General features: G+C 69.6%; 46 protein-coding genes and 2 pseudogenes. 35 read left to right on the top strand and 13 right to left on the bottom strand.

Annotated elements, in window-relative coordinates; translation table 11 throughout:
* Both QM517_RS14640 and QM517_RS14635 read right to left on the bottom strand, forming a co-directional pair.
* A partial coding sequence (locus QM517_RS14640; protein WP_283288403.1) for a chaplin family protein occupies positions 1 to 544 on the bottom strand: 544 nt, incomplete at its 3' end.
* 81 nt (positions 545 to 625) lie between these two features.
* Positions 626 to 1,660 (bottom strand): hypothetical protein, encoded by a 1,035-nt coding sequence (locus QM517_RS14635; protein ID WP_283288401.1) that lies wholly within the window; start codon positions 1,658 to 1,660, stop codon positions 626 to 628.
* 603 nt (positions 1,661 to 2,263) lie between these two features.
* On the opposite strand from QM517_RS14635, the gene dnaB reads away from it, so the two are divergent.
* The 7 genes from dnaB to QM517_RS14600 all read left to right on the top strand — a co-directional run bounded on the left by dnaB (position 2,264) and on the right by QM517_RS14600 (position 9,616).
* On the top strand, positions 2,264 to 3,634 hold the full coding sequence (gene dnaB, locus QM517_RS14630; RefSeq protein ID WP_083735083.1) for a replicative DNA helicase: 1,371 nt from the start codon (positions 2,264 to 2,266) through the stop codon (positions 3,632 to 3,634).
* A 28-nt stretch (positions 3,635 to 3,662) separates the two neighbouring features.
* Positions 3,663 to 4,358, top strand: a complete 696-nt coding sequence (locus tag QM517_RS14625) for a Type 1 glutamine amidotransferase-like domain-containing protein (RefSeq protein WP_283288398.1) — start codon at positions 3,663 to 3,665, stop codon at positions 4,356 to 4,358.
* 144 nt (positions 4,359 to 4,502) lie between these two features.
* Positions 4,503 to 5,060, top strand: coding sequence for a cyclophilin-like fold protein (locus QM517_RS14620; RefSeq protein ID WP_283288396.1), 558 nt, complete (start codon positions 4,503 to 4,505; stop codon positions 5,058 to 5,060).
* Between the two features lie 189 nt (positions 5,061 to 5,249).
* Positions 5,250 to 6,212 (top strand): alpha/beta hydrolase, encoded by a 963-nt coding sequence (locus tag QM517_RS14615; protein WP_283288394.1) that lies wholly within the window; start codon positions 5,250 to 5,252, stop codon positions 6,210 to 6,212.
* Positions 6,213 to 6,273: 61 nt separating this feature from the next.
* Complete coding sequence (locus QM517_RS14610; protein WP_283288392.1) at positions 6,274 to 7,317, top strand: PucR family transcriptional regulator; 1,044 nt, start codon at positions 6,274 to 6,276, stop codon at positions 7,315 to 7,317.
* Positions 7,318 to 7,449: 132 nt separating this feature from the next.
* Positions 7,450 to 8,541: an alpha/beta fold hydrolase gene (locus tag QM517_RS14605; protein ID WP_283288390.1), complete on the top strand. Its 1,092-nt coding sequence runs from the start codon at positions 7,450 to 7,452 to the stop codon at positions 8,539 to 8,541.
* An 88-nt stretch (positions 8,542 to 8,629) separates the two neighbouring features.
* The gene (locus tag QM517_RS14600) at positions 8,630 to 9,616 is read left to right on the top strand and encodes an aldo/keto reductase (RefSeq protein ID WP_303655675.1); all 987 of its coding nucleotides are present in this window, start codon (positions 8,630 to 8,632) and stop codon (positions 9,614 to 9,616) included.
* A gap of 102 nt (positions 9,617 to 9,718) precedes the next feature.
* Here the strand turns inward: QM517_RS14600 and QM517_RS14595 are convergent, their stop codons facing one another.
* A complete protein-coding gene (locus QM517_RS14595; RefSeq protein ID WP_283288388.1) occupies positions 9,719 to 10,297 on the bottom strand; it encodes a hypothetical protein in 579 nt (192 codons plus the stop codon).
* 187 nt (positions 10,298 to 10,484) lie between these two features.
* On the opposite strand from QM517_RS14595, the gene QM517_RS14590 reads away from it, so the two are divergent.
* The 3 genes and pseudogenes from QM517_RS14590 (at position 10,485) to QM517_RS14580 (ending at position 12,725) form a co-directional block, all read left to right on the top strand.
* Positions 10,485 to 11,243 (top strand): alpha/beta hydrolase, encoded by a 759-nt coding sequence (locus QM517_RS14590; protein WP_283288386.1) that lies wholly within the window; start codon positions 10,485 to 10,487, stop codon positions 11,241 to 11,243.
* Positions 11,244 to 11,267: 24 nt separating this feature from the next.
* Positions 11,268 to 11,719: pseudogene (locus QM517_RS14585) on the top strand (DnaB-like helicase C-terminal domain-containing protein); the annotation flags it as partial.
* A 172-nt stretch (positions 11,720 to 11,891) separates the two neighbouring features.
* Positions 11,892 to 12,725 (top strand): hypothetical protein, encoded by an 834-nt coding sequence (locus QM517_RS14580; RefSeq protein ID WP_283288384.1) that lies wholly within the window; start codon positions 11,892 to 11,894, stop codon positions 12,723 to 12,725.
* 318 nt (positions 12,726 to 13,043) lie between these two features.
* Here the strand turns inward: QM517_RS14580 and QM517_RS14575 are convergent, their stop codons facing one another.
* A complete protein-coding gene (locus QM517_RS14575; RefSeq protein WP_283288382.1) occupies positions 13,044 to 14,060 on the bottom strand; it encodes a DUF6615 family protein in 1,017 nt (338 codons plus the stop codon).
* Between the two features lie 40 nt (positions 14,061 to 14,100).
* Here QM517_RS14575 and QM517_RS14570 point away from each other — a divergent pair, with 40 nt between their 5' ends.
* The 3 genes and pseudogenes from QM517_RS14570 to QM517_RS14560 all read left to right on the top strand — a co-directional run bounded on the left by QM517_RS14570 (position 14,101) and on the right by QM517_RS14560 (position 17,483).
* Positions 14,101 to 14,403 carry an MmyB family transcriptional regulator gene (locus QM517_RS14570; RefSeq protein ID WP_308208918.1) on the top strand — a complete coding sequence of 101 codons (303 nt, stop codon included), beginning with the start codon at positions 14,101 to 14,103 and terminating at the stop codon, positions 14,401 to 14,403.
* 286 nt (positions 14,404 to 14,689) lie between these two features.
* Positions 14,690 to 15,406: pseudogene (locus QM517_RS14565) on the top strand (DUF262 domain-containing protein); the annotation flags it as partial.
* A gap of 694 nt (positions 15,407 to 16,100) precedes the next feature.
* Positions 16,101 to 17,483 carry an FAD-binding oxidoreductase gene (locus QM517_RS14560; protein WP_308208914.1) on the top strand — a complete coding sequence of 461 codons (1,383 nt, stop codon included), beginning with the start codon at positions 16,101 to 16,103 and terminating at the stop codon, positions 17,481 to 17,483.
* A gap of 24 nt (positions 17,484 to 17,507) precedes the next feature.
* Here the strand turns inward: QM517_RS14560 and QM517_RS14555 are convergent, their stop codons facing one another.
* Positions 17,508 to 18,293, bottom strand: a complete 786-nt coding sequence (locus QM517_RS14555; RefSeq protein WP_283288378.1) for an SDR family oxidoreductase — start codon at positions 18,291 to 18,293, stop codon at positions 17,508 to 17,510.
* A 108-nt stretch (positions 18,294 to 18,401) separates the two neighbouring features.
* On the bottom strand, positions 18,402 to 18,932 hold the full coding sequence (locus tag QM517_RS14550) for a MarR family winged helix-turn-helix transcriptional regulator (RefSeq protein ID WP_283288376.1): 531 nt from the start codon (positions 18,930 to 18,932) through the stop codon (positions 18,402 to 18,404).
* A 113-nt stretch (positions 18,933 to 19,045) separates the two neighbouring features.
* On the opposite strand from QM517_RS14550, the gene QM517_RS14545 reads away from it, so the two are divergent.
* On the top strand, positions 19,046 to 19,210 hold the full coding sequence (locus tag QM517_RS14545) for a nuclear transport factor 2 family protein (RefSeq protein ID WP_283288373.1): 165 nt from the start codon (positions 19,046 to 19,048) through the stop codon (positions 19,208 to 19,210).
* Between the two features lie 66 nt (positions 19,211 to 19,276).
* Complete coding sequence (locus QM517_RS14540; protein ID WP_283288371.1) at positions 19,277 to 19,402, top strand: hypothetical protein; 126 nt, start codon at positions 19,277 to 19,279, stop codon at positions 19,400 to 19,402.
* A 77-nt stretch (positions 19,403 to 19,479) separates the two neighbouring features.
* On the opposite strand, the gene QM517_RS14535 is transcribed toward QM517_RS14540, so the two are convergent.
* Together QM517_RS14535 and QM517_RS14530 are read right to left on the bottom strand one after the other, a co-directional pair.
* On the bottom strand, positions 19,480 to 19,827 hold the full coding sequence (locus QM517_RS14535; protein WP_283288369.1) for a HepT-like ribonuclease domain-containing protein: 348 nt from the start codon (positions 19,825 to 19,827) through the stop codon (positions 19,480 to 19,482).
* The gene (locus QM517_RS14530; protein WP_283288367.1) at positions 19,824 to 20,267 is read right to left on the bottom strand and encodes a helix-turn-helix domain-containing protein; all 444 of its coding nucleotides are present in this window, start codon (positions 20,265 to 20,267) and stop codon (positions 19,824 to 19,826) included. Before QM517_RS14530 ends, QM517_RS14535 begins: the two co-directional genes overlap by 4 nt.
* Before the next feature lie 84 nt (positions 20,268 to 20,351).
* Between QM517_RS14530 and QM517_RS14525 the strand changes: the two genes are divergently transcribed.
* Positions 20,352 to 20,660: a hypothetical protein gene (locus tag QM517_RS14525; protein ID WP_283288365.1), complete on the top strand. Its 309-nt coding sequence runs from the start codon at positions 20,352 to 20,354 to the stop codon at positions 20,658 to 20,660.
* 227 nt (positions 20,661 to 20,887) lie between these two features.
* Here the strand turns inward: QM517_RS14525 and QM517_RS14520 are convergent, their stop codons facing one another.
* Entirely contained in the window at positions 20,888 to 21,964 is a 1,077-nt protein-coding gene (locus tag QM517_RS14520) for an alkene reductase (RefSeq protein ID WP_283288364.1), read from the bottom strand.
* A gap of 226 nt (positions 21,965 to 22,190) precedes the next feature.
* On the opposite strand from QM517_RS14520, the gene pdxH reads away from it, so the two are divergent.
* A complete protein-coding gene (gene pdxH, locus QM517_RS14515) occupies positions 22,191 to 22,832 on the top strand; it encodes a pyridoxamine 5'-phosphate oxidase (RefSeq protein WP_283288362.1) in 642 nt (213 codons plus the stop codon).
* Positions 22,833 to 22,848: 16 nt separating this feature from the next.
* On the opposite strand, the gene QM517_RS14510 is transcribed toward pdxH, so the two are convergent.
* A complete protein-coding gene (locus tag QM517_RS14510) occupies positions 22,849 to 23,508 on the bottom strand; it encodes a response regulator (RefSeq protein WP_283288359.1) in 660 nt (219 codons plus the stop codon).
* Positions 23,509 to 23,719: 211 nt separating this feature from the next.
* Between QM517_RS14510 and QM517_RS14505 the strand changes: the two genes are divergently transcribed.
* The 11 genes from QM517_RS14505 to QM517_RS14455 all read left to right on the top strand — a co-directional run bounded on the left by QM517_RS14505 (position 23,720) and on the right by QM517_RS14455 (position 33,950).
* On the top strand, positions 23,720 to 24,907 hold the full coding sequence (locus QM517_RS14505; protein ID WP_283288357.1) for a sensor histidine kinase: 1,188 nt from the start codon (positions 23,720 to 23,722) through the stop codon (positions 24,905 to 24,907).
* A 142-nt stretch (positions 24,908 to 25,049) separates the two neighbouring features.
* Positions 25,050 to 25,286 (top strand): hypothetical protein, encoded by a 237-nt coding sequence (locus tag QM517_RS14500; RefSeq protein WP_283288355.1) that lies wholly within the window; start codon positions 25,050 to 25,052, stop codon positions 25,284 to 25,286.
* Entirely contained in the window at positions 25,283 to 25,498 is a 216-nt protein-coding gene (locus QM517_RS14495) for a hypothetical protein (RefSeq protein ID WP_283288353.1), read from the top strand. The genes QM517_RS14500 and QM517_RS14495 overlap by 4 nt, the downstream gene beginning before the upstream one ends.
* Before the next feature lie 37 nt (positions 25,499 to 25,535).
* Positions 25,536 to 27,377: an alpha/beta fold hydrolase gene (locus tag QM517_RS14490; protein ID WP_283288352.1), complete on the top strand. Its 1,842-nt coding sequence runs from the start codon at positions 25,536 to 25,538 to the stop codon at positions 27,375 to 27,377.
* Positions 27,377 to 27,946 carry a hypothetical protein gene (locus QM517_RS14485; RefSeq protein ID WP_283288351.1) on the top strand — a complete coding sequence of 190 codons (570 nt, stop codon included), beginning with the start codon at positions 27,377 to 27,379 and terminating at the stop codon, positions 27,944 to 27,946. Before QM517_RS14490 ends, QM517_RS14485 begins: the two co-directional genes overlap by 1 nt.
* A gap of 11 nt (positions 27,947 to 27,957) precedes the next feature.
* A complete protein-coding gene (locus tag QM517_RS14480) occupies positions 27,958 to 28,086 on the top strand; it encodes a hypothetical protein (protein ID WP_283288350.1) in 129 nt (42 codons plus the stop codon).
* The gene (locus tag QM517_RS14475) at positions 28,083 to 28,901 is read left to right on the top strand and encodes a class I SAM-dependent methyltransferase (protein ID WP_283288347.1); all 819 of its coding nucleotides are present in this window, start codon (positions 28,083 to 28,085) and stop codon (positions 28,899 to 28,901) included. Before QM517_RS14480 ends, QM517_RS14475 begins: the two co-directional genes overlap by 4 nt.
* Complete coding sequence (locus tag QM517_RS14470; protein ID WP_283288345.1) at positions 28,898 to 29,602, top strand: ABC transporter ATP-binding protein; 705 nt, start codon at positions 28,898 to 28,900, stop codon at positions 29,600 to 29,602. The genes QM517_RS14475 and QM517_RS14470 overlap by 4 nt, the downstream gene beginning before the upstream one ends.
* Positions 29,599 to 30,738 (top strand): hypothetical protein, encoded by a 1,140-nt coding sequence (locus QM517_RS14465; RefSeq protein ID WP_283288343.1) that lies wholly within the window; start codon positions 29,599 to 29,601, stop codon positions 30,736 to 30,738. Before QM517_RS14470 ends, QM517_RS14465 begins: the two co-directional genes overlap by 4 nt.
* Complete coding sequence (locus QM517_RS14460; protein ID WP_283288340.1) at positions 30,735 to 32,519, top strand: ABC transporter ATP-binding protein; 1,785 nt, start codon at positions 30,735 to 30,737, stop codon at positions 32,517 to 32,519. The genes QM517_RS14465 and QM517_RS14460 overlap by 4 nt, the downstream gene beginning before the upstream one ends.
* 273 nt (positions 32,520 to 32,792) lie before the next feature.
* Positions 32,793 to 33,950: a GTPase family protein gene (locus QM517_RS14455; protein WP_283288338.1), complete on the top strand. Its 1,158-nt coding sequence runs from the start codon at positions 32,793 to 32,795 to the stop codon at positions 33,948 to 33,950.
* Positions 33,951 to 33,972: 22 nt separating this feature from the next.
* Here QM517_RS14455 and QM517_RS14450 read toward each other — a convergent pair whose 3' ends face one another.
* The 3 genes from QM517_RS14450 to QM517_RS14440 are packed head-to-tail and all read right to left on the bottom strand — an operon-like array spanning position 33,973 to position 37,380.
* The gene (locus tag QM517_RS14450; RefSeq protein WP_283288335.1) at positions 33,973 to 34,587 is read right to left on the bottom strand and encodes a hypothetical protein; all 615 of its coding nucleotides are present in this window, start codon (positions 34,585 to 34,587) and stop codon (positions 33,973 to 33,975) included.
* 19 nt (positions 34,588 to 34,606) lie between these two features.
* Positions 34,607 to 35,542, bottom strand: coding sequence for a DUF1295 domain-containing protein (locus QM517_RS14445; protein ID WP_283288333.1), 936 nt, complete (start codon positions 35,540 to 35,542; stop codon positions 34,607 to 34,609).
* The gene (locus QM517_RS14440; RefSeq protein ID WP_283288331.1) at positions 35,539 to 37,380 is read right to left on the bottom strand and encodes an AMP-dependent synthetase/ligase; all 1,842 of its coding nucleotides are present in this window, start codon (positions 37,378 to 37,380) and stop codon (positions 35,539 to 35,541) included. Before QM517_RS14440 ends, QM517_RS14445 begins: the two co-directional genes overlap by 4 nt.
* A gap of 208 nt (positions 37,381 to 37,588) precedes the next feature.
* Here QM517_RS14440 and QM517_RS14435 point away from each other — a divergent pair, with 208 nt between their 5' ends.
* From QM517_RS14435 to QM517_RS14405, 7 genes are all read left to right on the top strand, one after another.
* A complete protein-coding gene (locus QM517_RS14435; RefSeq protein WP_283288329.1) occupies positions 37,589 to 38,605 on the top strand; it encodes a LacI family DNA-binding transcriptional regulator in 1,017 nt (338 codons plus the stop codon).
* Positions 38,606 to 38,720: 115 nt separating this feature from the next.
* The gene (locus tag QM517_RS14430) at positions 38,721 to 40,043 is read left to right on the top strand and encodes an ABC transporter substrate-binding protein (protein WP_283288327.1); all 1,323 of its coding nucleotides are present in this window, start codon (positions 38,721 to 38,723) and stop codon (positions 40,041 to 40,043) included.
* Positions 40,043 to 41,008: a carbohydrate ABC transporter permease gene (locus tag QM517_RS14425; RefSeq protein WP_283288324.1), complete on the top strand. Its 966-nt coding sequence runs from the start codon at positions 40,043 to 40,045 to the stop codon at positions 41,006 to 41,008. The genes QM517_RS14430 and QM517_RS14425 overlap by 1 nt, the downstream gene beginning before the upstream one ends.
* Entirely contained in the window at positions 41,005 to 41,892 is an 888-nt protein-coding gene (locus QM517_RS14420; RefSeq protein ID WP_283288321.1) for a carbohydrate ABC transporter permease, read from the top strand. Before QM517_RS14425 ends, QM517_RS14420 begins: the two co-directional genes overlap by 4 nt.
* Before the next feature lie 58 nt (positions 41,893 to 41,950).
* Positions 41,951 to 44,176 carry an alpha-xylosidase gene (gene yicI / locus QM517_RS14415; RefSeq protein ID WP_283288319.1) on the top strand — a complete coding sequence of 742 codons (2,226 nt, stop codon included), beginning with the start codon at positions 41,951 to 41,953 and terminating at the stop codon, positions 44,174 to 44,176.
* 21 nt (positions 44,177 to 44,197) lie between these two features.
* The gene (locus tag QM517_RS14410) at positions 44,198 to 44,554 is read left to right on the top strand and encodes a VOC family protein (RefSeq protein WP_283288317.1); all 357 of its coding nucleotides are present in this window, start codon (positions 44,198 to 44,200) and stop codon (positions 44,552 to 44,554) included.
* The gene (locus QM517_RS14405; RefSeq protein WP_283288315.1) at positions 44,554 to 45,294 is read left to right on the top strand and encodes an MBL fold metallo-hydrolase; all 741 of its coding nucleotides are present in this window, start codon (positions 44,554 to 44,556) and stop codon (positions 45,292 to 45,294) included. The genes QM517_RS14410 and QM517_RS14405 overlap by 1 nt, the downstream gene beginning before the upstream one ends.
* Positions 45,295 to 45,631: the final 337 nt, after the last annotated feature.

The following is a 45,631-nucleotide window of genomic DNA, read 5'->3' as shown; positions in this document are numbered from 1 at the left end:
CATCCTCGGTGTGGCTGTCTCCGATGACCGAGACGGCGTTGCCGCCGATGGTGACGGGCGCCGAGACCGGAGCCTCGACCTGGTTGCCGCCGCCGAGGCTGTCGGTGCCGTCGGTGGTGACGTCGCCCGAGCCGCTCGAGGCCGAGCCGCCCGAGGCCGAGCCGCCGCCGGTGGTGTCCGCGTCCGACGAGTGGCTGTCGCCGATGACCGAGACGGCGTTGCCGCCGACGGTCACGGGCACATCCACCGAGACGATGCCTTGGTTGCCGCCGAGGATGCTGTCGCTTCCGTCGGTGCTGGCTTCCGGCGCCGGCTGTGACGCGGGCGCCGAGGTCTCGGCATCCGAGGAATGGCTGTCGCCGATGATGGACACGGCGTTGCCGCCGATGGTGACGGGCAGGTCGACCGAGATGATCGCCTGATCGCCCGAGAGGAGGCCGTCGGTGCCCGACGTCTCCGCGGCATTTGCCATGCCGGCTCCGACGACGGCCAAGCCGCCGCCGATCAGCGCGCCGAGGATGGCACGCGAGTAGATCTTGCGCATGAGAGTTCTCTCCTGAGTTGTGAATGAGGTGCGCGGAACGCGCGGGACCGTCTGTCGTGCCGGGGCACGACGCGGCCCGCCTCAGTCAGGGGAGACGTCGGTGGCGAAGGTGGGAGCGCCGGGGAGATCGTCGTCGACGAGTGCGCTGCGGAAGAGAAGAACGAAGGTCGGCGAGCCGGAACGGTCGTCGAGGCGCGCGGCGGTGGGCCCGCCGGCTGCCGACGAGAAGGATGCCGAAGCCGAACCCGGGATGCCATCGCCCAGGCCGTAGCCGACGGGCGTCTCGGTGGGCGGCGTCGTGCCGTGGGCGGAGGTGTGGCCCGGGACGCTGTCCGTCGCGGTCGCGGCGAAGGCTTCGGCGGGCGCCTCGACGGGCGCGGCCGTGGCATCGATGGCGCTCGGCACCGCCGCGGGAGGGGCTGCGGATGCTGTAGCGGGAGTCGGGACGAAGCCCTCGGCGGGCTGGTCGGTCTGCGTCGGCGTCGAGGGGTCGGTGCCCCCGCCGGGGAGCGAGCCACCGCCCGGGAGGGTGGGGAGGATCGGGTCGGTGGAGGGCGCCGTTCCGACGACCACCGGAAGTGTCCCGTCGACGGTTTCGACCACGCCGGTGACGACGTCGTCGAGGCCGATGCCCGAGACGATTCCGCCCACGACCGGGACCGCGACGACGGTGTCGACCACGGGGGTGACGATCGTTCCGACGACCTCCGACGAGGCGACGTCCGACACGGTGTCGGTGACCGTGTCGACGGCGCTCGCCGCGGTGTCGTCGACCGTGTCGACCACGGTGTTCACGGTGTCGACCGTGGTCTCGGTGACCGCGCGGACCGGCTCGCTCACGGGCGCGGGGACGACCTCTGCGACGGGAGCCGTCACGGGCTCGACCGTCTGGACCACGGATGCCACGGTGTCGTCGACCACGCCGCCGACCGCCCCGGTGGTGCTGTTCACGGTGTCGGAGACGAGGCCGAGGAGACCGGAGCCGGAGTCGTCGTTTGCCGACGCGGAGGACGATGAGAAAGTGAGGGAGAGGAAGACCCACGCCAGTGCCGCGACGAACGCCCACCCGAGCACGCGGAGCGCCGGGATCGCGCTTCGCCGGGTCACGGCATCCATGTCTGACTCCCCAAAGTCCATAGACACTCGCCTATGACGTGTCTATGGCGGGCGACTTTACGCCGGTCCCCCGGAGAAGGCCAGAGGCTCAGGGAATGCCCAGTTACCACGCGGTGTCGACCGGGGAACCGACCGACACGCCGCACGTGAACATAACTTGACAGCCGCCGCGGTTCTCACTAGTTGTTCCGCGAAGTTATCCCCCGTGTTGTCCACACACTTTTGTCAAGTCGAGCAACCTTCAACCCATGCTTCAACCAGGATTCCCACAGCTTTCCTGTGGAGAGATAAACACCAGATCACGGTGCACTTCGCGAGACAGTTTCCACATCATCCACGGAGTTGTCCACAGGAGTTGTGCACAGCAATCGCGGCGTTTCTCTCAAGCTGTCCACAGAGTTATCCACAGGGCTGTTTGCGTGGAGGAGGGGCGGTCCTTAGCGTGGGTGCATCCCATCGGGCACACCCGCTCCACTCACGCGCGTCGATGTCGGAGGTCGGTGATTCGATGCTGCCCGAGGTCGTCATCCGATGCGTCGATTGCGCTTCCTGTGCGCGATTCGGCCGGTGAGGGAGTGCGTCCGAAACTGAGAAGGAGTGCCTGTGTCGATCACCGACATCGCCAACGAGCGTCTCGGAGGGTCGTCGCCGCGGCCGGAGCGCACCCCGCCGCACGACATCCTGGCGGAGCAGAGCGCCCTGGGCGGAATGCTGCTGTCGAAGGACGCCGTGGCCGACGTCATCGAGACGCTGCGCGGGCCCGACTTCTATGTGCCGAAGCACGAGCTGATCTTCGAGGCGATCCTCACGCTCTACTCGCACGGCGAGCCGACCGACGTCGTCGCCGTCACCGACGAGCTGATCAAGACCGGCGAGCTGCAGCGCGCCGGTGGTGCCGACTACCTGCACACGCTCACCTCGATCGTCCCGACGGCCGCCAACGCCGGCTACTACGCGTCCATCGTCGCCGAGCGCGCGCTGCTGCGTCGCCTGGTCGAGGCGGGCACGCGCATCGTGCAGATGGGCTACGCGGGCGAGGGCGACCCGACCGAGCTCGTCAACAGCGCGCAGGCCGAGATCTACAACGTGTCGGGCGACGACAGCGCGGAAGACTACATCCCCCTGACGATGGCGGTGGATGCCGCGGTCGAAGAGATCGAGGCCGCTCGCGGTCGCGACGGGTCGATGACCGGCATCCCGACCGGCTTCGCCGGGCTCGATCAGCTGACCAACGGTCTGCACCCGGGTCAGATGATCGTGCTCGCCGCGCGTCCCGCCATGGGTAAGTCGACGCTCGCGCTGGACTTCGCCCGCGCCGCCGCGATCAAGTCGAACGCGCCCTGCATCTTCTTCTCGCTCGAGATGGGGCGCAGTGAGATCGCGATGCGCCTGCTGAGCGCCGAGGGGTCGATTCCGCTGCAGAGCATGCGCAAGGGAACGCTCGACTCGCGCGACTGGACGACGGTGGCCTCGACTCGCGGTCGCATCAACGACGCCCCCCTGTACATCGATGACAGCCCGAACATGACGCTGGTCGAGATCCGGGCGAAGTGCCGTCGCCTGAAGCAGCGCGAGGGTCTGAAGATGGTCGTCATCGACTACCTGCAACTGCTCACGAGCGGTAAGCGCGTGGAGTCGCGTCAGCAGGAGGTCAGCGAGTTCTCGCGTGCGCTGAAGCTGATGGCGAAGGAACTGCAGGTTCCCGTCATCGCGCTGTCGCAGCTGAACCGTGGTGCCGAGCAGCGCGCCGACAAGAAGCCGGCCCTGTCCGACCTGCGTGAGTCGGGATCGATCGAGCAGGATGCCGACATGGTCGTGCTCCTCCACCGCGAGGCCGCGTACGAGAAGGACTCGCCGCGTGCCGGTGAGGCCGACCTGATCGTGGCGAAGCACCGTAACGGTCCGACCGACACGATCACCGTGGCGTTCCAGGGCCACTACTCACGGTTCGCCGACATGGCGCCGGGGATGTAGTCGGTTCACCGACCGAATCGGGTGACTCGTGGAGCTCCTCCTTACCTCCGGCGGAATCACGAACGACAGCATTCGTTCGGCGCTCGTCGAGCTGCTCGGTCGACCGATCGAAGAGTCTCGCGCGCTGGTCGTTCCGACCGCGCAGTGGGGACACCCGATGTGCACGCCGGAGAGCGTGTGGCGCACGGTCGCGGGCCGGTGGGGCGCGCAGGCCGGTCTCGTCGATCTGGGTTGGAAGTCGGTCGGCGTGCTCGAGCTGACGGCGTTGCCCACCATCGGTGAGGAGCGCTGGATGCCATGGGTCCGTGAAGCCGACGTGCTGCTGGTGGACGGCGGCGAGGCGGTCTACCTGGCCCACTGGATGCGCGAGTCCGGGCTCGTGGCGCTTCTCCCGTCGCTGCGTGACACGGTCTGGGTCGGGGTGAGCGGCGGCAGCATGGTGTTGACGCCGCGCATCGGACCGGAGTTCGTCGAGTGGCGACCAGACGGCACCGACGAGACCCTCGGCCTCGTCGATTTCTCGATCTTTCCGCACCTGGACTATCCGGGCTGGTCGTTCAACACGAGCGAGAACGCACGGCGCTGGGCGGCGAAGATCGCCGGACCGGCGTACGCGATCGACGACCGGACGGCCCTCGCGGTGGTCGGAACCGACGTGCGGGTGGTCTCCGAGGGGCGCTGGGAGTCCTTCGACGGCGATCCGGGCGACCGCGGCCGGGCGTAGCATCCGGGGCCCCGCCACACTAGGAAGTATCCGTGCCGTGAGGGAGACCCTGTCAGTACACCCACCGACGGGGTCTCGCACCCCGCGCGTCGACCCGTTTCACTCGAACGCAGACGTATTTCCCGCGCTCGGACGGAGGACGCTGTGACACGAAGGCCAGGCCCGTGGATGGTGGTGCCCGTGGCGGCATCCCTGATGCTCGCACTCGGTATGACCGCCTGCAGCGGCGCGACAGGTCGACCCGAGGACGACACGTCGGCCTCCCCGCCCGAAGAGGCGCCGGCGGCTGAGACGAGCGCTCTCGGCGCGACTCCGGCGCCGGAAGAGACGGGCGACGAGGTCGTGGGAACGACGGTGCGATTCACCACCGGCGACGTCGATAGCGAGGTGATCATCGATGAGGACACCCCCACGACCCGGTCATTCCTGGCGATGCTGCCGATGACGCTGGAATTCTCCGACTTCGGCGGCAAGGAGAAGGTCGCAACTCCCACCGGCGAGTGGGACTTCACCGACGCGGCAGGTGTGAACCCTCAGGTGGGGGATCTGTTCTCCTACATGCCCTGGGGAAACCTCGGGTTCTTCTACAACACGGAGGGCAATACGTTCGACGCCTCCCTGACCCGGATCGGGTCGACCACGGACGTCGACCAGATCGAGCTGCTCGACGGCCAGCGGGTCACCGTCGCCATCGCACGCTGAGACGGGCGCCGCGGCTGTCGTCTCCCTGACGGCTAGGACGGGCGTTATCTTCGCGGGACGCTTCCTGGCCCACGTCTGAGAACGGGTGGGAGTTCTTCGACGGCGGCCCGGCCGAAGAGGGGGGCTTAGCGTCGAGGCACATCCGGGCGTCGCTGGCGCCGCGGCACCGTCGTGGGGCACGATGCGGGGGTGAACCCCTCCCCACCCGGTCGCAGCGTCTTCGACCCCGAACTGCGGGCCGCGCTGGCTGTCGTCGGAGGGGTGTTCCCGCCGACGATCACCCCCGACCTGATCCCGTTCATGCGACGGGCGTACGCGTCGCCGCCTCGCGACGATCTCCTCGCCGGTCGGGATGTGACCGTGGAGGATGTCGAGGTGCCCGGGTGGGGTGCCCCGATCGGGGCCTCGATCGTCCGGCCCTCCGCGGGCGCGGCCGGTCCTGGCATCCTGCTTCTCCATTCGGGCGGCATGATGTTCGGCGACAGGTTCAGCGGTGCGGATCACGCGCTGCGGTGGGTCGAGCAGCTCGGCGCGGTGCTCGTGACGGTGGACTACCGGCTGGCACCCGAGCACCCCGATCCCGTTCCCTTCGAGGACTGTTACGCCGCTCTGGAGTGGTTCGCGTCGCACGCGGGGCGGCTCGGCGTGCGGAGCGACCGCCTTCTCGTGGCCGGTGCGAGTGCGGGAGGCGGCCTCGCGGCGGGGGTCGCGCTCGCCGCGCGCGACCGCGGCGGCCCACGACTGCGCGGGCAGTTGCTGGACTATCCGATGCTCGACGACCGCGGTCTGACGCCGTCGATGCACGCCTTCGACGGGGTCGGAGTGTGGGATCGGGTCAGCAACGAGACCGGGTGGCGTGCGCTACTGGGCGACCGGGTCGGGGGTCCGGACGTCAGCGCCTACGCCGCACCTGCCCGGGCTGAGGATCTGCGGGATCTTCCGCCGGCGTTCATCGACGTGGGCTCGGCGGAGATCTTCCGCGATGAGGCCGTCGACTATGCGCGGCGGCTGTGGGCGGCGGGTGTGGATGCCGAGCTGCACGTCTGGCCGGGGGCATTTCACGCGTGCGATGTGTTCGCGGCGCACACCTCGATCGCTCGCGCGATGATCCGGGCCCGGGAGGACTGGCTGCGGCGGCTGCTGGCGCAGTGACGACCCTCGGGGGAGACTGGGGGTGGCGGGGTGCTGGGTCCGAGCTGCGAGGAGGCAGGTCATGCAGGAACTCCTCGGTCGGCTGCGGGCGCTCGACCCGACGGCGAGTCAGGGGTTGCGTGTCATCGCCTGCTTCGACGAGCTCATGGCGGGGCACGTCGGTACCGACGGCCTGCTGAGCGCCGCCGCCGCATTGGCGGGTCGGCCCGTCGGTGTGCGACGAGGCTCCGAGGTGATGGGCGTCCGCGTCGGTCCGGACGGGCGTCGACTCTCGCCGGGGCCCGCGCCGGCGGGCGGGCTGATCGCCGACGACGTGCAGGTCTGGATCGAGCGCGACGACGACCGACCCGGTCTCAACGACGCGATCATCCTCGAGCGCCTCGTGCTCGCCCTGCACATGCGGTACGACGAGACGGTTCCGATGGCGCCCCGCGACCTCGCTCTCGTCTTCGACGACACGATCGACCCAGCGGTGAGGCGGGATGCCGCCACCCGGAGGGGTCTGCCGTCCGGAACGCTTCTGCGCGCGGTGGCGGCGCCGCTGTTCGCCGTCTGGCGAACGCACCCCGCCGGACCCGAGGATGTCGTGGCCACCGACTTCGGTCCCGTCCACGCGGCGGTGGTCCCGGCCACGGCCGAGGTGGCGGCATCCCCGTTGGGAATCGGGATCGCCGTCGAACGGGACGATCTCGCCCTGTCGTTCCGCACGGCGCTCGTGGCGTTGCGGTTGGCGGACACCGCCGACGAGCGGGTCTCGCGCGCCGACGATCTCGGTGTCCTCGCCGAGACCCTGGCCGACCAGCCGGTACGTCCCCGAATGGATGCCGACGAGGAAGCGGTGGCGCGGTTGGCCGGGCACCCGTGGGGCATCGCGACGCTCGATGCGCTGGTGCGGTCGACGTCGGTGCGTGACGCGGCCCGGATGGTCGGCATCCACCACAGCACGATGACCACGCGGATCACCGCGATCACGGCCGAGTTCGGCTTCTCGCCCCTCGACGGGTGGGCGCGGACGCGCGCTGCGGTGGCGCTGCTCCGCTGGCGGGTGCGGACGTCGCGCGTGCTGGAGCTTCCGGCTCCGGCATCCACTCCGGCGGCCGGCTGACCTCGGCGGATCCGGACGGCCCGCCGAATGGTGGGTCGAGGGCGAGGATTCGCGCCGTCGTGGCGGCTGCGCCGACGGCGCGGCGTCGAGATGCTGGATCGACGCTATCCCCGACCACGATGGAGTGGACCGATGATCGACAACCCGTATTACACCGACGCCGTGCACCAGGATTTCGAGCTCATCTCGATCGGCCGGCTCGACCTGGAAGAGGGCGGGGTCATTGCCGACGTGAAGCTGGCCGTCCGCACCTGGGGCACGCTCAACGAGGCGAAGGACAACGCGATCCTCATTCCGACGTGGTACTCGGGCACGCACCAGATCTGGGCGGATGCCTACGTCGGCGAGGGGCACGCGCTCGATCCGGCGCGCTATTTCATCGTGTCGGTGAACCAGATCGGGGGCGGCCTGTCGACGTCACCGCACAACACCGACGACGACTCGATCTCGATGTCGCGATTCCCGAAGGTGCGCATCGGCGACGACGTCGTCGCCCAGGAGCGCCTGCTGCGCGAGCACTTCGGCATCGAGACGCTGGCGCTCGTGGTCGGCGGGTCGATGGGGGCGCAGCAGACCTACGAGTGGGCCGTGCGCTTCCCCGCGAAGGTCTTGCGAGCCGCGCCCATCGCGGGCACCGCGAAGAACACGCCCCACGACTTCCTCTTCACCGAGACGCTCAACGAGCAGATCTGGTCGGACCCGGGCTGGAACGGCGGCGAGTACGCGTCGCACGAGGATGTCGCCGACGGCCTCGTGCGTCAGGCTCACCTCTGGGCGACCATGGGGCTGTCCACCGAGTTCTGGAAGCAGGAAAAGTGGGCGGCTCTGGGGTTCGATTCGAGGGAGGCGTTCCTCACCCAGTTCCTCGAGCCGTACTTCGCCGCGATGGACCCGAACACCCTGCTCGCGACGGCGTGGAAGTGGCAGCGGGGCGACGTCTCGCGCCACACCGGCGGTGACCTGGCCGCCGCTCTCGGACGCATCACCGCGAAGACGTTCGTGATGCCGATCAGCGAAGACATGTTCTTCCCCGTCCGCGACTGCGCCGCCGAACAGGCGCTCGTGCCCGGCAGCGAACTCCGCGTCATCGACGATGTGCACGGCCACCTCGGCCTGTTCGGGGTCGACCCGGGATTCATTCCGCAGGTCGACGCGGCGCTCACCGATCTGTTGGCGACTCCGGTGGCGGCCGGCGACCGGTCGGAGCAGGTCGCGGTCGTGTGAGCGGGGCGCCCGCCCGCTGCGGTGGGCGGGCGTTCCGGACTCCCCGGGGTGGGCGTAGCGTCGAGGTCACGCCACGAAGGGATCGATCATGCACACCCGCACATTGGGACAAGGGCTGAAGGTGTCGGCCGTGGGCCTCGGCTGCATGGGTATGTCGCAGAGCTATGGCCCCAACCCCGGCACCCGTGACGACATGATCGAGGTTCTCCGTTCGGCGGTCGACCTCGGTGTCACCTTCTTCGACACGGCCGAGGTCTATGGTCCGTACGTCAACGAGGAGCTCGTGGGTGAGGCCCTCGAACCCGTGCGAGACGAGGTCGTCATCGCGACGAAGTTCGGGTGGGACATCCGAGACGGCAAGAGCGTGGGTCTCGACAGCCGGCCTGAGCAGATCCGCGCCGTCGCGGAGGCCTCGCTGCGGCGGCTGCGCACCGATGTGATCGACCTGTTCTACCAACACCGCGTAGACCCCGACGTGCCGATCGACGACGTTGCGGGCACCGTCGGCGAGCTGGTCGCCGAGGGGAAGGTGCGTCATTTCGGCCTGTCCGAGGCGTCCGCTCCGACGATCCGCCGCGCCCATGCGGTCTTCCCCGTGACGGCGCTGCAGAGCGAGTACTCGCTGTGGACTCGCGACCCCGAGTCGGAGGTTCTGCCGACGCTCGCGGAGTTGGGGATCGGTTTCGTTCCGTTCAGCCCGCTCGGCAAGGGATTTCTCACCGGAACGGTGGATCAGAGCACGTCGTTCTCGGACGGCGACGTCCGTTCCACAATTCCGCGGTTCACCGAGGAGAACCGCGAGGCCAACCGCGCCCTCGTCGACCACATCGGCGCGGTGGCAGCGTCGAGGGGTGCGACGTCGGGGCAGGTCGCGCTCGCGTGGCTTCTGGCTCAGCATCCGTGGATCGTCCCCATCCCGGGCACGCGCCGCACGTCTCGCATCGAAGAGAACGCCGGGTCTACCGCGGTGGCGTTGTCGGCAGACGACCTCGCTGATCTCGACAGCCTGGCGCAACGCGTCCACGTGCAGGGCGACCGCTACAACGCGCAGCACATGGGGTACGTCGGGCGGTGAGCGGTCGCGGCCGCGCCCGCCTGGTCGGGGGAGGGATGCCGCGGACCAGCCCACGTGACCGGCTCGCGCAAGTCCGCGTCGGGTGACGAGCGGCGCAGCGGCCTAAGCCACCCAGAACCCTACCGCGCACAGCAGCCGCGTCTCGTCGTCCGCGTCCGCGGGCGGCTCGATCGCCGACGGGAACACGCCCCACTGACGCCACTCGTCGGCGTGCGGAACGACGTGTTCGTTGAGTCCGTCGATCAGTTCGGGGGAGAGGTGGAACGGGATGCCGAAGTGCTTGGCGATCGCGTACGCCTGGAACGCGCGGTAGGTCGCCATGTGCGCGAAACCCTCGCCCGCCGGGTAGTCGCCGTAGGTGAACCGGAACGTCTCCGCGAACTCGCCCATGCGAACGGCGGCGGTCGCCACGTCGTTGAGAGCGTCGTACGAGGCGATCGGATCGTCGCCCAGCAGGTCGGCGTCGGCGTACGGGTCGCCGTCGGCGGCGGCGCGTCCGGCGATCACGTCGGGGATCCAGGCTTCGTCGTAGGCGTGCCGGCCGATGATGCCGAGCAGCGTCGGCGATTCGAGCTGGCTCCACTCCTTCGGAACGGGGGCCGAGAAGTCGGCGGGATCGATGCGGTCGATGACCTCGCGGATGGCGGCGTCGGCATGGAGGAAGAGCTCGTCCGGTTTCATGGCGCCGACGGTACTCCCGGGCACCGACATCGACCAGGCCCCGGGAGTATTGTTCACTCATCCGTGCTGAAGCCTGAGGAGGTGGTCCCCGTGAACGAATCGACGTGGGTGCTCCTCCGCGGAGTCACGGTCGGGCGCTAGGTCGCCCGGGAGCACCCCCACCCCGGTGCTCCCGAAAGGTATGACCATGCGCTTCACCTCACACACCCTGCTCGACGACGGCGTCCTCGAGCGCGAGTTCACGCTCGCCGGTTTCACCGGCATCCTGTGGATGCCACCCACCGCCAGCCCGTCCTCCCCGGCGCCGTTGCTGCTGCTGAACCAGCCCGGCGGCTTCGGCACGCGCCGGATGTACCCGCGGCTCGTCGCCCGCGCGAGGGCCGCCGCGGCGGAGGGCTTCGCGTCGGTGACGATCGAGCTCCCCGGCACCGGCGACCGCCCACCGCTTCCCGGTGCCGATGGGGCCCGTGCCGACCTGCGCGCCGCGCTCGCCGCGGGCGAGAAGCCGAGCGCCGACGTGATCGACCGGCTCATCCTCCCGCTCGTGGATGCCGCCGTCCCCGACTGGCAAACCACCCTGGATGCCATGCTCGCCCTGCCCGAGATCGACACGAGGGTCGGCTTCTCCGGCGGAGTCATCGCCGTCGGCGTCCGCCTCGCCGCCACCGACTCGCGCATCGCGGCCGCAGGGCTCTTCGCCGGAAGCTACGTGCCCCGCTCGACGATGGAGGAGGCGCGGGGGATCAGCATCCCGATCCATATGCTTCTGCAGTGGGACGACGAGGGCAATGACCGTCAGGCAGCCCTCGACCTGTTCGACGCGTTCGGCTCGCGCGAGAAGACGCTCGTCGCCAACATGGGCGGGCACACGGGCGTTCCGACGTTCGCGGGAGAGGATGCCGGGAGGTTCTTTGCGCGGCAGCTTCGGGACGGGTCGCGCGGTTGATGGAGTGCAAGTGTCGGTGGCCTTGCCGCCCGCGGTGGCATCAACGACGCGGCCCTCTACATCGACGACAGCCCGAACATGACGCTGGTCGAGATCCGCGCTACCTGCAGCTGCTCACGAGCGGCAAGCGCGTGGAGTCGCGTCAGCAGGAGGTCAGTGAGTTCTCGCGTGCGCTGAAGCTGATGGCGAAGGAGCTGCAGGTTCCCGTCATCGCGCTGTCGCAGCTGAACCGTGGTGCCGAGCAGCGCGCCGACAAGAAGCCCGCGCTGTCCGACCTGCGTGAGTCGGGCTCGATCGAGCAGGATGCCGACATGGTCGTGCTCCTGCACCGCGAGGCCGCGTACGAGAAGGACAGCCCCCGTGCCGGTGAGGCCGACCTGATCGTGGCGAAGCACCGTAACGGTCTGACCGACACGATCACCGTGGCGTTCCAGGGCCACTACTCCCGGTTCGCCGCCATGGCGCCGGGGATGTAGGGAACGGGACGCGCGAGCGATTGGCTATAGTCCTCGCCTGATAGGTCGTCTGGTCTGAATGTCGGATGTGACAGTCCGCGGTAAAGTTTATCGCGCTCGAACTCCCTCGACGTCACATGAGACGGACTCTTCAGACTAAGACCCTCAATTCGATGTTCGGAAGGCTGGGCGCATGACGCTCGTTGTTGGTGCCATAGACCAGCACTCTGGCGCCGTTCACATGGCCGGCGACACGAAGATTTGGTGGAGTGAGGACGAGACCAAGTCGCGTGGGATATACACGAATCCCGCACTCAAGGTGATTTTGCTTGCGCACGATTTAGCGGTCGGGTATGCGGGTGAGGGTCCGGAGAAGATCGCGCGGGAGGCGTCAAAGCTTCGAGGCCGCGAGCTCGAGTCTTTGCTTGAGGGTCTTGCGACCATCCGCGGTGCCTCATTCCTCGTCGCGCGGCGAAACCCCGGGCAGCTCTGGGAGGTGGCCGGCGGGGAATGGGGTGAAGTAAGCAACAGGGGTCTCGCCCTGATTGGCGATGACCAAAGGCTTGATCCCACGACGACGGTTTTTGATCTCGTGAGACGCCGATATGACGACTTTGGTGCTGAACCGGCGGAGTTTCGCCTGCAGTCGACGATGCAGAACCTGGTGCATCTCGTGCGCCCCGAAACGATTGGGGGGTTCGTTGTGATGGCTTCTGCCTCGAACGAGACCGCGTTCCGATACGCAGCTCTGCCGTCTACACTGTTCGATTCAATCCGCGTGCCCGGGCCGGTGGAGTGGCCAGTCACTCTGTCCGTCCTTCCTGGGGTGGACGACACCCCCGGCGCGCTCGGACTTTGGATGGAGAATGCCGGGCTCGGGCACCTTTTCTGCGACGGCGAACCTGCCGACCCGCGCCGAATCGTCAGCGATTCAGTTGCGAAATTCGTGGCGATTGCTCGTGACGACTTCAACCAGAGCCTCGCGGTGCCGTATGACCCCGTGCTCGGTGTGTTTGATCGGCATTAGCTGAAGGCCCACCGCGCCTCCAAAGTGGCGCGCTCATCACGCCGCCGAGTGGCCGGTGTGTAGGTGGGGAGAACGTGATGTTCGGGACATTCGTAGTCGGGCTTGAAGTGTTCTCCAAACGCACCGTGGCAGAGCTGCAGCCTGCGCCCGCTGATGACGTGGCGCGCGACTCATAGGGGTAGGAGGGAGCGTGCATTCGAGGGCGATCCCCTGAACCAGCTCGCGGGGGCGCGTTAACGCTCGGGTACGGGGTGCAACGGGCAAGGTTAGGGGGATTCGCCCAGAGCGGCGCTCTCTGATGGTGTCGTCTGCCCGAAGCTAGCTGGTCGCGGTCGGGAGTTCATCGATGTCGATCACCGATACCACTCTGGGCAGGGAGCTACCCCCAACGGGTGAGTCGGAGGGCTCGAGTGTTAGGGAACGGGACGGCACAGCAACTGTGGATTCGCCGTTGTATCGCGCATAGCTCAGCGCCCTATACGGCTCCAGTTCTGTCCGCGAATGACGACTGTGATCGTCGCCGCGAGGTCCCCTTCTGGATGTATCAACCTCGAGTCGCGCTACACGCGCGGCATCGAAGTCGTCGCCCGACCTCTGCACGATCTTCTCAACATACGAAGGTAGTGCGCCGCCACAGGTTCCATTGCCCACGTTCGGATCCCAGAAGTCGTCAATCCGGTGCAGCTGCGTTGGGAGCGGTCGATTCGCGAGACTGTCGACAATGTCGCCTAAAGATGACCCGGATCTGAGCCGGGAGACCAGCCCATCGAAGATGCGGGCCCATGCAATGCTTCCCGGGAGATGAGCATCTGCTCGAAGCGTGGCGCGATCCGCGGGCGGCTTGCCGTAGACGTCGTGCACGCGGCTGGCGAGCTGCGCACTACACCCTGCTTCCCTGGCCACCGGAACCCCCGCCGCAGGTTCTGCAGCGTAGAACACATACAACGGCAGCCATCGACATGTCACATCGGCTGGGTTCGGATTGATCAGTCTCTCCATCTGCTGCCCGCTGCTGTGGGGATGACCGAGTTCGCCAAATCGACCATTTCGGTTGAGGATCTTCGCCTGCACGCGGATCTGAACCCATGACTGGCCGTGACCAATAAGCCATTCCCAGTCCGCTCCGGTGTCAACCTCGTCGGGCTCGTTGGTCACTATGTACACACTTTTAGTCCAGAAGTCGCGCAGGCGAAAGAAATTCTGTTCTGTTGCGGTCACCTCACCCAGGCGCAGCTGGTACCCCTCGGTGCGGGAGTAGTGGACCATGTCCCAGACGTCTTCCGCCTGAGCCGACATTGCCCTTTGCATCTGTTCAAAGAACGTCACTTCCGTCATAAGGACAGACTGCCAGGAGAGGCCCGATTTTGGACGCTAGATCCAAAATGCCACCGCGCACAGCATCCACGTCTCCTCGTCCGCGCCGACGGGCGACGATCGCACGCTCGCCGGGCTCGTGGGTGAGTTGTCGATGAACAGTCGGGAGTTCGCGCGCCTGTGGGCCAAGCACGACGTGCGGTTGTGTTCGAGCGGAACGAAGCGTGTGCACCACCCGCAGGTGGGCGGCCTCGACCTGCATTACGAGGCGCTGCACCTGCCCGACAGCAACGGCCAGCGGCTGCTCACGCACACGGTGGCGGTGGGGAGCGCCGCGGCAGATGCGCTGAGGCTGGTCGACTAAGGGCGCGAGTTTAGGCGAATGTATGCCAATCCCTGCAGCTGAGCTGCCCTGCCGTGAGCTTATCGACCAGCGCCAATTTGTTGGCCAAGAGTTCACGACGCGCGATCCCCGCCCAACGACAACTCGGCCACAACACTCGCCCTCCGCGAAGTTGGGTGACCGCTGCCAGAACCCGGGAATCCTCAATCCGGGCGCTGTCCAATGCAGGGGGGCGCCCAGATATCGTGTGGAGAAGACTTAGGGGGTTGCCGTGTCAGGTGGGGCGGATTCGGTTCGGGCGTTCAGTATGCCGCTCGCGGAGGTCTTCGCGGAGCACGCACCTCTAACGGTCCCGCGGTACCAGCGCGGATACGCGTGGACCTCGACACAGGTGGGGAGCTTCGTCGGAGATATCGAGGCGATGCTGCAGTCCAAAGACGCCTCGCACTTCTTTGGCAGCGTCGTATGCATCGGAAGCATCGATGCGGGAGCGACCGGTCAGGGCAGGCAGGTTATTGACGGACAGCAGCGCCTCGCCACCTTCATGCTGGCCCTCTCCGCCCTCGTTGAGGCTGTCGGCGCGGCAGTTGACGAATGCGAAGCGGAGTCCGAGCCCGCCGTACGCGCGACCGGGCTACGAGAGGAAATAGTAGGCACTCTCCTCACGCGCAACGAGAAGCGAACAAGGAGTTCTCGCAAAGTGCCGCGGCCACGGATGGTGCTCTCCGACGTCGACCGTGCGCTGTTCGAGTCAGCCATCATGCAGGACGGCGCGAACGCGGTTCCGGACCGCGAGAGCCATGAGCTGCTCCTCGCCGCACGCGACGCGCTGGTAGCCCTCATTGCGCGCCATGTCGACGGCGTGGAGGATCTGGACGCTCGACTGGATCGACTCGAGCAGTTGTTGGACGTCCTAATGAATCGCTCCCACCTGATCCTCATCGTGTCGTCCGACCGTGCGCAGGCGTATCGCTTGTTTGCCGTGCTCAACAACCGCGGCCGACCGCTGTCGACGGCTGACCTGCTGCGTAGCCGCACGATGGAGCTCGTCGAAGAGTTCGAAAGCGAGCATGAAGATGTAGCGCGGCTGTGGGATCAGATGTTCGCGAGTCCTGCAAGAGTCATCGACAATTTCCTTTTCGCCTATTACCCGTCACAGGTGGGTTCACGCGCTGGCGCGAAGACTCTGTTCACCGACTTTGAAACCAAGTTCCTACCCACCTACAAGGCACGCACCGCCGCCGACGCACGTGCAATCGTTTCTCTGGTGAAGACGCTGTCCACGGAGCTCGCCATCTACCTCAAGCTCGTCGAGGGCGAGTGGCCATACCCGACCAGCGGTGGACGCCCCTCGGTCAATGCATGGGAGCGGACCAGACTCAGCCGCCTCATTCGCACCCTCGGCCACGAGCTGTCACTTCCGCTGTTGCTGGCGGCGGCTGCGAGACTCAACCAGAAAACGTTCGCGGAGCTGGTCTATGTGCTCGAGAAGTTTGCATTCCGCTACAAGAACATCTGTAATGCTCACGCGAGCAAGCCGCAGAGCATGTACAACGCCGAAGCGCTCTCGATTCGCACCTCCGGTCCGACCTATAACCTCGTCCAGTTCCGAGCCACGCTCAAGGAACTCATGAACGACCGGGCAGGTGACGAGCTGTTCAGGACCCTGCTCGCCAGCCAGCTGCAGTACTCCAACCGTGGTCAGCTCATGAACATCCGTGAGTTCCTCAGCCTGGTCGAGGATCACCAGACGTGGTGGGCGAAGTCCGGCCGTTCGCAGGCAAATTCTCGGCCGAAGCCTCGCCGGCGACCCCGACTACGACGTCGTCCGCACGCCGTGGAACGTCGCTATCGACCAGCGCCCGTTCGCGGTCGTCACCCCCGAGTCCGCCGAGGAGGTCGTGGCCGCGGTCCGCGCGGCCACCGCCGTCGGCCTGCGCGTCGCGCCCCAGTCGACCGGACACGGCGCCGCCGCGCTCGCCGACACCGACCTCTCGGATGCCGTGCTCGTGCGCCTCACCCGCTTGCGCGGTGTCACCGTCCACCCCGAGGCGGAGGCGGCCATCGTGCTCGGCGGTTCGCACTGGAACGACGTCCTGGCCGCCGCCGCCCCGCACGGCCTCACCGCCCTGCACGGCAGCGCCGGTGACGTCTCGGTCGCGGGCTACTCGCTCAACGGCGGAGTCTCGTTCTACTCCCGCGCGCACGGCCTCGCCGTCAACGCGGTGCGATCCGTGCAGATCGTGACCGCCGACGGCTCACTGGTCCGCGCGAGCGCGCACCAGAACCCCGACCTGTTCTGGGCGGTCCGCGGCGGCTCCGGTGCCTTCGGCATCGTCGTCTCGCTCGAGATCGAGCTGCTGCCCTACGCCGACGTGTTCGCCGGAATGCTGCTGTGGGATGCCACGCACACCGCGGCCGTGAGCCAGGCGTGGGCGGAGTGGACGGCATCCATGCCCGAGTCCGTCACCTCGTCGCTGCGGGTGCTGCACCTGCCACCGCTGCCGGAGCTGCCGCCGTTCCTCTCGGGGCGCTCGATCGTCGTGATCGACGGAGCCGTGCTGGAGTCGGACGCGCGGGCCGAAGAACTGCTGCGGCCGCTGCGCGACCTCGGCCCCGAGATCGACACGTTCGCTCGCATCCCCGCGGCCGGACTCGTGCACATGCACATGGATCCGCCGCAGCCGACGCCCGCGGCGACCCGCCACCGGGTCCTCGACGCGCTGCCCGCCGAAGCCGTCGCGGCCTTCGTCGCGGCATCCACCGATCCGGGGTTGTTCGTCGCCGAGCTGCGGCACGTCGGCGGCGCGATCGCGCGCCCCGTTCCGGGTGGTGGCGCGGTGTCGGCCTTCGCGGGGGAGTACATCGTGCACGGGATCGCGGTGGTTCCCGTCCCCGAGGCGGCGGTGCCCGCGTACGGAGCCGTGGCCGCGTTCGTCGACGCGTTCGAACCGTGGACCGGTCACGCTCTCGCGCTCACCTTCCTCGACGGCGGGATGGATCGCGCCGCCGGCTTCGACGCAGCTCTCGCGCGGTTGCGCGCCCTCAAGGAGCACTGGGACCCGCGGGACGTGTTCGCCGCGGGGAACCCCGTGGCGTGACGCCGAGCGGGGGTGCGGGTCGGATCAGACCGTGCGGATCGTGCCCCCGTCGATCACCATCTCGGTCCCGACGATCCCCGACGCGCGGTCGGAGACGAGGAAGCCGACGAGATCCGCCACCTCTTCCGTCTCGGCGAAACGCCCGAGGGGCACGCCGCCGAGCGAGTCCATGACGTGGTGGACCGCGGCATCCACACTTATGCCGTTGGCTTCGGCGATGCGCTCGTAGAAGTCCTGAGTCCCCTCGGTGCGGATGCCGCCGGGGCTGACCGCGTTCACGCGGACGCCCTTCGGCGCGAGTTCGGTCGCCAAGCCCTTGCTGTAGGTGCGGAGCGCGGCCTTGGCCGCCGCGTACGGGAGGGTCGACTCCCACTGCGGCATCTGACGCTGGATCGACGTGACGTGCACGACCACTCCCGATCCCTTCGCGATCATGCCGGGGATGAGCGCGCGATCCAGCCGCACCGCGCCCAGGAAGTTCAGCTGGAGCTCGGCGATCCACTGGTCTTCGGGGACGGCCGCGAAACCTCCCGCCGGGGTGGAGGAGCCGCCCACGACGTGCACGAGGATGTCGACCCCGCCGACCTTCTGCATCTCGGCGGCGACGTGGTCGGTGCCCGCCGTGGTGGAGGTGTCGGCCGCGATGAAGCGGTCCGGGTGGGTGTAACCCTCGGGCATCGAGCGGGCCGACACCCACACGTCGGCCCCGAGTTCACGCAGCCGCTCGACGACGGCCTTGCCCGCCCCCTTCGTTCCCCCGGTCACCAGCGTGCGGCGGCCGTCCAGGCGGTCGCGATCCGTGTTCGGCATGCGTGTCTCTTCCCTCGTTCGATGGCGTCCGCGCGGCAGGGACGCCAAATGCTGTCCTGTGGGACGGTAGCACGGATGCTGTCCTGCCGGACACGAATAGAGAGAGGGTCAGGTGTCGAGAGGGCGGAGGCCGCGCTCCAGCATGCGCTCGCCGGAGGCGATGGCATCCTTCACGAATCTCGTCGTCAGGTCGGTGTAGGTCTGGACGTCTTCTTCCGGCCACCCGTCGAGGACCTCGGCGATCATCCGGTCGCCGAGCGCGTACACGCCGTGGGCTGCGACTTCGCCGTCCGCGGTGAGGGCGATGAGCGTCGCCCGCCCGTCCGACGGGTCGGTCGTCCGCTCCACCCACCCGTTCGCTTCGAGTCGGCGGACGATCTTGCTGACGTAGGACGCACCCGTGCCCAGTGCGTCGGCGAGGGCGGAGGGGCGCATCGGACCCCAGGCGAGAAGGTGCCGAAGCGTGGCGTGCGCCGGCTGATCGATGGCCTCGCCGCTCTTGGCGAGGATCTCGCCCTGGAAGCGGGGGGACTCCCACAACAGGATCAGCGCGCTGAGGTTGGCCAGCAGTTCGGAGCGGTACGGGAAGTCGCTCGCGCGCCGCGGGCGCGACGCGTCGAGGTCTGCATCAGTGCCCATGCGTCGATCGTATCGAGCACCTGCTGTCGCGCAGGACACCATCGGGAATATGTCCTGAAGGACAGGAGTTGGCTTTACTGTCCTACAAGACGGTTTCATCGAAAGGAAACCCGATGAGCACCACGCTGCAAGAGACCGAACTCCCCGCCGCCGCCCAGGGCTTCGTCGACGGATGGCAGGGAGGGGATGCCGACAAGGTCGCCGCCCTGTTCGCCGCCGACGCCGTGGTCTCCGACCAGGGCGAGACCTTCCGCGGTCTCGACGAGATCCGCGGCTGAATCGACGGGTCCATCCATCTCTTCACGACCACGCTGACCTTCCTCGGAGCGCGTGAGGTCGACGGGATGGTCGGGGCGTCCTACCGTCTCGAAGGCGACTTCCCCGGCGGTGTCGCAGACCTGGAGTACCAGTTCCACCTCGCCGAGGACGGGAAGATCCAGCGGCTCGACTTCGCGCCGCCGGCGTCCTGACGTATCGGTCGGGGGAGGGGCTGCGTCGGAGGGGCGCGGCCCCTTCCGCCTGTGTCGACGCGGCGGTACCGGCCCGGTCACACTCCCGGGATCAGTACCTCGGCGAGGTAGGCGCGCAGCCGGGGAACATCGACGGTCAACGTCCGCCAGACGCGGTGCGGGTCGAGGTCGTCGTACTGGTGGGCAGCGAAGTTCCGCATGTCGATGATCTGTCGCCACGGCTGCTCGGCGAAGCACTCGCGGACGGGAGCCGGAATCTTCGCGACACCCTCGCCGATGCGGATCAGCCCCATCTCTGCCGCCCACTGGGCCTGGACGTCGGTGAGGAAAGGGTCCTTGCCTCTGGCCACGATCTGCGCGATCACCTCGCACACCGCGATGACCCGGGTCGCGGCATGCCGAGCCTTCTGCGCCTCCGCGTTCACACCGGCATCGCTTCCCGCAGGATGCGGTCGCGCAGATCACCGCGAAGGGTGTCGGATGCCACGACGTCGACCTCCGCGTGGAGGAGGTCCGCGAGAGCGAGGCGCAGGCCGATCTCGTCGAGCAAGCCTGCCTCGGGCGTGAAGTCGACGAGCAGGTCGACGTCGGAGGACTCGGTAGCCTCGTCGCGGGCCACGGATCCGAAGACCCGCGGGTCGGCGCCGTGATACTCCACAACGAGTCGGTGGATCTGGTCTCGGTGGCGGAAGAGTCGGTCGCGAAGATTGCCCGCGAGCGCTCGCCGGATACGTTCGAGAACCTCGGGGCTCGGCTGACGCCGGCCGTTCTCGTAAGCGGAGATGTTCGGCTGCGGCACCTGCGCGGCGCGGGCGAGTTCGGCCTGGCTCAGGCCGGCCGCTCGTCGTTCCGCGCGAATGTCCATGTGGACAGGATATCGCGGGGGTTATCGACGGCGATATAGCGGTGGCGTCCGTGACAGAGTGTGAGTCCGCGAGGAGGGGGCACCGTGGGGAAGCTCGTCAAGATTGGCGTCTGGTTCCTGCCGCCGATCCTCGCCGCGGCCTGGGTCGCCGTGCTCTCCGGGGCGATCTCGGTGATGGGGACGCTGCGGGGCACGGGTCATCTCGTCGACGCGGCGAGCATCACGACCCTGACGACCGTCTTCGTCGTGCTCGGTCTCGCGATCCTGGCCGTCGTGTGGGACGCGCAGCGGATGCCGCGGCTCGCGACGGCGACGAGGGTTACCGCATTCGTCCTCTCGACGGTGGTCCTCACCGCTGCCTGGGTGCTGATGTCCATCGTGCTGAGCGGCTGAGGCCGTGGCGCCGTGGGACTCGTCGGCGCCAGCTTCCTGGTCGGGGTGGGGACGACGATGGGTGGCGCTCCTCCGGGACCACCCCGGTCGTCGTGTTCCTGATCCTCACCACGGTGCTGACCAGCGCCCGTGCGACGACAGAAGCAGGTCGGTCACTGACCCGCGACCGATGAGCGGGGCCCCGCGCGGGTGGCATCCACCATTCGCGCGGGGCCCCGCTCCACGTTTCAGGCCTGAAGGAACGGGTAGTCCGTGTACCCGCGCTCGTCGGGGCCGTAGACCGACGCCTGGTCGAACTCGTTCTCGTCGGCGCCGCGCTCCCAGCGCGTGACGAGGTCGGGGTTTGCGATCGCGGGGCGACCCACGGCGACGAGGTCGGCGATGCCGTCGTCGATCACCTGGACGGCCTCGTCACGGGTGGTGACGCGCGAGAAGCCGGAGTTCACGATGAACGTACCGCCGAAGGTGCGGCGGAGGTCTTGGATCAGGTCGCTCGCGGGGTCGGCGTGCAGCACGCTGAGGTACGCCAGGCCCAGGGGCGCGAGGCCGGCGATGAGCGCCTCGTAGGTGGCGCGGGTCTCGGCGTCGTCCTTCTCCCACACGTCCTGGATGTTGTGGGCGGGAGAGATCCGGATGCCGACTCGGCCGGCGCCGATCTCGGCGACCACGGCCTCGGCGACCTCGATGACGAAGCGGGCGCGGGCCGCGGGCGATCCGCCGTAGCCGTCGGTGCGCTGGTTCGACGCGGGGGAGAGGAACTCGTGCAGCAGATAGCCGTTCGCCGAGTGCAGCTCGACGCCGTCGAAGCCGGCATCCACGGCGCGACGGGCGGCGGCCACGAACTCGTCGCGGACAGTCGCGAGCTCGGCGGTCTCGAGCGCGTGCGGCACGGGGAAGGCGACCTTCGAGCCGTCGGCGAGGCGGGTCTCGCCCTCGATCGCGATCGCCGAGGGGGCGACGATGCGGTCGGTGCCGGTGATGCCGGTGTGTGAGACACGTCCGCCGTTCATGAGCTGCATGAACACCGCTCCGCCCTCGGCGTGCACGGCATCCGCCACCTTCGCCCACCCGGCCGCCTGCGCGTCGGTGACGATGCCCGGCTGACCCGGGTACGCCCGCGACTCGGCGCTCGGGAAGACGCCCTCGGTCACGAGCAGACCGATGCCCGCGCGCTGCGCGTAGTACGTCGCGATGAGGTGTCCGGGAACGCCGTCGGCGCTCGCGCGCAGGCGGGTCATCGGGGCGAGCGAAACGCGGTTGCGGACGTCGACGTCGCCGACGGTGGTGGGGCTGAACAGACTCACGGGTGTCCTTTCGAGGGGGAACAGGGCCGGGTGGGGTCAACCCGCTGCGTGCGGCGGGTATTCCTCATCGGTGCCGGGACGAGCGGAGGAGAAACGGCGAGCGGAGGACGGATGCCGCGGGGGTCGTCCTCCGCACGGCGAATCTCCTCCGCTCGTCCGCTGCCGTCGCTCGCATCCCCGGCGGCCGTACGATGGTGCCTCCCGAGCCCCACCGGAGGACCGCGCGATGACCGAGAACCCCCTCGCCCACCGGCTCGACTACACGCTCGCCGAGCTCGGCGACGGCGCGCTCGCCGCCTCGCCGATCGCGCTGTTCCAGCGGTGGCTGGCCGATGCCGCCGACCTGCCCGAACCCAACGCGATGGTCGTTTCGACGGTGGATGCCACCGGCGCACCGACCTCGCGCACCGTGCTGCTGCGCGGGATCGACGACGACGGGGCGCTCTGGTTCTTCACGAACCGCGAGTCGCGGAAGGGACGCGCGCTCGCCGGGAATCCGGCGGTGTCGGTGCTGTTCCCCTGGTACGCGCTGCAGCGGCAGGTCATCGTCCTCGGCACGGCGACGCCGCTGCCGGCGGAGCGTGACGACGCGTACTTCGCCTCGCGTCCGCGCGGGTCGCAGCTGTCGGCCTGGGCGAGTCACCAGTCGGAGACCGTGGCATCCCGAGCCGCCCTCGAGGAGCAGATGGCCTCTGTGGAGGAGCGGTTCCCCGAGGGGTCGCCCGTGCCGCGGCCGCCGCACTGGGGCGGCTACCGGATCGAGCCGCGCGAGATCGAGTTCTGGCAGGGGCGCCCGTCGCGGTTGCACGACCGGATCACGTTCACGCGAGACGGCGACCGGTGGGCGGCGGTGCGGCGGCAGCCGTGAGCGGCCGCCCGCGGACTCAGTCGAGGCTCACGAGCCCCGCCTGCACCGCACGGATCAAGACCTGGATCCGGTCGCGCACATTCCACTTCGCCATCACGTTGCTCAGATGCGACTTCACCGTGGCCTCGGTGACGCTCTGCTGCCGCGCGATCTCGGCGTTCGAGAGCCCGCGCGCGAGCAACTCGACCACCGCGGCCTCGCGGGGAGTCAGGCGCTCGGCGGCGGTGAGACGCACGGTCCGCCCCTCTGTCGCCGGGGTCAACGAAGACACCAGCGCCCCCGCGACCGCCGGAGACAGCACGCGCAGGCCGCGGTGGACGTCGCGGATCCCCGCGATGATGTCATCCGGTTCCGAATCCTTCAGGAGATACCCGCCGGCACCCGCCTGGAGCATCGGCACGATCGTGTCGAGCGACCCGAAGGTCGTCAACGCCAACACCTGGATGCCGGGATGGTCGCGCGTGATCACCCCCGTGGCCGTGACGCCGTCCATCCGGGGCATCTGCGCGTCCATCATCACCACGTCCGGCGCGAGGGCCGCGATCTGAGCGAGCGCCTCCTCGCCGTCCGCGGCGGTGCCCACGACCTCGATGTCGTCGGCCTCACTGACGAAGACGCTGAGCGCGCGGCGGAGCAGGGACTCGTCATCGACGACCAACACCCGTATCCGCCCCATGCGGCCACCTTACGGACTCCGCCCGCACCCGTCGAAAGTGGCAGAACGGTTCCGACCTCCGCGGGAGGCGCGGGCCCTCGCCTCCGGCCAGAGTGGAACGTGACCGAAAGGGGAAGCCGTGTACGAAGCGAATGGAATCTGGACCGCCCTCTGCAAGTTCTTCGGCGTCTGCAGCTGAAAGCTGTGAGCCGGCGGTCTGCATAATGGTGCGATGACGTCGCGCCGAGGGACCTCGCGCCCGCGGATCGATTGGCTCGGCTCCCTCGGGGACTCGCTGCGAGAGCCGTCCGACCTGACGCGGACCGAATCCGTGGCCCTCCTGATCATGGTGGCGGTCGGCTTCGTCGGTCACCTCATCCTCAGCGCCGCGCAGGGAGCCGGGGTCGACGACGTCGTCTTCCAAGGCATCCTCACGCTCTGCTTCGCCCTGCCCGTCTGGCGATCGAGCATCTTCGTCGGCGCGATGCTGCTGCTCACGGCGGCCTCCGTCGCGCTCGACGCGGAACAGGAGGCGATTCTCGCCCTCGCCCTGGGGTGCGTCATCGTCGTGCGCTGCTGTTCCGCGGTGTTCCAGGTCGTCTACTTCGTCGCCTTCGTCGGCTCCGCGGTCGGCATCCGTCTCGTCCTGCCGGCTCAGGAACCCGCTTCGGGCTTCGTCGCGGCCCTCGTCGTGGCCGTCGGCGCGAGCATCATCGGGCTCGTCCTGCGCGCCCTGGCGGCCCGAGACGTGCAGAGCCGACGTCGACTGCTCGTGGCCGAACAAGCACGCGGGGAGATCGCGATGGAGGAGCGCCGCCGCATCGCAGACGACCTCCACGATGTCGTCGCCCACGACCTCACCGTCATCGCCATGCACGCGCGGCTCCTCGGCTACACCATCGACGGCGACGAGCGTCGCATCTCCGAACAGGCCATCGTGGACTCCGCACGACAGGCCCTCGCGGACATCCGTCGCGTCGTGCTCCTCGTGGGAGACACCGACGAAGGCACCGGTCGGACGGTGTACCAGCACGGGATCGTCGCGGCGGTCGCGGATCTGCGCGACGAACTGACCGCTGCGGGCTACCGGGTGACCGTGGAGAGCACGATCGCCGACGAAGCGGACGTCGACCGCCTCGTCAGCGGCACGCTCGCGCGGGTCGTGCGGGAAGCGGGGACGAACGTCCTCAAGCACGCCTCCGGTTCGCAGACCGTGAACATCCGCGTGAGCGCCTCGACGACCGAGGCCCGCGTGAGCGTGTGGAACTCGCTGCCGGAACGGCCCGATCCGATCGATGCGACGCGCGGCGGGTACGGGCTGGTGCGCATGGGCGAGCGGGTGCTCCTCCTCGGCGGAACCTTCGACGCCGCCCCGCGCGACGACGGATGGCACGTCGAGGCCGCGCTCCCCGTCCGCTGACCGCTGCGCTCGTCATCTCCCCCGAAAGTCGCAGACCACCTGCACTTTGGGATGGATTCTCCCCGCATCGCTTGAGGACCGCGGCGCCGCGCGTCAGCCTGGGGGCCGTTCGTCCATTCGAGGAAAGGTCCAGATGATGACAATGACGATGATGTCCCGGGATGCCGCTCTGTCCGCTCGCGTGGGGGCCGCCGTCGCGGCGATCCCCGACGACGGTCCGTTCGGGAACGCCGTGTCGGCTCCCGTCCTGGGAACCCCCGCCACCGTGGCGGCGGCGCCGGCCGCCGTCGCGACATGGAAGCTCGCCGCCGCCGCCGTCGGCGGGGGAGTGAGCGTCGTGGGTGCCTACGTCGCCGGCCGCGCCGTGGGGTCGTGGTGACCGTGGCGACGCTCGAAGCCCGGGTCGGCGACGCCGTCACGGTGTTCAGTTCGCGGCCCGCGATCGGTGAGGCCGTCCGCGTCCGATCGGATGCCGATGGCCCGGTGCTCGCGACCCCTCTCGCCCTCGCGGGCGCTTTCGCCGGCGGAGCAGCCATCGGTGGCGGCCTCGTGGCGGCGTTCGAGGCCGGTCGCGCCGTCGCCGGCGGGTGAGCGCAGCCACGGAACGTCCGGTCGGGAGGAGAGGGACATGAAGGTCTGGAAGCGGGTCGGTACGGCGACTCGGCGAGCCGCGGGATCGCGCGAGCGGGCTCTGCGCGCGAGTGAGTCGCTCGCCGCCGTCACCGCCGCGCTCGCGAGCCTCGAGGCCCTCTCCACCCGGCGGGACACCGGGGCGGGCGAACTCAACGACTGGCGGGTGCTGCGCGGAGGTCTCGCCGAGGACGCACCCGTCGTCGCCCGGGTTCTCGACGCGCTCGACAGCGACCGCGCGGACAAGGTCTTCCACGCGGTGCGCTGCGCGCTCGGGATCGCCGTGCTGCTCCCCGGTCGCGGCCGGACGTGGGACGGCATACGTCTGGGTGCCGACGCCGGGCTGAGCGTCCTGGGGATGATCAACCAGGCGCGCTCCCGGTACGGAGGCGACGGTTCCGACCAGGCCGCGCTGCAGGTCCACACGGCCGCCGCGCTCGCCCGCGCGGGCGGCGGCGCCAAATCCGTCGACGCGGGCCTGTGGTACCTGTCGCTGCAGGGGGTCCTGTCGTACGGCGTGTCCGGCTGGGTCAAGCTCGCCGGCCGCCCGTGGCGCGAAGGCGTCGCCGTCTCGGGCGTCATGCGGACCCACACCTACGGGCACGAGGGGGTCTGGAAGGTCCTGCGCCGGCATCCGCGCCTCGAGAAGGCCGCGACCGCGAGCATGCTCGTCTTCGAGTCGTCGTATCCCCTGGTCTACGTCGCCGGCCCCGTCGTCAGCGCCGGATATTCCGCCGTCGCGATGGCCTTCCACGCCGCCAACGGCGTCATCATGGGTCTCGGCCGATTCGTCTGGGGGTTCGCCGCGTTCCACCCCGCGATCGCGTACACCACGTCGGGCTGGTCCCGCGGGCGCGACCGCTCCGACACCCTGCCCCTCGTCGCGGGAGCCGTCCTCGCGACCGCCGTCACCTTGACCGCGGTCGACGCCGTGCGCCGCCGCATGCGCGTCCTCGACGGCCCCGCCTACCTCTCGCGGCTCACCACCCGACGGGGGAGCGTGCTCTCCTACGGGGGCAAGCAGCGGGGACATCGGACGATCGTCTTCCTGGTCAACGCCCTCTTCGCGACCCAGGACCACTTCGGGTGGATCACCGGCAACCTCGACCGATCCGAATCCGTCGACTTCATCACGTACGACCGCGCCGGTTACGGGGCCTCCCGCGAGGCGGAGGGCGACGCCTTCCGGATCGGGGATGCCGTGGCCGATCTGGTCGACCTCGTCACCGCCCTGGCGGACCCCGGACAGCGTGTGGTCCTCGCCGGACACTCGTACGGCGGAGAGGTGATCCGTCGCGCGGCCGAGGCGCTCCCCGACGGCGCCGTCGCCGGACTCGTCTTCCTGGATGCCACCCACCCCGCGCAGTTCGCCCAGTCCGCGTCGCAGCGGGAGGGGTTGAAGCTCGTGCGCGATGCGCAGCGCCAGATGGGCACGCTCGTGCGGGCCGGCCTCGGAGTCTTCCTGGATCACCCCGCCTGGGCGCGACGGCTGCCGACCCCGTTCCGCGTCAACGCCGAACGGAACTACCGCGACGGCCGGATGTGGCGCGCCGGTGCGCGCGAGCTGCGCGCGGTCGAAACCGAACTGGACGTCGCCGCTCCCCCCGAGATACGACCGCTCCCCGGTGTCGAGGGCCTCGTGATCTCGGCATCCCGAACGATGGCGGACCCCGACTCGGCCCGATTCCAGGCCTCGCTCGCGAGCACCTTCGGCACACAGAGCGACGGCGCTCCCGTGGTCTTCGACGCTACCCACGACACGCTGCTCACCGACGCCCTCATCGCCGGCGACGTCACCGACCGCATCCTCGAGTTCGTGCATCGGACGGAGGCCGCGTGATGGAGATCCGCAGTCTCGTCCGGGGCGGCAGCATGCTGCTGTTCTCCGGGGCCCTGACGCTCACGGTGCTGTCGCAGCTCCCCAGCCACTCGTTCGACCGCATGCGGCGACGCGACCTGTTCGGGCTGATCCCGAACTGGAAGTTCTTCGCGCCGGTGCCCGCCACCAGCGACCACGAAGTGTTCCACCGCCTGCGCAACCCCGACGGCACCTGGCAGGACTGGCAGCGGACCTCCCCGCCGGCGGCCCGCCGCTTCCTGCACCTCGTCTGGTTCCCCGGTCGCCGCGCCGATAAGGGGGTCTTCGACCACGCCTCGGAACTTGCCCAGCTGGCGGTGACGGTCGACCCTGTCGAGCTCGTGCTGTCGTCGTCGTACCGCACCATCGCCGCCACCGTCGGACGTTCCGTGCGCGTCGAGGGGGAGACCCCCGTCCATCAGTTCGCGATCATCACCCACGCGGGATCCGACGACGCCGTGCTGCCCGAGGTCGTGCTGCTCTCGCCCGCCCTCGGAGCGCCGTCCGACGGTGCACCCGCCCCCACCCCGCTGTCCCCGGTCGTTCCCTGAAGGAGTCCCCCATGACCTCGCTCATCATCCTCATCCTCGTCGGCGGTGCCGCCCTGGTCGTCGTCGCCGCCGGTCTGTGGCTCGCCCCCACGACGCGCGCCTCCATCAAGCGCCTCTTCGGCGCGGGCGGCGGCCGATGACGGCCGCGCCCTCCGCGGCGAAGGTCATCTCCGAGGAGTACGGTTCCGCCATCGTCGGCGTGTACGACGACATCTACGGCGAGCTCGACGAGGCCTCCGCCGAGATCACCGCACTGCGCGAGTGGGTCCTGCGGGCCGGAGGGCGCGGAGCCGTGGTCGAGTTGGGCGTGGGAACGGCCCGCGTGCTGGGCCCGCTCGCGCGGTCGCTCGCCGGTGAGCCCGGGCTGCGTTTCGTCGGCATAGACGGCTCCGCCGCCCTCCTGGCGCAAGCGGCCGAGCGGTATCCGGACGTTCCGTTCGACCTGCACGAGAGCGACTTCAGCGGCGCAGGGCTCGACGCCATCGTCCCCCCGGGTTCGGCGGCCCTCGTCTTCTGCGTGTGCGCGTCGTTCTCCATGCTGCCCGACCCCACGGCCCAGGTCGCCGCCCTCCGCAACATCGCAGCGATGCTCGCGCCCGACGGCGTGGCCGTCATCGAGACCCATTCCCCGGCGTTCGTGCTCGAGGTCATCGGATCGGCGCCGACCTCGATGTTCATCCCCTACGCGCGGCACGAGACCGGGCTGGCGTGCTTCTCGTCCGTCGAGGACGGGATCTGGCGGATGCGTCAGACCTGGATGGACGGGGATCGGACGACCTCGGTCCTGGAGCGGAGCGTCCTGACGGCGCCGTCCGACCTGCAGGCCCTCGCCGCCGCCGCCGGTCTGTCGGTGACGGGCCTGACGGGCGGTCTCGCCGGTGGGGAATTCGTCTCGCCGTCGTCGCCGCTCTACGCCGTGACTCTGCGCCGCGACGCGGCGGCCGGCGCGTCGTGACCGCGCTCGAGCTCCGCGCGGTCGAGAAGCGGTACCGGAACACCGTCGCCCTCGCCGACTACTCCCTCACCGTGCCCTCGGGGAGGGTCACGGCGTTCGTCGGGCCGAACGGCGCGGGCAAATCGACGGCGATGCGGCTGCTGGGAGGGCTGCGCGAGCCGGACGGCGGGGAGGTCCTCGTCGACGGGCGCCGGATGTCCCCCGATGACCGCGTCCGCATCGGGCACATGCCGGAGGAGCGCGGACTCTACCTCGACGAGACGGTGCGCGCTCAGCTGCGCTACTTCGCCCGACTCGTCGGCATCCCGCCGCGTTCCGTCGGCGAGCACGTCGATCTGATCCTCGAACGCGTCGGCGTGGCCGAGTTGAGCGATCGCCGCTTCGCCGCGCTGAGCCTGGGCAATCGCCAGCGGGCGCAGTTGGCCCTCGCGCTCCTCGGTCACCCCCGGTACCTGCTGCTGGACGAGCCGTTCTCGGGACTCGACATCGACGGCCTCGCGCAGGTCTCGGACGTCGTGCGCAGCTTGGCATCCGACGGTGTGGGCGTGCTCGTCTCGAGTCACCAGCTGGAGGTCGTGGCCTCCATCTCCGATCGCGTCGCAGTCATCGCCCGGGGCAGGGCGGTCGCCGAAGGGCCGCTGTCGGACGTCCTGGGCACATCCGGGTCGTCCCTCCGAGAGCTGCTGGGGGAAGCGGCATGAACGCCGCCGCCGCGTGGCGCTCGTTCACGACTGTTCTGCGCCGGGATCTGTTCCGGCAGCTCTTCACCGCCGCGCAGCTGACCCTGTTCGCGCTGATGGCGGTCATCGTCGCGCTGCTCGTCGTGGCGCCGCAGCTGGTCGGCTCGTCCAGTGCACCGCCGCGCATCCACGCGGTCGCCTCCCCGGAGGTCATCGCGGCGGTCGAGGACGCGGAACCCGGTTGGGACGTCGAGCCCGCCACTGCGATCCCCGCGGAGTTGGGCGCGGACGTGGCGGTGGTCGTCACCGGGGGCGTCGTCGAGGTCCGAGTGGAGAAGGCGTCGCAGGCGGCCGGCGCGAGCGCTGTCGGCGACCGGTTCGCGACCGCCGCGCTCGCCGTCGCCGCCGCGCAACCCGCCCCCGCGATCGTCTACGGGTTCGACTTCGACGACGGCGACGCCGTCCTCACCCGCGTGCTCACCCTCGTCGCGACCCTGCTGACGTTCTCGGTCATCGCGGGCCGGGCGGCCTGGACCTTCGGCGCGCTGTCCCGTGACCTGACGCTCGGTCTCTTCGACGGCGTGCTGTCCCGCACGTCGCCGCTCGGGGTCGTCGGCGGGCGTCTCGTCGCGGCCGTCATCGGCGGCGTGGTGCAGATCGGCGCCCTCGGCGCGCTCGCGGCATCGCTTCTCGTCGTCGTCGGGGAACGTGCGACGGCTCTCCGTGTGGCGCAGCTCGCGGTGCCGCTCGCGCTGTGGGCCGCGGCGGGCATCGCGATGCTGGTCGCGTTCGCCACGGTGCTGGTCCTGCTCTTCCGGGGCGGGGGAACCGCGTCGATCGGGATCGTCGTGCAGCTCATCGGGTTCCTGGCGTTCGGTGTGCTGATCGTCGCGGTGCTCGACCCGGACGCGGCGTGGATCGGCGTGGCCAGCCTCATTCCGCCCGTCTCGATCGTCCTTCTGCCGGTCGGGGTGGCCGAGGGGCGCGTCGATGTCGCGGATGCCACGGTGGCCGGCCTGGCGATGGCGACCACGATCGGCATCCTGCTGTGGCTCTCGCTGCGCGTCTGGCGTGCGGCGACCCGGACCGATGATGCGGCGGCGATGTGGCGCGAGGTCTTCCGACGTCGTCGGCCCGAGGCGGGAGTGTCCTCGTGAGCCCGCGTCGCTCGGGCCCGCGCGCCGGCGGTCTGGCGTTGATCGCCGCGTACGCGCGTCCCCATCGCCTCGGCATCGGCATCGGTGTGCTCCTCGGCCTTTTCGCCACCGGGGTCACCCTGGCCACACCGCTCGCGGCGAAGTGGGTTCTCGACGGTCTCGGGGCCGGGCTCGACCTGGCCGGACCGGTCGGCGCGCTCGTGATCCTTCTTCTCGTGGGCACCTGCGCCGGGTTCGCGCAGACGGTCGTGCTCGGTCGTCTGGCCGAGCGCATCGTGTTGGACGCCCGGCGTTCCCTCATCCAGCGATTCTTCCGGGCACGGCTCGAGCAGATCCAGCGCTTCCGAACAGGCGAGCTGGTCACCCGGGTCACCAGCGACACGGTCCTGCTGCGCGCCGCCGCCACCAGCAGCGTGGTCCAGCTCATCAACGGCGCGGTCGCGTTGGTGGGAACGGTGATCCTGATGGCGTTCCTCGACGAAGTCCTTCTGTTGACGACCCTTGCCGCGCTCGCCCTGGTGGGCGGCCTGTTCGCGGTGTTCCTGCCGCGCATCGGTCGGGCGACCAAACGCGCACAGGATGCCATGGGCGAGTTGGGCTCTTCGCTCGAAGGCGGGATGCGGGCGCTGCGGACGATCAAATCGAGCCGCGCCGAGGATCGCGAGATCGCCCGCGTGACGGCCAGCGCGGAAGACTCTGCGCGCCACTCGATCCGTTCAGTGTGGTTCTCCGCACTCGTCTGGGCCGTCGCCGGCGGGGGGATGCAGCTGTCGCTGGTCGCGGTGCTCGGGCTCGGCGCGTGGCGGGTCTCATCGGGCGAGCTGGCCGTCTCGAGTCTCGTGGCGTTCCTGCTGTACGCGGTCAACATCATCGACCCCATCACCACCCTCGCCGGGGCGTTCGCCTCGATCCAGGCGGGGCTGGCGGCCGCCGCGCGCATCACCGAGACCTCGCACCTCGAGCTCGAAGACACCCGCCGCCGCCCCGCCTCCGATCCGGAGCGCCGCATCGACTGCGCGGCCCCGGTGCTCGCGGTGCGGGACGTCAGGGCAGCGTATGGCGACGGCGCGCGCGACGTTCTCCGCGACGTCACCATCGAGATCCCGCGAATCGGTCATGTCGCGCTGGTCGGACCGTCCGGTGCAGGCAAGACGACGGTCTTCTCGCTCCTGCTCCGCTTTATGGACCCGCGGGAGGGCCACGTGGAACTGGACGGCACGCCCTATGCCCACCTCAGCATCGACGACGTACGTTCTCGCATCGCCTACGTCGAGCAAGAGACGCCGGTGATCCCGGGGACGGTGCGCGACAACGTGCTGTTCCGGGTCGACGACGGCACGGACGAGGAGGCGTGGGTGGCGCTGACGGCAGTGGGCCTGGACGAGCGGATCCGGGCCTTGCCCGAGGGTCTCGACACGGCTGTGGTCGAGACGAGCCTGTCGGGCGGTGAGCGACAGCGACTGGCCGTGTCTCGTGCGTTGGTGCGCCGGCCGTCCGTCCTCCTCCTGGACGAGGCGACCGCCCAGTTGGACGCCGGAGCAGAGGCGGCGATCCAGGAGATCATCGCGGAGACGGCGGCCACGGGGGCCGTCGTCACGATCGCGCACCGGCTCTCGACGATCTTGGAGGCGGATCAGATCATCGTGTTGGACGCGGGGTCGGTGCGGGACTCCGGGACGCATGACGAACTCCTGCGTCGGGACGATCTCTACCGTGGCCTGATCCAGGCGCTCCGGATCGAGGCTCGCGGGGAACAGCTCGCCGGCAATCTGCGGCGTTGATCGGACGCTGTCGCCGCGGGCTGGACCTGAGGCACCGGCGCGCCCGCGACCCGCGCCCGCAGCGCGTCCCGGGGCGCGGAGACCGCACCGCCGTTCGAGCATCCGGAGGACCTGATCGCACGAATACCGCCGAGCGTCGTCCCACGGCGTCCGCCTCCGCACAAGGGCAACCTCCGAATGCTCCCCGCCCCGCCCCGCCCCGTAGATTCGGCATGACCTCATCCGTCGCACGAGTCGCGGCATCCTGAGGTCGACGTTCGGGGAGGCGGGACCATGGCGAAGAAGAACACCGACGCGCGGCAGCTCGACGAGAAGGCTTTCGTCGAGGCGACGTCCGAGGCGAAGTCGCGCTACGGCCGGTTCAACCTCGCGATCGTCGGCGCGTCAGGCGTGGGGAAGTCGTCGCTCGTCAACGCGGTGTTCGGGCGCGACTGGGCGAAGGTCGGGCGCGGGTTGCCGGTCACGCGGGGCGTGCACTTCTACAGCGACGACTCGCTCGGCATCTGGGACGTGGAGGGGTTCGAGATCGGCTCGCCCGTCGCGCCGGATCAGCAACTGCGCAACCACCTGGATGCCATCGCGGCCCACCCCGGCGATCACCAGATCTCCGTCGTCTGGTACTGCGTGCGGGCCGCCGACGACCGGCTCACCCCGGCCGACATCGCCATGATCCGCGAGCTCGATGCGCGGGGGCTGCCGGTGATCCTCGTGCTGACCAAGGTCGACTGGATCAAGAACCCGATCACCGGGCACCAGGGCGTCGCGAAAGACCTGCAGGCGTTCGTCGACTGGCTCAACGACCCCGTCGACCCGGCGACGGGCGAGCGGCTTCGCATCCCGTACCGACGGGTCATCCTCACCTCCACCCGCGACCGCCACGGGAAGGGGAAGGGGCACGGCCTCGGTGACCTTGTCACGGAGACCCTCGCACTCGCCCCCGACCGCGACAAGGACGCCTTTCGCATCGCACAGCGACTCAACCTCCCGTGGAAGAGGGAGATGGCGCGGCCGATCATCGCCGCGGCGTCCGCAGCGGCCGCGGGCGCGGCGTCCGTTCCGCTTCCTGTCTCGGATGCTGTCACGCTGGCGCCGATCCAGCTGACGATGATGGGGCGCATCGCCGCCATCTACGACCTCGAGGTCAAGACGATGCTCTCGGCCGGAGCGCTCGCGCAGTTCGGCGTGCAGGTGGCCGGGCGTGCGCTCGCGACGAGCTTCCTGAAGCTCATCCCCGGCGCGGGGATCGTCGTGAACGCGGCGGTGGCGGCGGCGCTGACGGCGGCGACGGGCGAGAGCTGGCTCAAGATCTGCGAGCTGCTGCACACCGGCAAGATCGACGTGCGCAAGCTCGACCAGGAGTGGGCGAAGTACGCACCGAGCTTCATGGACGTCGCGCGGAAGCTCGTCGAGCGGCGGGTGGGGCGGAAGTAGCGCCCGGCCGAGTGACCGCGCGCTAGACCCGCGGCACCGGCCCGCCCGCGACCCACGCGCGCAGCGCGGCCAGGCGGGGTTCGTCGAGGCCCACGACGTCGACCGTCTTCACGCCGCCGATGCCGTCGGCATCCTTCCGCCCCGATCGGCGGGCGAGTCCGTCGGGCATCCGGTGGGCGGTGAAGTCGAGCGTCGAGTCGACGACCACGACCTCGTCGCCCGGGGGCAGATCGCGGGCGCGCTGGATCAGCGCCTGCACCTTCCAGTGCTCCCACAGCACGTTCGGACCCGTGTCGATGCGGTCGTCGGTGGGGGTGGCCGGGAGTTCGGCGGCATCCGGGAATCGAACGGCATCCGCGAGACCGAGGTGCTCCGCCAGGGCGCGGAGGGCGTCGGGATTCGTGAGGCGGCGGGTGTACCAGACGATGTCGGCGCCCGCGGCGGCCAGCTCGCGGATGCCGTCGATGATGGGCAGGCGGAAGAAGAACCGGCCGTCGGGGGTCACGGCGCCGTCGCCGGGAACCGGGAGCGGCGCGTACTCGCGACCCTCCCTCATCGCCGCGTAGTCGCGGGCGGGAGAGTCGATCTCGACGAGCAGCACTCCCTCGACGCCGAGCAGGATCGTGTGGCGGCTCATCCCGGCAGTCTGCCAGGCGCTACCGCGGCACCTCGACGCCCGCGCGCGCCGTCAACGCCGGCACCAGCACGGGCGTCCGGTCGCGGTACGCGCGGTAGTCGGCGCGGTCGCCCCACTTCTCGTCGGCGCGCTTCTCCAGGAGCGGGATGCCGCTGACCCGGGTGAGCAGCAGGATCACGAACAGCGGCGACAGCACCGCCACCCACTGCCAGCCCTGCAGCACCGGCACGGCCACGAGGAACACGCCGACCCACACGAGGATCTCGCCGAAGTAGTTGGGGTGCCGCGAGCGCGACCACAGGCCCGTGCGGATGAACTCGCCCTTGTTCGCCGGGTCGGCGCGGAACGCCTGCTTCTGCATGTCGGCGACGATCTCGAACACCATGCCGACGATCCACACGACGATCCCCGCGATCGCGAAACCGTCGAGGGGCGCGCGGTCTCCGGCATCCGCGCTCATGGCGATCCACGCGGCCGACGCGGTGAGCGACACCCACAGACCCTGGATCGCCCACACCTGCAGGAAGCGCAGTGGCTTTGTCTTGATCTCGTCGAACCGGCCGTCCGACCCCGAACGGTGCACGCGGGCGAACAGGAACGAGCCCAGGCGTGCCGCCCACACGATCACCATCGCCGCGAGGATCCACCCGCGGGCGTCCTGACCGGGGGCGAGGAAGGCGACCGCGACCGACACCGCGATGAACGTGAGGCTGCCGGTGAGGTCGAAGAAGCGCTCGGTGCGGCGGAGCGCCGAGGGGATGAAGACGAGGAACTGGATGACGAACGCCGCCGCCACCGTGAGGGCGAACACCGGGATGCCGGCCACCCGCGCTCCCGAGAAGCTTCCGGCGACGGCCAGCCCCGCGCCGATGAGCACCGCCATGATCACGGCGATCAGCGCCGAACGGTTCTGCGTCGCGCGCGAGCCGGTGGAGGGGGGAACGGGGGCGGTCATGACGGGACTCCTCGGTACAGCGACGCGATCGTCTCGGTGGCGCGATGCACCACCACGCGACGCTTGATCTTCATGGTGGGGGTGACGAGTTCGCGGTCGTCGAGGTCGGCGACGACGAGCTCGAAGCGGCGCACCTGCTCGCTGCGGGCGACGAGCGCGTTCGCGGCGTCGACGGTGCGCTGCAGGTGCGCGTGCAACCGTGGCTCGTCCACGGCGCGCAGGTCTGTCGGGGTGCGGACATCGAGAGGCAGACCGGTGGATGCCGCCCACGCGGCCGCCTGCTCGGCATCCAGGATCAGGAGGGCGCTGAGATACGGCTTGCCCTCGCCGACCATGACCGCGTGCTGCACGAGCGGGTCGGATTCGACCGCGGACTCCCAGCGCGCGGGCACGACGGTCTTGCCGTTCGAGGTGACGATGACGTCTTTCAGGCGCCCCTCGAGCACGAGCCTTCCGGCGTCGTCGAGGCGGCCGAGGTCGCCGGTGCGGAAGAAGCCGTCGACGAACGCGTCCCCGTCGTGCCGCGGGTCGCGGTACCCCGCGAACACGCCCGCGCCCTTCGCGAGCACCTCGCCCTCGTCGCTGATGCGCACCGTCGACCCCGGCAACGGCAGCCCGACCGTGCCGGAGGCGATGCGCCCGGGCAGGTTGCCGGTCAACGGCGCCGTGGTCTCGGTGAGGCCGTAGCCCTCGATGACCGGAACCCCCAGTCCGCGGAAGAACAGCGACAGCTCGCCGTCGAGGGTCGCGCCGCCCGAGAGCATGTAGTCGACGCGGCCGCCCATGACGGCGCGGAGGCGACGGTAGAACAGGGCGTCGAAGACTCCGTGGCGCACCCGATGACCGAGCGGGGCGCGGCGGGGAGTGCCGGCATCCCGCAGCTCGGCGAGGCGCCCCTCGGCGATGGCCGTCGCACGCGCCCGGGCCCACACGCCCGACAGGCCCTTCGCGGCGGCCTTGTCGCCCGCGGCCGCCTGGATCTTCTGCAGGACCCGCGGGACGACGACCAGGAACGTGGGACGCAGGGTCGCGAGCGTGGGAACCACGGCGGCGGCGTCGGACAGGTGCGCGATGCGCATGCCGCTGGCGATGCAGATGAGCTGGAGGCCCCGCGCGAGGACGTGCGCGAGCGGGAGGAAGATGATCGTGTTGCCCCCGGAGTGCACCACCTCGCGGTAGGCCGCGGCGATGTTCAGGACCTGGCCGAGGAAGTTCGCGTGGGTCAGCACCGCGCCCTTCGGCTCGCCTGTGGTGCCCGACGTGTAGACGATCGTGGCGGGATCGTCGTGTCCCGCGCGCGTGCGCCGGTGCTCGAGCTCGTCGTCGGCGACCGCGATGCCGTGCGTGCGGAGCGCGTCGAGATCGTCCATCCCCCAGACCCCGATGGCGCCGTCCGCGGATGCCAGCGCCGAGGTCAGCAGGTCGACGTGCGTCGCGGTGCCCCCGATGCCCACGCGGATCCGCGCGTCGGCGACGATGGCCGCCACCTGGCTCGGTGACGAAGAGTCGTAGACCGGAACGACGACCCCGCCGGCGAACCACGTCGCCAGGTCGGCCACCGCCCACTCGTACCGCGTGGGCGCCATGATCGCGACGGCGTCGCCGGGCCCGAGGCCGATGGCGATGAGGCCCTTCGCGAGGGTGCGCACCTCGTCGAGGAAGGTCGCGGTCGACACGGGAACCCACGCTCCGGTGCCGTCCGGGTCGTTCGGGCTCGCGGCCGGAGGGACCTCGAAGGCGGCGTGATCGGGCGCCTCGGCGGCACGACGGACCAGCAGATCAGTGACGTTCGCGTAGGCGTCGAGCGACGCCAATGCCCGCGTGTGCGACTCGCGCATCTCTCGCTCCCGCGTCGGGTGGTGCGGGCCGCCTCGCGGACGGGCCCGCGGTGGGCAGGGTGCGCCACCATCTGATGTCTTCGGAGCCCCGGGCCGTCCGGATTTTGTTGCGTTCCCCAACTTACCTCTTGCGCTTCGGCCGGACGTGGTTTAGCTTTGCCGTCGAAGCGCTTCCCGGAAGCGCTTAGACAGCTACGAGGGAGTCGCTATGGCAGGCATCGACGAAGTCGCCCGCGCGGCGGGCGTGTCGATCAGCACCGTCTCCTACGCGCTGAGCGGCAAGCGTCCGGTCTCGGCGGAGACGCGACGCCGCATCCAGGCCGCGGTGCACGAGCTCGGGTACAGCCCCAACGCCGGTGCCCGCATGCTCGCCGGCAGCCAGACGCACATCTTCGCGCTGTCCGAGCCGCTGCGGGCCGACAGCCACGCGCCCAGCCACATGGCGTTCATGCACGCCATGACCGTCGCCGCCCGCCGCAAGGAGTACGACATGCTCCTGCTCACCGACGAAGACGCGTCGGCCGGCATGAAGCGGGTCGCGGCGAGCGGACTCGTGGATGCCATCCTCGTGCTGGACGTCGCCCCCGACGACCCGCGCGTCGCGATCGCCCGCGCCAGCGTGACGCCGACGCTGTTCGTCGGCATCCCGAACGACCACGACGACCTCGTGTGCGTCGACCTCGACTTCGAGCGCGCGGCCGTCGAGGCCGTCGACCGGCTCGCCGACGCGGGGCACCGCGAGATCGGCCTCATCGGCGGATCGCGCCGCGCGTACGAGAAGTCGAACTTCCCGCCCCGCGTGCGCGCTGCCGTCGTGGCGCGCGCGGCCGAACGCGGCGGGCACGCCCGGGCCGTGGCATCCGGCGAGGTCGTCACCGATCGCGCCCACGTGCGCGAGTCGGTGCGCGAGTTCATCGCGGCCGGCGTGACCGGGATCGTGCTGCACGCCCCGGAAGAGGTGCTGCAGGTCGTGCTCGTCGAACTCGCCGCGCTCGGCAAGAGCATGCCGGGCGACGTCTCGATCGTGTCGGTCGGCAGCAGCTTCGACACCGACACGCAGCCCACCCCGGTCGACTCGATCCCGCTGGTGCCGCAGAGCTCGTGCGAGCTCGCGGTCGACCTCGCCATCGAGCTGATCGCCGGACGCCCCGTGGCATCCGGTCTCCATCTCATCCCACCGACCTATCTCGAGCGCGGCTCCGTCGCCGCGGCTCCCTCCGACTGACCCTCCCATCTCCACAGCCTGCGTCGTTCGCCCATTATCGAAGCGCTTCGACGCATCCGCCCCCGCTAGCGGACACCCACCAACCCAGCGGATCACAGTGAAAGGAGTGCCAACGATGGCACGCACGAACGCACAACGACGCGCGACCCGAGCCCTCGCGGCCGTCGGCTCGATCGCCGTCGCCGCCCTCACCCTCTCCGCCTGCAGCGGAGGAGGCGGTGACGCCGGATCGACCGACGGCGCCGGCAAGACCCTCACGCTCTGGCACTACGAAGGCGCCGACAGCGCGATGGCCAAGGCCTGGAACGCCGCCATCCCGATCTTCGAGGAGCAGACCGGCGCCACGGTGAAGGTCGAGGAGAAGTCCTTCGAGCAGATCCAGAAGACCGCCAGCCAGGTGCTCGACACCGACGCGGCCCCCGACCTGCTCGAGTTCAATAAGGGCAACGCCACCGCGGGTTTCCTCGCGAGCACCGGGCTCATCGCCGACATCAGCGACGCCGTCACGCAGTACGGGTGGGATGCCAAGCTCGCCCCGTCGCTGCAGACCACCGCGAAGTACACCGCCGACGGCGTCATGGGCGGCGACACCTGGTACGGCGTGCCGAACTACGGCGAGTTCGTCGGCGTCTACTACAACCTCGACGCCTTCAAGGCCGCCGGCCTGGAGGTGCCGAAGACCTACGACGAGTTCGTGAAGGTGCTCGACGCGTTCGTCGCGAAGGGCATCACGCCCCTCGCCGAGGCCGGCGCCGAATACCCGCTCGGACAGCTCTGGTACCAGCTCGCGCTGACTAAGGCCGACCGCTCGTGGGTCGACGACTACCAGCTGTACAAGAACCCCGTCGACTGGACGGGGTCGGAGGTCACCTACGCCTCCGACACCCTGAAGGACTACGTCGACAAGGGCTACATCGCGAAGGACGTCTCGTCGGTCAAGGCCGAGGATGCCGGAGTCTCCTTCATCAACGGCACCTCGCCGATCTTCGTCTCGGGCTCGTGGTGGTACGGCCGCTTCGCCTCCGACGCGACGTTCGACTGGTCGCTCGCGGCCTTCCCGGGCTCGAAGCTGTCGCTCGGCTCCTCGGGCAACCTCTGGGTGGTGCCGGAGCGCTCGAAGCAGAAGGACCTCGCCTACCAGTTCATCGACATCACGATGAGCCCCGAGATCCAGGCGATCATCGGCAACAACGGCGGCGTGCCCGTCGCGGCGGACACCGCCGACATCACGGATGCCAAGAGCAAGGAGCTCATCGACACGTTCAACGGCATCCTCGACGAGGACGGTCTGTCGTTCTACCCCGACTGGCCCGCGCCCGGCTTCTACGACGTGCTCGTGCAGGAGCTGCAGGGCCTGGTGACCGGCTCGCAGGACGCGGCGACGACGAACGCCAACCTCGGGAAGAAGTACGACGAAGGCACGGCGGACTTCCGCTGATGGCTCTCCTCTCCCGTCCGGCTGCTCGGGTGGCACTCCCGCCCGAGCAGCCGGCCATCCCCCAACGCAGCGGCGGCACCGCCGGCTACTGGATGTACCTGCTGCCCGGCTTCGTGCTGCTGCTGGTGATCGTCATCGTGCCGCTCCTGTGGAACGTGCTGCTCACGTTCACCAAGTGGCGCGGCGTCGGCGACCCCGAGTTCATCGGCCTCGACAACTGGGTGAAGCTGGTCGGCGACGAGGACTTCTGGACCTCCTTCACCAACTCGGTGTGGATGGTCCTCGCGATGGTCGTCGTCCCCACCGTGATCGGTCTCGCCGTGGCGGCGCTGCTGTTCGACGTCGTCGGCCGGAAGTTCGGCGGCAAGGTCGGCAGCTTCCTCCGCGCGACGTACTACCTGCCGCAGATCCTCCCCATCGCCGTGGCCGGCATCGTCATCGGCTGGATCGTCCGGCCCGGCGACACCGGTGCCCTCAACCAGATCCTGGGCAGCCTCGGCATCCCGTCGTACGACTGGCTCGGGCAGATGCCGTCCGCGCTCATCGTGCTCATGGTCGTGCTGGTCTGGGTGCAGATCGGCTACCCGGTCGTGGTGTTCATGGCCGCGCTGCAGCGGGTCGACCCCGAACTGTACGAGGCCGCCGAGCTCGACGGGGCGAACTGGTTCCAGCGGTTCACCGCGATCACGATCAGCATCATCCGCCCCGAGATCTTCGTCGTCACCCTGACGTGCACGATCGCGGCGCTGAAGGTGTTCGGCCCGGTCTACGTCATCACCCAGGGCGGGCCCGCCGGTTCCACCATCGTCCCGGCGTACTACGCCTACCTCGAGTTCTTCACGAAGCGGAACGTCGGCTACGGCGCGACCATCGCGACGGTGCTGACGATCCTCGTCGTCATCGTGTCGATCGTGTTCATCCGCGTGCAGACCTCGCTCGAACGCAAGGAAAGGGCCGGACTGTGACCGCCACCGCCGTCATCACCACCGGGCGCGCCCCACGTCGCGGACCCCGCGGCGGCATGAGCCGTCGGCGACCCGTCGACTGGCTGCTGCTCGCGCTCGTCGTCGTCGGGGCGCTGCTCGTGCTCGCGCCGTTCTACCTCGTGCTCGTGAACTCGTTCAAGTCGCCGGTCGACTACGCCACGTCGGGGCCGCTCGCCCTGCCGCAGCAGCTCGACTTCGGCGGGATCATCGACTTCTGGAACCGGGTCGACTTCCCCAGGAAGGTCGGCAACTCGGTCCTCATCTCGGGCATCGTCGCGGTGCTCGCCGTGCTCATCTCGATGCTGAACGCCTTCGCGATCGGCATCGGGCGGGTGCGCGGTCGCACGGGGATCGTGCTGCTGTTCCTGCTGGCGAACCTCCTCCCGCAGGAAGCGCTGCTCTACCCGCTGTACTACATGTTCAAATCCGTCGGTCTGTACGACAATCTGCTGTCGGTGATCATCGTGTTCACGGTGGTCCAGGCGGCCTTCGGCACGTACCTGCTGTCGTCGGTCTATGGCACGTTCCCCCGCGAGATCCTCGAGGCCGCCGCGATCGACGGCGCGAGCCGGTGGCAGATCCTCTGGCGCGTCGTCTTCCCGATCAGCCGGCCCACGCTGTCGGTGCTCGTCATCTTCTTCTTCATCTGGACGTGGAACGAGTTCCTGATCCCCCTGACGTTCCTGGCATCCAATGACAACCAGACCGTGCCCGTGGCCATCAGCGTCCTGCAGGGCGACCGACTGATGGATGTCACCACGATCAGCGCTTCGGCTCTGCTCGGCATCATCCCGACGCTCATCTTCTTCTTGATCTTCCAGCGCACGCTTACGCGTGGCATCACGGCGGGGGCCGTGAAGTGAGGGTCTTCCCCATTTCGTCTACGCCGACTCGCGGCATCACGGCAGGAGCAGTCACGCAATGAAGTTCACCGATGGTTTCTGGCTCATGCGGCCGGGCGTCACCGTCGACTACGCCGCCGAGGCGTACGACATCGAGTCCGCCGACACCCCCGACGGGCCGGGGCTGGTCGTGCACGCGCCGACGAAGGTCATCGCCAAGCGCGGCGACGTGCTCAACCGCAGCGTCCTCACCGTGACGCTGTCGTCGCCGCTCGACGGTGTCGTGCGAGTGCGGATCGTCCACCACGACGGGGCGCGGCGGCCCGTCGGGTTCGCGCTGCCAGGGGCGGTCGTGGGCGGCGGCGCCGTCGACGTCGCGGCTGGCACGCTCACCGCGGGTCGACTGACCGCGCGCGTGACACCGGGGGCGCCGTGGGACCTGTCGTTCGAGGTCGACGGGACGCGGGTCACGGGCAGTGGCCACCGCTCCCTGGGGCGCGTGAGTCTCGCCGAGGGGGCGGACGTCGAGACCGGCGTGATCTCGAACACGGGGGCCGACACGGGCGTGCCCTCGGCGCGGCACTACCTGCACGAGCAGCTCGACCTCGGCGTCGGCGAGGCGGTCTACGGCCTCGGCGAACGCTTCGGACCCGTCGTGAAGAACGGCCAGACGGTCGACATCTGGAACGCCGACGGCGGCACCTCGAGCGAGCAGGCGTACAAGAGCGTGCCGTTCTACGTCTCGTCGGGCGGCTACGGCGTGCTCGTGAACGACCCCGGACACGTGTCGTTCGAGATCGGGTCCGAGAACGTCGAGCGCGTGCAGTTCTCCGTCTCGGGTGAGGCGCTGGAGTACTTCGTCATCGCCGGACCCACCCCGAAGGACGTGCTCGAGCGGTACACGGCCCTCACCGGGAGGCCGCCGGTCGTGCCGGCGTGGTCGTTCGGCACGTGGCTCACGACGTCGTTCACGACCGACTACGACGAAGCGACCGTGAACTCGTTCATCGACGGCATGGCCGAGCGCGACCTGCCTCTGTCGGTGTTCCACTTCGACTGCTTCTGGATGCGCGAATTCAACTGGACCGACTTCACGTGGGACGAGCGGGTGTTCCCGGATCCGGATGCCATGCTCCGACGCCTCCACGACCGGGGCCTCCGCGTATCGGTGTGGATCAACCCGTACATCGCGCAGCGTTCGCCGCTGTTCGCCGAGGGGGTCGCGAACGGCTACTTCGTGCGGCGCCCGGACGGCACGCCGTGGCAGTGGGACCTGTGGGTGCCGGGCATGGCGCTCGTCGATTTCACCAACCCGGATGCCGTGCGCTGGTACCAGTCGTACCTGCGGCGCCTCATCGCGCAGGGGGTGGACTGCTTCAAGACCGACTTCGGCGAGCGGATCCCCACCGACGTCGTGTACTTCGACGGCACGGATCCCGAGCGCATGCACAACCTGTACGCGCAGCTGTACAACCAGGCCGTGCACGAGGTGCTCGTCGAGGAGCGCGGCGTCGGCGAGGCGGTGCTCTTCGCGCGGTCGGCGACGGCGGGCGGGCAGACGATGCCCGTGCACTGGGGCGGCGACAACTCCTCGACGTTCGCGTCGATGGCGGAGACGCTGCGCGGAGGTTTGTCGCTCGCGTGGAGCGGGTTCTCGTTCTGGAGCCACGACATCGGCGGCTTCGAGGGGACTCCCGACCCGGCCGTGTTCAAGCGTTGGATCGCGTACGGGATGCTGTCGTCGCACAGCCGCTTCCACGGGTCGGACTCGTATCGGGTGCCGTGGGCGTTCGACGAAGAAGCGGTCGACGTGACGCGCCAGTTCTCCCGCCTCAAGCTGCGCCTGATGCCCTACCTGTACGCGGCGGCGCGTTCGGCTGCTTCCACGGGCGTTCCGGTGATGCGGCCGATGGCGCTGGAGTTCCCCGACGATCCCACGACGCTGCACCTCGACCGCCAGTACATGCTCGGGTCGGATGTTCTCGTGGCGCCGGTGTTCTCGGCATCCGGGGATGTCACGTTCTACCTGCCCGCGGGGGAGTGGACGCACCTTCTCTCCGGGGAGCGGGTCACGGGCGGAGGGTGGCGCCGTGAGACGCACGGCTTCGATTCGCTGCCGCTGTACGTGCGGCCCGGTGCGGTGCTGCCGTGGGGTGCGCGAGATGACCGCCCCGACTACGACTATCTCGACGGGCTCACGCTGCGCGTGTTCCCGGGGGGATCGGGCGCGGCCGAGGTGACGGTGACGGCTCCCGACGGTCGGACGGAGACGTTCCGCGTGGATCGCGCGGAGGTGACGGAGTAGGCCCCGGCGTACGCTGACGGCATGCTCGTGATCGGGTCGATCGTCATCCGGGTCGATGATCTGCACGCCCAGATCCGGTTCTGGTCGGCGGCCCTCGGATACACCGTGCGGGAGCCGATCGACGACGACTTCGCGCTGCTGCGAGCGGCCGATGGCGCCGGGCCGAACGTCTCGCTCGACGCGCAGCGTTCGGAGCGGGTCCTTCCGCCGCGGATCCACCTCGACCTCTACGCCGACGACCGGGCCGCGGAGGTGCGTCGACTCGTGGGGCTCGGTGCGACCGAGGTGGAGTGGGACGGCAGGCCCGCCGACGCGGACTACGTGATCCTGCAGGACCCCGAGGGCAATCGCTTCTGCGTGATCGACGCGGCCGCGTGATGTCGTCCTCACACCGCCTCCGCGAGGTCGCGCCCGGGGTGTTCGTCGCCACGAGTCGGGTCATGCAGACGACGTCGACGGTGGTCGTCGAGGGCGGTCGTGCCCTGCTGATCGATCCGGCGTGGATGCCGGACGAACTCGACGCGCTCGCCGCGGCGCTGCGGGAGCTCGGGCTGGTCGTCGCCGAAGGGTTCGCGACCCATGCGCATCACGATCACCTGCTGTGGCATCCGGGGTTCGGTGACGTGCCGCGGTGGGCGTCGGCGCGGACGGCCGAGCTCGCGGCCGTCGAGCGGAACGCGTTGGTCGCCGCGCTCGGTGCGGAGTTCCCGGCCGAGCTGGTCGAGTTGATGGGACGGGTGGATGCCGGCTCCCCGACGTTCGAGGTCGACCTCGTCGTGCACGACGGACACGCGCCGGGGCACACGGCGGTGTGGTTGCCCGGGCCGCGGGTGCTCGTCGCCGGCGACATGCTGAGCGATGTCGAGCTGCCGTTGCCGTTCTGGCCGGACGACGTGCCCGCGTACGAACGGGCGCTCGAGGTGCTGGAGCCGTATGCGCGGGCTGCTCGGGTGGTGATCCCGGGGCACGGCGCCGTCGGCACGGACGCGTTCGCACGGTGGGAGGCCGACTGTCGGTACCTCGCCGACGTGCGACGGACCGGCGAGTCGGACGATCCGCGGCGGGCGAACCCGGGCATGGAGGACGAGTACACGCACCTGCGGGACCTGCTGGCGTAGGGAGGCGCGGGCGTCCCGTCTGCTGCCGGGGCGCGCCGGCACTCGTGGGGCCGCGCATCCGGGACGCACCGGCACCCGCGGGGGCCCGCCCCCGGGACGCGCCGGCACGGCGCCCGCGGGGCCGCCTCCGTGGGCGCCGGCACCCGGGACGCGCTGGCATCCGGCACGCGCCGGCACCCGTGGGGCCGCGCACCCGCGCCAAGGCCCCTGACCTCGGGTTCAGAACGGGGCCGGTTCGCGGTCATGGTCGGGGTGGGGTGGTGGCGCCGTGGGCGTGGGGTCGTCGGGGAGGAATCAGACCGCTGGTGTGTAGGGGAGGGGGTGGTCGGTGTAGACG

This window comes from Microbacterium sp. IEGM 1404, from assembly GCF_030056775.1.
Taxonomy (GTDB): Bacteria; Actinomycetota; Actinomycetes; order Actinomycetales; family Microbacteriaceae; genus Microbacterium.
Note: the sequence above shows the minus strand (reverse complement) of the source record. Positions and strands in the feature narration are given on the sequence as shown.

Excerpts from the sequence above, each read along its gene's own strand:
- QM517_RS14635 (WP_283288401.1), bottom strand. The coding sequence starts at position 1,660 with ATGGATGCCGTGACCCGGCGAAGCGCGATCCCGGCGCTCCGCGTGCTC.
- QM517_RS14610 (WP_283288392.1), top strand. The coding sequence starts at position 6,274 with ATGCAGGAACTCCTCGGTCGGCTGCGGGCGCTCGACCCGACGGCGAGT.
- QM517_RS14605 (WP_283288390.1), top strand. The coding sequence starts at position 7,450 with ATGATCGACAACCCGTATTACACCGACGCCGTGCACCAGGATTTCGAG.
- QM517_RS14600 (WP_303655675.1), top strand. The coding sequence starts at position 8,630 with ATGCACACCCGCACATTGGGACAAGGGCTGAAGGTGTCGGCCGTGGGC.
- QM517_RS14595 (WP_283288388.1), bottom strand. The coding sequence starts at position 10,297 with ATGAAACCGGACGAGCTCTTCCTCCATGCCGACGCCGCCATCCGCGAG.
- QM517_RS14590 (WP_283288386.1), top strand. The coding sequence starts at position 10,485 with ATGCGCTTCACCTCACACACCCTGCTCGACGACGGCGTCCTCGAGCGC.
- QM517_RS14580 (WP_283288384.1), top strand. The coding sequence starts at position 11,892 with ATGACGCTCGTTGTTGGTGCCATAGACCAGCACTCTGGCGCCGTTCAC.
- QM517_RS14575 (WP_283288382.1), bottom strand. The coding sequence starts at position 14,060 with ATGACGGAAGTGACGTTCTTTGAACAGATGCAAAGGGCAATGTCGGCT.
- QM517_RS14555 (WP_283288378.1), bottom strand. The coding sequence starts at position 18,293 with ATGCCGAACACGGATCGCGACCGCCTGGACGGCCGCCGCACGCTGGTG.
- QM517_RS14550 (WP_283288376.1), bottom strand. The coding sequence starts at position 18,932 with ATGGGCACTGATGCAGACCTCGACGCGTCGCGCCCGCGGCGCGCGAGC.
- QM517_RS14545 (WP_283288373.1), top strand. The coding sequence starts at position 19,046 with ATGAGCACCACGCTGCAAGAGACCGAACTCCCCGCCGCCGCCCAGGGC.
- QM517_RS14540 (WP_283288371.1), top strand. The coding sequence starts at position 19,277 with ATGGTCGGGGCGTCCTACCGTCTCGAAGGCGACTTCCCCGGCGGTGTC.
- QM517_RS14530 (WP_283288367.1), bottom strand. The coding sequence starts at position 20,267 with ATGGACATTCGCGCGGAACGACGAGCGGCCGGCCTGAGCCAGGCCGAA.
- pdxH (WP_283288362.1), top strand. The coding sequence starts at position 22,191 with ATGACCGAGAACCCCCTCGCCCACCGGCTCGACTACACGCTCGCCGAG.
- QM517_RS14510 (WP_283288359.1), bottom strand. The coding sequence starts at position 23,508 with ATGGGGCGGATACGGGTGTTGGTCGTCGATGACGAGTCCCTGCTCCGC.
- QM517_RS14505 (WP_283288357.1), top strand. The coding sequence starts at position 23,720 with ATGACGTCGCGCCGAGGGACCTCGCGCCCGCGGATCGATTGGCTCGGC.
- QM517_RS14500 (WP_283288355.1), top strand. The coding sequence starts at position 25,050 with ATGACGATGATGTCCCGGGATGCCGCTCTGTCCGCTCGCGTGGGGGCC.
- QM517_RS14490 (WP_283288352.1), top strand. The coding sequence starts at position 25,536 with ATGAAGGTCTGGAAGCGGGTCGGTACGGCGACTCGGCGAGCCGCGGGA.
- QM517_RS14485 (WP_283288351.1), top strand. The coding sequence starts at position 27,377 with ATGGAGATCCGCAGTCTCGTCCGGGGCGGCAGCATGCTGCTGTTCTCC.
- QM517_RS14480 (WP_283288350.1), top strand. The coding sequence starts at position 27,958 with ATGACCTCGCTCATCATCCTCATCCTCGTCGGCGGTGCCGCCCTGGTC.
- QM517_RS14475 (WP_283288347.1), top strand. The coding sequence starts at position 28,083 with ATGACGGCCGCGCCCTCCGCGGCGAAGGTCATCTCCGAGGAGTACGGT.
- QM517_RS14465 (WP_283288343.1), top strand. The coding sequence starts at position 29,599 with ATGAACGCCGCCGCCGCGTGGCGCTCGTTCACGACTGTTCTGCGCCGG.
- QM517_RS14455 (WP_283288338.1), top strand. The coding sequence starts at position 32,793 with ATGGCGAAGAAGAACACCGACGCGCGGCAGCTCGACGAGAAGGCTTTC.
- QM517_RS14450 (WP_283288335.1), bottom strand. The coding sequence starts at position 34,587 with ATGAGCCGCCACACGATCCTGCTCGGCGTCGAGGGAGTGCTGCTCGTC.
- QM517_RS14445 (WP_283288333.1), bottom strand. The coding sequence starts at position 35,542 with ATGACCGCCCCCGTTCCCCCCTCCACCGGCTCGCGCGCGACGCAGAAC.
- QM517_RS14440 (WP_283288331.1), bottom strand. The coding sequence starts at position 37,380 with ATGCGCGAGTCGCACACGCGGGCATTGGCGTCGCTCGACGCCTACGCG.
- QM517_RS14435 (WP_283288329.1), top strand. The coding sequence starts at position 37,589 with ATGGCAGGCATCGACGAAGTCGCCCGCGCGGCGGGCGTGTCGATCAGC.
- QM517_RS14430 (WP_283288327.1), top strand. The coding sequence starts at position 38,721 with ATGGCACGCACGAACGCACAACGACGCGCGACCCGAGCCCTCGCGGCC.
- QM517_RS14425 (WP_283288324.1), top strand. The coding sequence starts at position 40,043 with ATGGCTCTCCTCTCCCGTCCGGCTGCTCGGGTGGCACTCCCGCCCGAG.
- yicI (WP_283288319.1), top strand. The coding sequence starts at position 41,951 with ATGAAGTTCACCGATGGTTTCTGGCTCATGCGGCCGGGCGTCACCGTC.
- QM517_RS14410 (WP_283288317.1), top strand. The coding sequence starts at position 44,198 with ATGCTCGTGATCGGGTCGATCGTCATCCGGGTCGATGATCTGCACGCC.
- QM517_RS14405 (WP_283288315.1), top strand. The coding sequence starts at position 44,554 with ATGTCGTCCTCACACCGCCTCCGCGAGGTCGCGCCCGGGGTGTTCGTC.